Here is a 54,996-nt window from a genome sequence, read left to right on the forward strand (position 1 = left end):
TTACCCGACGAAACGCTGGTGGTCTACGTCTCGCCGCTCAAGGCGCTGTCCAACGACATCCAGATCAACCTGCAAACCCCGCTGGCCGGCATCACCGCGCAATTGCGAGCGATGGGGTTGCCCGAATTGCGGATCAGCACCGCCGTACGGACCGGCGACACGCCGCAGAAAGAGCGCTCGGCAATGCGCAAGAGCCCACCGCACATCCTGGTGACCACCCCCGAATCCCTCTACGTGCTGCTGGGCTCCGATTCCGGCCGGCACATGCTCAAATCCACACGCACGGTCATCGTCGACGAAATCCACGCCATTGCCGGCAGCAAACGCGGCAGCCACCTGGCCCTGAGCCTGGAGCGCTTGCAGGCGTTGTGCGCGACGCCGTTGATGCGCATCGGCCTGTCCGCCACGCAAAAGCCCATCGAGGCAGTGTCTCGCTTTCTGGTCGGGCGCGACCGCCCCTGTGAAATCATCGACATCGGCCATGCCCGCCCACGGGACCTGGGCATTGAAGTGCCGCCCGTGCCGCTCTCGGCAGTAATGGCGAATGATGTGTGGGCGTTGGTCTATGACCGTCTCGCCGACCTTGCGCGCGAACACCGCACCACGCTGATTTTCGTCAACACCCGGCGTCTGGCCGAGCGCTTGAGCCGACACCTGAGCGAGCGCCTGGGCAAGGAAGCCGTGGCTGCGCACCATGGCAGCCTGGCCAAGGAGTTTCGACTGGACGCCGAACAACGGCTCAAGCGCGGCGAGTTGCAAGTGCTGGTGGCCACGGCTTCGTTGGAACTGGGGATCGACATCGGCGACGTCGACCTGGTCTGCCAGATCGCCTCGCCACGATCGATTGCCGGGTTTCTGCAAAGGGTCGGTCGCTCCGGCCACCAGGTCGGCGGCACACCCAAGGGCCGGTTGTTCGCCACCACCCGTGACGACCTGATCGAGTGCACGGCACTGCTCGACTGCGTGCGCAGGGGGGAACTCGACACCCTGCAGATTCCGCGCGCACCGCTGGACGTGCTGGCTCAGCAGATCATCGCCGAGGTCAGTTGTCAGGAATGGCAGGAGCGGGCCTTGCTGGAGATGTTTCGCAGAGCTGCGCCCTACGCTGAACTCGACGAAAAACATTATCAGGCGTTGCTGCAGATGCTCGCTGAAGGCTACAACGGCCGCCAGGGCATTCGCAGCGCGTTCCTGCACCGCGATGCCGTGACCGGCAGCTTGCGCGCACGCCGGGGCAGTCGGCTGACGGCGGTCACCAGCGGCGGGACCATCCCGGACAACGCCGACTACAGCGTGTTGCTGGAACCCCAGGGCCTGAACATCGGCAGCGTCAACGAAGACTTCGCCGTGGAAAGCATTGCCGGCGATATCTTCCAGCTCGGCAACAGCTCGTACCGCATTTTGCGGGTCGAGGCCGGCAAGGTCCGGGTCGAGGATGCCCACGGACAACCGCCGACCATTCCGTTCTGGCTGGGTGAAGCACCCGGGCGCAGCACCGAACTGTCGTTCGCCGTGGCGCGCCTGCAGGCACACCTCGATGACTTGCTCAGTGCCACGCCCGTCGATCGGCAACCCGCCCTCGACTGGCTGACCACCACCCTGGGCCTGAACCTCGACAGCGCCGAACAACTGGTGGACTACCTCGCCCGCGCACGCCTGACATTGGGCGCCCTGCCCTCCCAGGACACGCTGGTGATGGAGCGTTTTTTCGACGAATCCGGCGGCACCCAGCTGATCATCCACACGCCATTCGGCAGCCGCATCAACCGCGCCTGGGGCCTGGCCCTGCGCAAGCGCTTCTGCCGCACCTTCAACTTCGAATTGCAGGCTGCCGCCAGCGAAGACGCGATTGTCCTGTCGCTGTCCACCAGCCACAGCTTCGAGCTGGACGAAGTCTGGCGCTACCTGCACAGCCACAGCGCCGAGCACTTGCTGATCCAGGCGGTACTCGAAGCGCCGCTGTTCGGCGTGCGCTGGCGCTGGAACGCCGGGGTCGCGCTGGCCCTGCCGCGTTTTACCGGCGGTCGCAAAGTCGCACCGCAGATTCAGCGGATGAAAAGCGAAGACCTGATCGCCAGCGTGTTTCCGGATCAGATCGCCTGCGTGGAAAACCTGGCCGGCGAGCGTGAGATCCCCGAGCATCCGCTGGTGGAACAGACCCTCGACGATTGCCTGCACGAGGCCATGGACTGCGAAGGCTGGCTCACCTTGTTGCGACGCATGGAGCGCGGCGAGGTGCGCCTGATCAGCCGCGACCTGCCCGCCCCCTCGCCGCTGGCGGCGGAAATCCTCAGTGCGCGGCCCTACACCTTTCTCGACGATGCACCGCTGGAAGAACGGCGCACCCAGGCGGTGCTCAACCGACGCTGGAGCGATGCGCAATCCACCGACGACCTCGGCGCGCTGGATGCCGAAGCGATTCAGGCAGTACGCGACGAAGCCTGGCCAGCACCGACCAGCCTCGATGAAATGCAGGAAACGCTGATGACCCTGGCCTGCCTCAGCGAAGTCGAGGCGCAGGCCCATGCCCCCTGGATGACCTGGCTGAACAGCCTCGCCGCGCAGGGTCGCGCCAGCCGTTTGCAGATGCCAGGCGGACAAGGGTTGTGGTTGCCACTGGAACGGCTGACCTGTGTGCAGGCGCTTTATCCACAGGCCGAGATGCGGCCGCCGCTGCGAGCGATGCCGGGGTTCGATGAGGCCTGGGATGCCGATGAAGCCTTGGTGGAAGTGCTGCGCGCACGGCTCGGCGCCTTGGGTCCGTTATCGCTGGAGGCAATCGCCGATCCCCTGCAATTACCCCCGGCACAGGTCATCCAGGCGCTGGCACAACTGGAACGCGAAGGTCATGTGCTGCGCGGCCGCTTCACCCCCGGTGCCGACCAGGAGCAATGGTGCGAACGGCATCTGCTGGCACGGATTCACCGCTATACGGTCAAGCGTCTGCGCCGGGAAATCGAGCCGGTGTCGTTGCAGGACTTCATGCGCTTCCTGTTCGACTGGCAGCACTTGTCGGCCACCAGCCAGGGCAAGGGCAGCGCGGTGTTGCCAGCGATTGTCGGTCAGTTCGAAGGCTACCCTGCCGCCGCTTCGGCCTGGGACAGCGACCTGCTGCCGGCGCGCATCACGGATTATTCGGCGAGCTGGCTGGACGATCTGTGCCGCAGCGGCAAACTGGTCTGGACCCGCCTGACCGGCCACACCAAAAGCGCCAGCAGCGCATTGCGCAACACCCCGATCCTGTTGCTGCCGCGCAGTCAGGTCGGGTTGTGGAGCGGTCTGACCGAACGGACGCCGGTCAGCGAACTGTCGCCGAAAGCGCAGAAAGTCTACGACGCCCTCAGTCAGCACGGTGCACTGTTTTTCGATGAGCTGGTGCATGAAGCCCATCTGCTGCGCACGGAACTGGAAATCGCCTTGCAGGAACTGGTGGGGGCCGGGTGGGTGAATGCCGACAGTTTCGCCGGGTTGCGCGCACTGATCACACCCGCCAGCAAACGTCAGGCTCGCAGCAGTCGACGCGGGCGTGGGGCGTTCATCGGCGGTATGGACGACGCAGGGCGCTGGGCGCTGCTGCGACGCGGGCCGCAGGCACTGGTAGCGGACAGGAAAACGCCGGTGGCGAGCGAGCCCCTGGAACACATTGCCATGACCTTGCTGCGGCGCTACGGCGTGGTGTTCTGGCGGCTGCTGGAACGTGAAGCGGAGTGGTTGCCGAGCTGGCGCGAACTGTTGCGCACCTTCCATCGCCTGGAGGCCCGTGGCGAGATTCGCGGCGGGCGGTTCGTCAGTGGCCTGGCTGGCGAGCAGTTCGCGCTGCCCGAGGCCATTCCGGTACTGCGCGAAGTGCGGCGCCGGGCACTGGACGGGAGTTTGATCGCGGTGTGCGGCGTTGACCCGTTGAACCTGGCCGGCACCCTGCTGCCCGGTGCGAAAGTACCGGCGCTGGCGAGCAATCGGCTGGTGTACCGCGATGGTTTGCCGGTGGCGGCGGTGATTGCCGGCAACCCGGTGTTCTGGGTAGCGCAGGACCAACCGTGGATGGCCGAGGTAAACAAAAAGCTGATCCGGAATTGATGTTGTCTGGACTGGCCCCTTCGTCGGAATGCCGCCCAGACCAAGCCCGCGAAGGGGCCGCCATGACAACACAAATCTTTTCAGGTCCGCGACTGATCCGGCAACACCACCGCCGGCGCCTCGGATTCAGGGCTGTGGTCCTCCACCTGGGCAACCGGCCGAGTCGGCATCAGCACCTGCTGTGGATAAGTCTGCGCGAAATGCACTGACGGGCTGTTATCCACAAGCTTTTTCAAACGCTGATTGAACGCCCGACTGACCGCATACTGCCCACCCGACACGGTTCGGAACTGCGCCGTCAGCACCACACCGTTGAGGTCCATCTTGTCGACGCCGAACACGTCCAGCGGCCCTTGCAGGTTGTACTTGAGAAACGCGTCTTCGCGAATCGAATCCCCGGCCTCGCGAATCAACGCGATGGCCTGATCGACATCGGTGTCGTAAGTGAACTGCACGGAGAAAAACGCAAAGGCGAACTGCCGCGACTGGTTGGTCACGGCCTTGATCTGGCCGAACGGCACCGAATGGACAAAACCCTTGCCGTCGCGCAGGCGCAAAGTGCGGATGGTCAGGCCTTCGACCGTGCCGGCATGCCCGGAGTCGAGCACCACCCAGTCGCCCACCGACAGCGTGTCTTCGATGATGATGAACAGACCGGTGATCACATCCTGCACCAGCTGCTGCGAACCGAAACCGATGGCCAGGCCGACCACCCCGGCACCCGCCAGCAGTGGCGCAACGTTGATTCCCAGGTTGGCCATGGTGGTGATCGCGCAGATCACCACCAGGATGATCTTGATCGCGTTACGCAGCAGCGGCAGGATGGTTTTGACCCGCGTACTCGGCTGGCGCGCCGAGCGCTTGTTGACCGGTGGTTTCAATGCTTCCTGGATCGCCGTGTCGAGCACCACCCACAGCAGCCACGTCACCAGCAGGATCAGGCCGATGCTGCTCAGCGAATCGCTGATCGCCCGCCCGATCGAATTGCGTTCGGCGAACTCGAACAGCGAAACACCCCAGATGCGCCCGAGGATTTCGATGAACGCGATCGCCATGACAATCCTCAGCAAGGCGTGCAGCAAACTGAGGAAACGCTCCTTGTAGGCACTGCTACGCTGCATCGCCTCGGCTTTGCGGGAGTGGAACAGGTGCTGGAAAATCGTGCTGAGGAATACCGTGGCGATCAGCAGCACAGTGGTGAACAGCGCGCAGCGCAAAGCCTTCTGATTGTCTTCGCCGACACCGATCAGGCTGATCACCGAAACCAGCACCATCAACAGGATCGGCCAGTACCACAGCCCGGAGAAGATCCGCAGGGACTCCTGCAACGAAGGTTGTTTCAGGCGCTGCGCCAGCGAACGGTTACGGATCAGGTGCGCCACCGGGCGACGCAGGCGAATCACCAGCAGGCCGAAGATGATCGAGGCAAACAGGCCGGTGAACACCGCGACGCTGCTGGTGATATTGCCCCCCAGTTGCCGGGCGATCTGCGGGCTGGTCAGCGCATCGCTGAGCGCCGCAAGAAAGCCGATCAGGAACAGCGGCTTGGGGCAGTAATCACGGATGATCTGCACCGCCCGCCGCTTGTGTCCGGTCTTGAACAGCACCACCACGCACAGGAAGATCGACGTGGAGAAAATGCCGCTGCTGGTGGCGTAGGCAAAACACAGCGCCAACGCACGTCCGACCGAGACGGGCAGGAAGTGGCTGACATACAAGGTCAGCGGCAGGCAGATCACGGCAGGCAAGGCGTAAGGCAGCACGTAACCGAGCACATCCTGACCGCGATGGCGATTGCGTAACAGGCGACCCTGGCTCAGACGCCTGGCCAGCAACCCGCCGAGCACGGTCAGCAAGGCAAACGCGCCGAGCCACACCCCGGACAGCAACATGAAATCGCCTACCACGCTCATGGGCGAACGCGACGACGGCTGATTCACCAGCTTGCCGACTTCATCCGCCGCCCGATCTGCCCGCAGGCGCCAGGCGTCAACGAGGTTTTCGTTGAGATCGAGCTTGTCCTGCACGTCGTCGATGCTGGAACTGATCGCCCCCAGCAGGCCGCCCTGCACCAACGGCTCGGGCTTTGCCTCTTCGGCAGCGGGGGCCTCGGGTTCGGGGGCGGCGTACAGCAGGTTGCTGCCGGAAAACAGCAACGCGCCCATCAATATCGCGGTCGTGAGCTTGAGCAAAACAGAGAGCTCCTGAACAAGGGTCTGTCAGGAACTGATCGGGAAATCGCCGGCAAGTTCACCCACCACCCGGTGGCAGGTGTAAATGTGTAAACCGCCCGGAACCCCGTGGAAACTTTCTCGTTTGCCCCGTAGTCATCAAAAGGCAGGGGTAACCAGGGGACCATCAGACGGGAGGCGACATGGCGGCGATTCACATTGGCATTTCAGGTTGGCGCTACACGCCTTGGCGCGGAGACTTCTACCCGAAGGGGCTGACCCAGAAACGCGAATTGCAGTTCGCTTCACGGGCCGTCAACAGCATCGAAATCAATGGATCGTTTTACGCCTTGCAGCGGCCTGAACGTTACGCCCAATGGTACGCCGAGACGCCGACTGACTTCGTCTTCAGCGTCAAAGCCCCGCGTTTCATTACCCATGTCAAACGCTTGCGCGACATTCATCTGCCCATGGCCAATTTCTTCGCCTCCGGCGTGCTGGAACTCAAGGAAAAGCTCGGCCCCATCCTCTGGCAGTTTCCGCCCAACTTCACATTCGATGCGCAGTTGTTCGAACACTTCCTCGAACAACTGCCCCAGGACACCACCGCAGCGGCCGCCCTCGCCCGCCAGCATGATTCGCACCTGCACGGCCCTGCCAGCTCCCGGGCGTACAGGAAACGAGCGTTGCGCCACGCGGTGGAGATCCGCAATGACACCTTCCTCGATCCGGCCTTCGTGCGCCTGCTCAAACGCTACAACGTCGCGCTGGTGATCGCCGACACCGCCGGCAAGTGGCCCTATCGCGAAGACCTCACCAGTGATTTCGTCTACCTGCGCCTGCACGGCGCTGAAGAACTCTACGCCAGCGGTTACACCCCGAAGGCGCTCAAGCACTGGGGTGAGCGGATCGATGCCTGGCACCACGGCGGACAACCGGTGGACCCCCACTTGATCGCACCACGGCTCAAGCCCAGGGCGCGCAAGTCCCGCGAGGTGTTCTGCTATTTCGACAACGACATCAAGGTCCGGGCGCCCTATGACGCGCGCCATCTGCTCAAGCACTTCGATCTCGACAAGGATCTCGCCACCGCACCCGGCGAACCGGCCGCGCAGGGAGTGCTGCCATGAATGACTCCATACCGCTCGCCGCTACCGCTGACCCAACGCGAACCCTGCCCGCCGTGCGTCGTTTCACGGTGTTGACGGTCAACACGCACAAAGGCTTCACCGCGCTGAATCGGCGCTTCATCCTGCCGGAACTGCGTGAGGCCGTGCGCAGCGTGTCGGCTGACGTGGTGTTCTTGCAGGAGGTCCATGGCGCGCACGAACATCACCCCCAGCGGTACAGCAACTGGCCGACCATGCCGCAATACGAATTCCTCGCCGACACGCTCTGGCCGCAGTTCGCCTATGGCCGTAACGCGGTGTACCCGGCGGGTGATCACGGCAATGCGCTGCTCTCGAAGTTCCAGATCATCCAGCACGACAACCTCGACGTGTCCATCAGCGGTCACGAGAACCGCGGGCTCCTGCATTGTGTGCTGCGCCTGCCGGGCGAGGGCCCACAGGTGCATGCGATCTGCGTTCACCTGGGGCTGCGCGAAGCCCATCGCAACGAGCAGTTGCGGCTGCTGGCGCGGCGCCTGGATGAATTGCCCAGCGATGCGCCGGTGATAGTCGCAGGCGATTTCAACGACTGGCGCCAACGTGCCGATGCACTGCTCAAGCCCTGCGGTCTGCGCGAAGTGTTCGCCGAACACCACGGCAAACCGGCGCGCAGTTTCCCGGCGCGCCTGCCAGCCCTGCGCCTGGACCGCATCTACGTGCGCAACCTCAAGGCCTGTCGCCCGCAAGTGTTGGCATCACGTCCCTGGTCACACCTTTCCGACCACGCACCGCTATCGGTGGAGATCGAACTATGAGCAGCGCGCCGTTGGAAGAAAGCAACATGGAAAATGTCTCCGCCACTCAGGCCGTTCTCGAGCCCGGTGTGGTGGATGTCGAATACGGTTGGCAGGGCAACAACCTGGTGCAGTTGCTGGAAAACGGCGAGGCCTATTTCCCGCGCGTGTTCGAGGCCATGCGCCAGGCAAAAACCGAAATCCTCCTGGAAACCTTCATCGTCTTCGAGGACAAGGTCGGTCACGAATTGCAGGAGGTGTTGATCGAAGCAGCGCAGCGCGGCGTGCGAGTCACCGCCAGTTTCGATGGTTTTGGCTGCGGCGAACTGACCACCGGCTACCTCACCGCAATGAGCGAGGCCGGCGTGCGTATCCAGATGTTCGATCCGGCGCCCAAGCACCTGGGCTTTCGCACCAACTGGTTCCGTCGGCTGCATCGCAAGATCGTGGTGGTCGACGGCGCCGTCGCCTTTATCGGCGGTATCAATTTTTCCGCTGACCACCTGGGCGATTATGGTCCGGAAGCCAAGCAGGATTACTCGGTAGAAATCCAGGGTCCGGCCGTGGCCGATATCCACCACTTCGCCCTCCTGCAGAGCGGCCGTCCGGCACGGGCGAAATATTGGTGGCAACGACGTCGCCAGCGGCGCGCGGAAATGGAAATCAGCGATCACGACGGCCAGGTGCGTTTGGTCTATCGCGACAACGGCGACCACCGCACCGACATCGAGGAGGTGTATCGACAGGTCCTGCGCACCGCCCAGCGCCGCGTGGTGATTGCCAACGCGTATTTCTTTCCCGGGTATCGATTGCTGCGCGAGATTCGTAACGCGGCGCGACGGGGGGTGGAGGTGCGCCTGATTCTACAGGGGCAACCGGACATGCTGGTGGCCAAGCTCGCCGCCCGGATGACCTACGACTACCTGCTCAAGGCCGGTGTTCAGATTCACGAATATTGCGAGCGCCCGCTGCACGGCAAGGTCGCTCTGGTGGACGAAGACTGGAGCACCGTCGGCTCCAGCAACCTCGACCCCTTGAGCCTGTCGATGAACCTCGAGGCCAACGTGCTGATCCGGGACCGCGCCTTCAACCGCGAGCTGTACGAGCGGCTGGAGTTGCTGAGCGAGCACTACTGCAAGGCCATGACACCGGACAGAGCCCCGCGCGGAAGGGTGTGGCACATGACCATCGGTTTTCTGGTGTTCCACTTTCTGCGGCACTTTCCGGCCTGGGCCGGCTGGCTGCCCGCTCACAAGCCACGCTTGAAGCCTTTCACTCATATTTCCGGGAAAGACCACCATGGACAGCGCTGAAACTCAACCGGCCGCTCACGCCGACAAGCCGGGCACGTCGCGATGGAGTCGCTGGAAGAAACCGCTGACCATGCTGTTTTTCCTCGCGCTGATCGTGCTGTTCACCATGCTCGCCCAGCGCATCGAGTGGAACGAGGTATTCGACACCCTCGCCGATTTCAAGATGCGCACCTTGATCATTGCCTCCGGGGTCACGCTGCTCAGCTTCCTGACTTACGCCAGCTACGATCTGATTGGCCGGACCTATATCCGTCAGGACCTGACCTGGAAGCAGATCCTGCCCGTGGGCGTCATCAGCTATGCATTCAACTTGAACCTCAGCGCCTGGGTCGGCGGCATCGCCATGCGCTTTCGCCTGTACTCGCGCCTGGGCGTGAGCAAAAGCAACATCGCCAAGATCCTCGGCCTCAGCCTGACCACCAACTGGTTCGGCTATATGTTGATTGCCGGCATCGTGTTCAGTAGCGGGTTGGTGCGCATGCCCCCTGGCTGGAAACTCAGTACCGCTGCCCTGCAGGGGGTGGGCATCCTGTTGCTGTTGGTCAGCGTGGGCTATCTGGCGGCCTGCCGCTTTTCCAGACGCCGGGAGTGGTCGATTCGCGGGGTCGAAATCAACCTGCCGTCCCTGCGCATGGCCATCCTGCAATTGTTCCTGGGCGCGTTGAACTGGTCGCTGATGGCGGCGGTGATCTTCACGCTGCTGCCGAGCAAACTGGATTACCCGCTGGTGCTCGGGGTGCTGCTGATCAGCGCCATCGCCGGGGTCATCACGCACATTCCGGCGGGGCTTGGGGTGCTGGAGGCGGTCTTCGTCGCGCTGCTGCAACACGAAGCCTCGCGGGGCAGCCTGGTGGCGGGGTTGCTGGCGTACCGGGCGATCTACTTCATCCTGCCGTTGCTGATTACGCTGGTGATGTACCTGGTGGTCGAGGCGAAAGCCAAGTCGCTGAGAATTGCCAAAAAGCCCAAATGACCCGATGGCCCTGCAGGAGCGAGCATGCTCGCGATGGCGCCAGCGAGAACAACCTCACTTTGACTGAATAATGCTCAACCGCTCCCCCACCACCATCTCGGTAATCCAATCCACCAGAATCGAGGTATATGCCTGCTGCGACACCGGCTCGCTCAAGGCATGATCGGCGCCGTCGATGATCCGATGGGTCAGGGAATGGGTCTGCTGGCAGGCGGCGCGGTAACTCATGATGGTCGCGTGGGGTACGTAGTCATCGGTTTCCGATTCCACCAGCAGCACGTCCCCGGTGAATTGAGCGCAGGCATGCAGCGCCCGGTTGTTGTCGGCGCGCACCAGCGTACTGCGGTAATCGCGCAAATCCAGCTTGTCCAGGTCGCGCTTGGGCGTGTGCCACTGTTCATCGCGGTACAGCGCCGGCACCCGCAGCGCCAGCCAGCGCACCGGCCGCAGGGACGTCAGGATCGATGCCAGGTAACCGCCGTAACTGGTGCCGACCACCGCAATCGCCGAGGTATCGAGCGCCGGATGCGCCAACAACCGGTCGTACGCTGCCAGCAGGTCACGCAGGTTGTCTTCACGGGTCACCCGCGTCAGCGGAATGCCGGTACCGCCGGTGTGCCCGCGCAAATCGAACGTCAGGCACACGCAGCCCAGGCCGGCGATGCCTTTGGCCCGCTCAAGGTCACGCTCCTGACTGCCACCCCAGCCGTGCACGAAAAGCACACCGGGCACCTTGGATTTGGGACTGAGGAAGGTCCCGCTCATCTGTTCATCATCGATGTCGATTTGAATGCTTTCGCTTCTAGCCGTCATAGGATTGGACCGTTACATACTTGAGGAGGAAGTCGCTGTTATGCGCCGGCCCGCGATACACCTCGATGGCATCCGCCGGCAGCGCCTGATCGATGTAGGTTTCCACCGATGACACGCGGATTGCGCGCATCTGCGGGTCGTTGATGAAACTTTGCAACGCCGCGACTTCCGCGCTGCTGGCACCGCCCATGCGCCAGGATTGTTCGAGCACGCCGCTGCGGCGCTTGCCGCTGGCGTCCAGGCCCTGGGCGATGTCGTAGTTGCGCCGGGACGCGTAGAAATCAGGGTAGGCCTCATCCGCCGCCCGGTCGAACACTTGTGCCTGATGGATCGCCAGGCGAACGTCGTCGGGCAATGCCAGCTCGAGCAGTTCCTCATACCCGCCGCGAACCACGATCAGGTTAGAACCGCCGTAGACCTCCTCGTCGTGCGCATCGCGGGTCAGGTATTGATCACCGCAATAACTCAGCACGCTTTCGCCAATGAAGCTCTGGCCGACGCTGTGGGTGACTACGTCGCTCAGGTCCTGTTCAAGCACCACGCCTTCGGTAAACAACGCTCGGGCCTCGGGCCTGGCAAGCACGGCGTCGAACTGATCCAGGCTCTTGATCACTTCCTGACCGCGTCCGGCACAGGCATGGACAGGCTTGAGGCGAATCGGGCCGGCGTAGAGCAAGTGCTCCGCAGCAGACCGTGCATCATCGAAGGAGAACACGCTCAGGCCGTCCAGCACCACGCCCCGTACACGCTCGGAAAACAACGGCGACCAACCGGGCGGCGCGAATGCATGTTTGTCGCGCAGGCCATGACTGATGGCCTTGGTGCAAATGAAATCATGCTCGACATAACCGCCCCACAAATCCTCCGGCCCGTTCACACCCAGTTGTCGGGCAGCAGCGGCACCGACCAGGGTCTGCGTCGGCAACAGGTACAGCTCGCGCCCCTGGTGGCGGTCGGCGGCATAGCTGCCGCCGTACTTCAGACCCAGTATCTGCGCCAGCCACCTTGCGAGCGCGCGGTTGGTCTCGACCTCATGTTGCGGGGCGTCGGGCCGCACCGAATGAGCGACCACCAGTTTCTTGCGGTTTGTTGGGGTCATGCATCCCCCTTCAATCGGCGCTAGATGAATGTCATCAGAGAAGTGCAGAGATCAGGCCAACCGCCTGAAGCGAGAAAGGCTCTGAAAATCAGCCTGTTGCAGAACACGCTTGGCAAAGGGCCTGTTTTATTCTGCACGACACCCCGATCATTCCATGCATTTTGCACGCCCCAAGGCGAACACCGATTGCCTGTGGGAGCGGGCTTGGTCGCGAAGCGGAGTGTCAGGCGACCAGGCGTTATCTACACGATCGCCTTCGCGAGCAAGCCCGCTCCCACCTTGTTTCGAGTGATACCTACGAACGTGTGGCATTCGCCGTCGGCATGACCCCAAACCTGGCCCGATAATCACTCGGCGCCAGCCCGGTGATTTTCCTGAACGTCGCGCGAAAGGCGCTCGGGTCCTGATACCCCACGGTCCAGGCGATGTGGTCGATGGTGCCATTGGTGAACTCCAGCATTTCCCGAGCCTTGCCGACCCGCAGATGCTGGCAGTACTCGGTGGGTTTCAGCCCGGTGGCTGCGCGAAACCGGCGCAGGAAGGTGCGTTCCTCCAACCCTGCCCGTTCAGCCATCGCCGGCAGCGAGACATCGGTGGCCCCGGTGCTTTGCAACCAATGCTGAACCCTGAGAATCGAGGCGTCGCCATGGCTGAGGATCGGCGCGAAGTTGCTGCCGCACTCACTGGCGCTGTCGCTGTGCTCTACCACCAGGAAACGCGCGGTGCCGGTGGCGATGCTCGGTCCGAGCAGGCGGTCGACCAGACGCAGGCCCAATTCGGACCACGCCATCAGCCCGGCCGTGGTGATCAGGTCTCCATCGTCGACAATCGGCGTATCGGCCTTGAGCCTGACCGCCGGATAACGCTCGGCGAACGCCTTGGCCGAGGTCCAGTGGGTGGTGGCACTGCGGCCGTCGAGCAAGCCGCTTTCGGCCATGAGGATCGAGCCTACGCAAACCCCGCCAATGGTCGCGCCCCGGGCATGTTGCTCGCGGATCCAGCCCAACAACGCCTGTGGCGCCTGGCCCTCGGAAAAGCCGCCAATCGAAGGCGGAATCAGCAGCGCCTGCAAGCCTTCGTCCACGGCAGGGTAGCTGTCGTACACACGCCGGGGCAGCGGGTCTTCATCCACCCGCCAATGACTGACCCGCAGCAACGGCAACGCCTGCGCCTGATGGTCGGCGGCAATCCGGTTGGCCACGCTGAACAGATCCGTCAAGCCGTGCACCGCCGCCATCTGTGCCCCTGGGTAGATCAGCACGCCGAGCTCGGCGATCGGCCTCTGTGCGTCCATTGTCAGTTTTCCCCTTTCTATTGTCGGTGCGGCCAATCCTCACACAGTCGGCCAGACCCGATACTTCATTCCACACCCAATCAACACAACAAGGAAACAGTCATGGCCAAGCAAGCGCTTATCGTAGTGGATATTCAGAACGACTACTTCCCGCAAGGCAAATGGCCGCTGGCCGGTGCCGACGCTGCGGCAGACAACGCAGCCCGCCTGATCGAAGCCTTTCGCGCCGCCGGCGATAACGTGGTGCACATCCGCCACGAGTTCACCTCCCCAGACGCGCCGTTCTTCACCCCCGGCTCCGAAGGCGCGAAGCTGCATGCCAAAGTGCTCAACCGTGCCGACGAGCCGGTGGTGCTCAAGCACTTCGTCAATTCGTTCCGCGAAACCGAGCTGAAGTCGATCCTCGACGAGCAAGGCATCAAGGAACTGGTGGTGGTCGGCAGCATGAGCCACATGTGCATCGACGGCATCACCCGGGCCGCCAACGATCTAGGTTACAGCGTTACCGTGATCCACGACGCCTGTGCCTCTCGCGACCTGGAGTTCAACGGTCTCACCGTCCCGGCCGCCCACGTCCATGCCGCGTTCATGGCAGCCCTGGGCTTCGCCTACGCCACGGTGGTATCGACCGACGAGTTTCTCGCGGCCAGCCATTGAGGTTGCACCTGACGCCCACAAAAAAGGCCCGACGCTGTCAGCGCCGGGCCTTTGGGTTCAGATCAGTGTCACAGTCGATCAGAACGGAATATCGTCATCAAAGCTGTCGAAATCCGGAGCCGGTTGCGGCGCGGCCTGTTGAGGCGCTGGACGCTGCTGCGGAGCCGACTGCTGCGGGCGAGGTGCCTGCTGGCGTGGCGCGGATTGCTGGTAGTTGTTGCCACCGCCCTGTTGGTCGCCCTGTTGTGGACGGCCGCCGAGCAGTTGCATGGTACCTTGCATGTCGACCACGATTTCGGTGGTGTAACGCTTGATACCGTCTTTTTCCCACTCGCGGGTCTGCAGTTTGCCTTCGATGTAGACCTGCGAACCTTTACGCAGGTATTCACCGGCGATTTCCGCCACCTTGCCGAACATCGACACACGGTGCCATTCGGTCTTTTCGACTTTCTGACCGGTTTGCTTGTCGGTCCATTGTTCGCTGGTCGCCAGACTCAGGTTGGTCACGGCGTTACCGTTAGGCAGGTAGCGAACTTCGGGATCCTGGCCGCAAGTGCCGACCAATATGACTTTGTTAACCCCACGGGCCATAACGTTCTCCTAGGCTTCGCACGCTGTCGCGGCCGGGTTGTTCACCAGACGCTCGAGGGTGGTGCGATCCAATAGTTCGGTGTCCAATTTGATGTAAATCGCCGCTTCATCGGCAACGATCACTGCATCTGTTACCCCTACCACGGCCAAAAGGCGCTCGACCAGACCCGCTTCGCGGATCGCCTCGGGCGACAACGGCAAGCGCAGGCTCGTCACGTAGGGAGGTTCGCGCATGGTAACAGCAAAGGCCAGCCAGAGGGCAGCCAGACCGGCGCATCCAAGGAACACAACCGACAGGCCGCCGTGCTGGAACATCCAGCCGCCGAGGATCCCGCCCAGTGCCGATCCGAGGAACTGGCTGGTGGAATAAACCCCCATCGCCGTACCCTTGCCGCCCGCCGGTGAAACCTTGCTGATCAGCGATGGCAACGAAGCTTCCAGCAAGTTGAACGCGGTAAAGAACACCACCGTTCCGATCACCAGGGCCCGCAGGCTATCGCCGAACTGCCAGAAGAATAGCTCAGTGAGCATCAGCGTCAGCACGGCGCCCAATAAAACTCGTTTCATTTTGCGTTTCTTCTCGCCGTAGATAATGAACGGAATCATGGCGAAGAAGGAAATCAGCAGTGCAGTCAGGTAGACCCACCAGTGCTGCTCTTTGGGCAGCCCGGCTTTTTCGACCAAGGCCAGCGGCAATGCAACGAAGCTCGACATCAACATCGCATGCAACACAAAAATGCCCAGGTCCAGGCGCAGCAAGTCCGGGTGTTTGAGCGTGGGCATCAAGGCCTGGCGCGCGACGCCCGACTCACGGTGCTGCAACGGCCCGGCGGCACGCGGCACCATGAAAGCGACGATCAGGATGCCCACCAGGGCCATGCCACCCGTGGCGAGGAACAGCCCCGACAGACCGAAGGCACGGGTCAGCAACGGCCCCACCACCATCGCGACCGCGAACGAAAGGCCAATGGTCATGCCGATCATGGCCATGGCCTTGGTGCGATGCTGCTCGCGGGTCAGGTCCGACAGCAACGCCATCACCGCTGCGGAAATCGCCCCGGCGCCTTGCAGGATGCGTCCGGCGATAACGCCCCAGATCGAGTCGGCACTGGCGGCCAGCACGCTGCCGAGGGCAAAGACCACCAGCCCCAGGTAAATCACCGGACGACGGCCGATGCGGTCGGAAATGACACCAAAAGGAATCTGAAAAAGCGCCTGGGTCAGGCCGTAAGCGCCGATGGCCAGACCGATCAGGGCCGGGGTCGCGCCTGCCAGATCCATCCCATAGGTCGCCAGTACCGGCAACACCATGAACATGCCAAGCATACGGAAGGCGAACACCAGGGCCAGACCGCTTGCTGCGCGGGTCTCGCTACCACTCATGCGTTCGCTATGGGGATCGTGCATGGAAAAACCTCATGTGAACCGGCGGCGATTCTACCAGTCCCATCGATTGACAGGGTATCTCGCGACGCTTTGCCGCGTTCCGCTGACAGACTCTTCATGTAAGAGCGTAACCCACTCGTTTGATAGTGTGCATCCATCCAGTATTTGGCCGTATACTCCTACGTTTTCGACGCCCGCCGAGCGAGGCTATTTTGGACAAGATCCTGATTCGTGGGGCCCGAACCCACAACCTGAAAAACATCGACCTGACCCTGCCACGGGACAAGCTGATCGTCATCACCGGCCTGTCCGGCTCCGGTAAATCATCGCTGGCATTCGACACGCTGTACGCCGAAGGTCAGCGCCGTTACGTCGAGTCGCTGTCAGCCTATGCCCGGCAGTTTCTGTCGATGATGGAAAAACCGGACGTCGACACCATCGAAGGCCTGTCGCCCGCCATTTCCATCGAACAGAAGTCGACCTCGCACAACCCGCGCTCGACCGTCGGCACCATCACCGAAATCTACGACTACCTGCGCCTGCTCTACGCCCGCGTGGGTATCCCGCGCTGCCCGGACCACGACATTCCACTGGAAGCGCAAACCGTCAGCCAGATGGTCGACCTGGTTCTCGCCCAGCCGGAAGGCAGCAAGCTGATGCTGTTGGCCCCGGTGATCCGCGAGCGCAAAGGTGAACACCTCTCGGTCTTCGAAGAGCTGCGCGCACAGGGGTTCGTGCGTGCCCGGATCAACGGCAAGCTGTACGAGCTGGACGAAGCGCCCAAGCTCGACAAGCAGAAAAAGCACACCATCGATGTCGTGGTCGACCGTTTCAAGGTCCGCGCCGACTTGCAGCAGCGCCTGGCCGAATCCTTCGAGACCGCGCTGAAACTGGCGGACGGTATCGCGCTGGTTGCGCCGATGGACGACGAGCCGGGCGAAGAGATGATCTTCTCCGCCCGCTTCGCCTGCCCGATCTGTGGCCATGCGATCAGCGAGCTGGAACCCAAGCTGTTCTCCTTCAACAACCCCGCCGGCGCCTGCCCGACGTGCGACGGTCTGGGGGTGAAGCAATTCTTCGACATCAAGCGACTGGTCAATGGTGAACTGACCCTGGCCGAGGGCGCGATTCGCGGCTGGGACCGGCGCAACGTCTATTACTTCCAGATGCTTGGCTCACTGGCGTCGCACTACAAATTCAGTCTGGAGAAGCCCTTCAACGAGTTGTCGGCCGAGCAGCAAAAACTGCTCCTGCAGGGCAGCGGTTCGCAGAATGTCGACTTCAAGTACCTCAACGACCGGGGCGACATCGTCAAACGCTCGCACCCGTTCGAAGGCATCGTGCCCAATCTGGAGCGACGCTACCGCGAAACCGAATCGGCCTCTGTACGTGAGGAACTGGCGAAGTTCCTCAGTACCCAGCCCTGCCCGGATTGCCGTGGCACCCGTCTGCGGCGCGAGGCGCGGCACGTCTGGGTGGGAGAGAAGAACCTGCCGGCGGTGACCAACCTGCCGATTGGCGATGCCTGCGACTATTTCGGCGTATTGAAGCTGACCGGTCGTCGCGGCGAAATCGCCGACAAGATCCTCAAGGAAATCCGTGAGCGCCTGCAGTTCCTGGTCAATGTCGGCCTCGACTACCTGTCCCTGGACCGCAGCGCCGATACGTTGTCAGGCGGTGAAGCGCAGCGCATTCGCCTGGCCAGCCAGATCGGCGCCGGTCTGGTGGGTGTGTTGTACATCCTCGACGAACCGTCCATCGGCCTGCACCAGCGTGATAACGATCGGCTGCTGGGCACGCTCAAGCACCTGCGCGACATCGGCAACACGGTGATCGTGGTCGAGCACGACGAAGATGCCATCCGCCTGGCGGACTATGTGGTGGATATCGGGCCGGGCGCTGGCGTACATGGGGGCAGCATCGTCGCCGAAGGCACGCCGGCCGAAGTCATGGCTCACCCCGATTCGCTGACCGGCAAGTACCTGTCCGGCCGGGTGAAAATCGAAGTGCCGGCCAAGCGCACGCCGCGCAACAAGAAGCTGTCGCTGTCTCTGAAGGGTGCACGTGGCAACAACCTGCGCAACGTCGACCTGGATATCCCGATTGGCCTGCTGACCTGCGTGACCGGGGTTTCCGGCTCAGGCAAGTCGACGCTGATCAACAACACGCTGTTTCCGCTGAGCGCCACCGCCCTCAACGGGGCAACCACGCTTGAAGCAGCGGCGCACGACAGCATCAAGGGCCTGGAACACCTGGACAAGGTCGTCGACATCGACCAGAGCCCGATCGGCCGCACCCCGCGCTCCAACCCGGCGACCTATACCGGTTTGTTCACGCCGATTCGCGAGCTGTTCGCCGGCGTGCCGGAATCCCGTTCGCGCGGTTATGGCCCGGGGCGTTTCTCCTTCAACGTGAAGGGCGGACGCTGCGAGGCCTGCCAGGGCGATGGCCTGATCAAGGTTGAAATGCACTTCCTGCCGGACATCTATGTTCCGTGCGATGTGTGCAAGAGCAAGCGCTACAACCGCGAAACCCTGGAGATCAAGTACAAGGGCAAGAGCATCCACGAAACCCTCGAAATGACCATCGAGGAAGCCCGGGAGTTCTTCGATGCGGTTCCGGCGCTGGCGCGCAAGCTGCAGACGTTGATGGACGTCGGCCTGTCGTACATCAAGCTGGGGCAATCGGCGACCACACTGTCGGGTGGTGAGGCGCAGCGGGTGAAACTGTCCCGGGAGTTGTCCAAGCGCGACACCGGCAAGACCCTGTACATCCTCGATGAGCCGACCACCGGCCTGCACTTCGCGGACATCCAGCAACTGCTCGACGTGTTGCATCGCCTGCGTGACCACGGCAACACCGTCGTGGTCATCGAGCACAACCTGGACGTGATCAAGACGGCCGACTGGCTGGTGGACCTGGGGCCGGAAGGCGGCTCCAAGGGTGGCCAGATCATCGCCGTGGGCACACCGGAAGAAGTCGCCGAGATGAAGCAGTCTCACACCGGCTTCTATCTCAAGCCTTTGCTGGAACGTGACAGGGCCTGAATCGGCGCCATGAAAAAGCCCCTGTCACTTTGTCGGTGACAGGGGCTTTTTTATCGCCGCTGCAATCAGGCGTGGGATTGCAGGTAGTTTTCGATACCGATCAACTTGATCAGACCCAACTGCTTCTCGAGCCAGTAGGTGTGGTCTTCCTCGGTGTCGTTCAACTGAACGCGCAGGATCTCGCGACTGACATAGTCATTGTGCAACTCGCAAAGCTGGATGCCCTTGCAGAGCGCGGCGCGGACCTTGTATTCCAGGCGCAGGTCGGATGCGAGCATGTCAGGTACCGAGGTGCCGACGTCGACGTCGTCGGGACGCATGCGTGGCGTGCCTTCCAGCATCAGGATCCGGCGCATCAGCGCGTCGGCGTGGCCGGCTTCCTCTTCCATCTCGTGGTTGATTCGTTCGTAGAGCTTGGTGAATCCCCAGTCCTCATACATCCGCGAGTGAACGAAATATTGGTCACGCGCGGCGAGTTCGCCGGTCAGCAACGTGTTGAGGTAATCGATTACGTCTGGGTGGCCTTGCATCGCCCTACATCTCCCTGCTTGAAAGTCTGTAGTTTGAACCAACCTGACCGCAAGGTCACTCACTAGAGGCAATAAAATCGAAGATATTCTGAGAAAAGCAGCCTAAATAACGCAAAAACCGCCCAAATGAGGGCGGTTCTGCTTCTCGTTTAGACTTAGTTAAGCTGTACGCCCAACGCCTTTGCGATTGCTTCTCCGTACGCTGGATCAGCCTTGAAGAAGTGCTGCAGCTGACGATCGACCACATCAGCGGAGACCCCGGCCATTGCACCGGCGATATTGCTGACCAGCAGGGACTTCTGCGCATCGCTCATCAGCCGGAACAAGGCGCCAGCGTGGCTGTAGTAGTCAGTGTCCTCGCGATGATCGTAGCGATCGGCCACACCGCTGAGCTTGAGTGCCGGTTCGGCATAGCGCGGCGCCTGCTTCGGCGATTCCACGTAGCTGTTTGGTTCATAGTTCGGTGCGGCGCCGCCGTTGCTGCCAAACGCCATGGAGCCGTCGCGCTGGTAGCTGTTGACCGGACTGCGAGGCGCATTCACCGGCAATTGCTGGTGGTTGGTGCCCACACGGTAGCGATGCGCATCGGCGTAAGCGAACACGCGCCCCTGCAGCATGCGATCCGGTGACAGGCCGACACCCGGTACCATATTGCTCGGGCCGAAGGCGGCTTGCTCCACTTCAGCGAAGTAGTTCAGCGGATTACGGTTGAGCTCGAGCTCGCCCACTTCGATCAGCGGGAACTCTTTCTGCGACCAGGTCTTGGTCACGTCGAACGGGTTTTCATAATGCGCCTCAGCCTGGGCCTCGGTCATGATCTGGATGCAGACACTCCATTTCGGGAAATCGCCGCGTTCGATCGCTTCGAACAGATCACGCTGGGCGTAATCCGGATCAGTGCCGGCCAGACGCGCGGCTTCTGCCGGAGCGAGGTTCTTGATCCCTTGCTTGGTCTTATAGTGCCACTTCACCCAGTGACGCTCACCGCCCGCGCTGATCAGGCTGTAGGTGTGGCTACCGAAGCCGTGCATATGCCGGTATCCGTCAGGAATGCCGCGATCGGAGAACAGAATGGTGACCTGGTGCAAGGCCTCAGGGGAGTGCGACCAGAAATCCCACATCGCCTGAGCGCTCTTCAGATTGCTTTGCGGCAGCCGCTTCTGGGTGTGGATAAAGTCCGGGAACTTGAGCGGGTCACGAATGAAGAATACCGGCGTGTTGTTGCCAACGATGTCCCAGTTGCCTTCCTCGGTGTAGAACTTCAGCGCGAAGCCACGTGGATCGCGCTCGGTGTCGGCCGAGCCACGCTCACCACCGACCGTGGAAAAACGCAGGAATGTCGGCGTCTGCTTGCCAACCGATTCGAACAATTTGGCGCTGGTGTATTCGGTGATGTCCCGTGTCACGGTGAACGTGCCGTAGGCACCCGAACCCTTGGCGTGGACACGACGTTCCGGAATGTTCTCGCGGTTGAAATGCGCGAGTTTTTCCAGCAAATGGAAGTCGTCGAGGAGCAGCGGACCGCGAGGGCCGGCGGAGCGGGAATTCTGGTTATCGGCGACAGGAGCGCCACTGGCGGTGGTGAGTATTTTATTCTGGCTCATGCGATCTCTTCCTCTTCAGTCTTAACTACCGGCTAATCGGCTGAGAGGGAGTATTGATCAGAAATGTTACACCTACAAATTCATTAAGACATGGTTGTCGATAGAAAGAATCTAATGTAATAACAGGGCGACAAACTTTTCGACCGCCCACAAAAAACCGGGCACTAGGCCCGGTTTCCTGTTTCAGACTGACGCCTTACTCAGCGGATACAGCTTCACCGCCGACAGCACGATCAACCAACTCGACGTACGCCATAGGCGCGTTGTCGCCAGCGCGGAAACCGCACTTGAGGATGCGCAGGTAGCCACCCTCACGGGTAGCGTAACGCTTGCCCAGGTCGTTGAAGAGCTTACCAACGATAGCTTTCGAACGAGTACGGTCGAAAGCCAGACGGCGGTTAGCAACGCTGTCGATCTTGGCCAAAGTGATCAGCGGCTCGGCAACGCGGCGCAGTTCTTTGGCTTTTGGCAGTGTAGTTTTGATCAGCTCGTGCTCGAACAGCGACACCGCCATGTTTTGAAACATGGCCTTGCGGTGCGAGCTGGTGCGGCTCAGGTGACGACCACTTTTACGATGACGCATGGTTCATTCCTTACCAAACACAACGTTCGGTGATTACGACGATCAGGCAGTCGCCTTGTCGTCCTTCTTAAGACTTGCAGGCGGCCAGTTGTCGAGGCGCATGCCGAGGGACAGACCGCGGGAGGCCAGAACGTCCTTGATTTCAGTCAAGGATTTCTTGCCCAGGTTCGGAGTCTTCAACAGCTCTACTTCGGTACGCTGAATCAGGTCGCCGATGTAGTAGATGTTTTCCGCCTTAAGGCAGTTGGCCGAACGTACAGTCAGTTCCAGATCGTCAACCGGGCGAAGCAGGATCGGATCGATCTCGTCTTCCTGCTCGACAACCACAGGCTCACTGTCACCTTTGAGGTCGACGAACGCAGCCAACTGCTGTTGCAGAATGGTTGCAGCACGACGGATAGCCTCTTCAGGATCCAGGGTACCGTTGGTTTCCAGATCAATAACCAGCTTGTCCAGGTTGGTACGCTGTTCGACACGGGCGTTTTCCACCACGTATGCGATACGGCGAACCGGGCTGAACGAAGAGTCGAGCTGCAAGCGACCAATGCTGCGGCTTTCGTCTTCATCGCTCTGACGCGAGTCTGCCGGTTCATAACCACGACCACGAGCTACGGTGAGCTTCATGTTCAGGGCGCCGTTAGACGCCAGGTTAGCGATTACGTGATCGGGGTTAACGATCTCGACATCATGATCCAGCTGAATATCGGCAGCGGTAACCACCCCCGAACCCTTCTTCGACAAGGTCAGCGTAACTTCGTCACGACCGTGCAGCTTGATAGCCAGACCTTTAAGGTTCAACAGGATTTCAATTACGTCTTCCTGTACGCCTTCGATGGCGCTGTACTCGTGGAGTACACCGTCAATCTCGGCCTCGACTACTGCACAGCCGGGCATTGAGGACAACAGGATGCGGCGCAGCGCGTTGCCCAGGGTGTGGCCGAAACCACGCTCGAGAGGCTCGAGAGTGATCTTGGCGCGGGTTGGACTGACAACCTGCACATCAATATGGCGTGGTGTCAGGAACTCATTTACCGAAATCTGCATGGATGCACCTATTTTCTAGCCCTTACTTGGAGTAGAGCTCGACAATCAGGCTTTCGTTGATGTCGGCGGACAGATCACTGCGAGCTGGAACGTTCTTGAAAACGCCCGACTTCTTCTCAGTGTCTACTTCTACCCATTCTACGCGGCCACGTTGGGCACACAGATCGAGAGCTTGGACAATGCGAAGTTGGTTTTTTGCCTTCTCGCGAACAGCGACCACGTCACCAGCACGAACCTGGTAGGACGGAACGTTAACGGTTTTGCCGTTTACGCTGATCGACTTGTGCGATACCAGCTGACGGGATTCGGCACGAGTCGAACCAAAGCCCATACGGTATACAACGTTGTCCAGACGGCATTCGAGCAGTTGCAACAGGTTTTCGCCAGTTGCACCTTTCTTGCCAGCAGCTTCTTTGTAGTAGCCGCTGAATTGACGCTCGAGAACGCCGTAGATACGACGGACCTTCTGCTTTTCACGCAGTTGGGTGCCGTAGTCGGACTGGCGACCGCGGCGTTGGCCGTGGATACCAGGTGCTGCTTCAATGTTGCACTTCGATTCGATCGCGCGCACGCCGCTCTTCAGGAAGAGATCGGTGCCTTCGCGACGAGCGAGTTTGCATTTTGGACCAATGTAACGAGCCATTCTTTACAATCTCCTGGATTACACGCGGCGCTTCTTCGGCGGACGGCACCCGTTGTGCGGGATTGGCGTCACGTCGGTGATGCTGGCGATCTTGTAGCCACAGCCGTTCAAAGCACGAACTGCAGATTCACGACCTGGGCCTGGACCTTTGACGTTGACGTCGAGGTTTTTCAGACCGTATTCCAGCGCAGCTTGACCAGCACGCTCAGCAGCTACTTGAGCAGCGAACGGGGTGGACTTGCGGGAACCGCGGAAACCCGAACCACCGGAGGTAGCCCAGGAAAGAGCGTTACCTTGACGGTCGGTGATGGTCACGATTGTGTTGTTAAAAGAAGCATGGATGTGGGCGATGCCATCAACCACTGTCTTTTTAACTTTTTTACGAGGACGAGCAGCAGGTTTTGCCATGATTAAATTCCTGTCGATTCGCTGGGGCGATTACTTGCGGATCGGCTTACGCGGACCTTTACGGGTACGCGCGTTGGTCTTGGTACGCTGACCGCGTACTGGAAGACCACGACGATGACGCAGACCGCGATAGCAACCGAGGTCCATCAAGCGCTTGATTTTCATGTTGATTTCGCGACGCAGGTCACCTTCAGTGGTGAACTTCGCCACTTCGCCACGCAGCTGTTCAATTTGCTCGTCGCTCAGATCCTTGATCTTTGCGGCTGGGTTTACCCCAGTCTCTGCACAGATTTTCTGCGCAGTTGTGCGACCAACACCATAGATGTAGGTCAGCGAGATAACAGTATGCTTGTTATCTGGAATGTTGACGCCTGCAATACGGGCCATTCAGTGGGACTCCAATTGACAGCTACCTACGCCCCGGAAGCCAAGAAATAGGGCGCGAGATAATATCGCTGTAATAACAAATAATCAACCCGGTAGCGCACTAGCTACCGGGCTTGAAGCACAATCACACTCAGCCTTGGCGCTGTTTGTGACGCGGTTCCGCGCTGCAAATTACTCGAACAACACCTTCGCGGCGAATAATCTTGCAGTTACGGCACAGCTTTTTCACCGATGCACGAACTTTCATCACCAACTCCTCGAACCTTATGGGTACTCAGCGCAGCATGCCGCTGCCGTAGCCCTTCAGGTTGGCTTTCTTCATCAGGGATTCGTACTGGTGCGAAACGAGGTGCGATTGTACTTGGGACATGAAGTCCATCACAACCACGACGACGATCAGCAACGAGGTCCCGCCAAGGTAGAACGGTACGTTTGCCGCAACCACCAGGAACTGGGGCAACAGGCACACGGCCGTCATGTAAAGAGCACCGAACATGGTCAAGCGAGTCAGAACGCCATCAATGTAGCGCGCAGACTGCTCACCTGGACGGATACCCGGAATAAAGGCACCGGACTTCTTCAGGTTTTCCGCTACGTCTTTCGGATTGAACATCAACGCCGTATAGAAGAAGCAGAAGAAAATAATCCCTGCACTAAACAGCAGAATATTCAATGGCTGACCAGGAGCGATCGACTGCGAGATGTCCTGCAACCAGCCCATACCTTCGGACTGACCAAACCAGGCACCCAACGAAGCCGGGAACAGCAAAATGCTGCTCGCGAAAATGGCCGGAATAACACCGGCCATGTTCACCTTCAGCGGCAAGTGGCTTGTCTGCGCAGCAAAAACCTTGCGGCCCTGCTGACGCTTGGCGTAGTGAACAGCGATACGACGCTGACCACGCTCAATGAACACCACAAAACCGATAATCGCTACTGCCAGCAAACCGATGGCAACCAGGGCGAAAATATTGATATCACCCTGACGCGCAGACTCGAAAGACTGCCCGATCGCTCTCGGAAGACCGGCAACGATACCCGAAAAAATCAACATCGAGATACCGTTGCCAACACCACGCTCAGTAATCTGCTCACCCAGCCACATCATGAACATCGCGCCAGCCACAAACGTGGATACCGCAACGAAATGGAAGCCAAAGTCACCAGTGAACGCAACGCCCTGCCCTGCCAGACCAATGGACATGCCAATTGCCTGAACGAGAGCGAGGACGACAGTGCCGTAGCGGGTGTACTGGCTGATCTTGCGACGGCCAGCTTCACCTTCCTTCTTCAACTGCTCCAGCTGCGGGCTGACGGCGGTCATCAGCTGCATGATGATCGATGCCGAAATGTACGGCATGATCCCCAGTGCAAAGATGCTCATCCGTTCCAGCGCGCCGCCGGAAAACATGTTGAACAAGCTAAGAATGGTCCCCTCATTCTGTCGAAACAGGTCCGCGAGTCGGTCCGGGTTGATACCTGGAACCGGGATGTGTGCGCCTATTCGGTAGACGATAATCGCCAGGAACAGAAAACGCAGACGAGCCCAGAGTTCAGACATACCGCCTTTGCCGAGCGCAGAGAGAGCACCTTGCTTAGCCATTTATTCCTCGAACTTGCCGCCAGCTGCTTCGATAGCCGCACGCGCACCTTTGGTGGCGCCGATTCCCTTTCCGATGGTTACAGCGCGAGTCACTTCACCGGACAGCATGATTTTCACGCGCTGTACGTTGACGTTGATCACGTTGGCATCTTTCAAGGACTGCACGGTGACGATGTCGCCTTCCACTTTAGCCAGCTCGGACAGACGCACTTCTGCGCGGTCCATGGCTTTCAGGGAAACGAAACCGAACTTCGGCAGGCGACGATGCAGCGGCTGTTGACCGCCTTCAAAGCCTGGAGCAATGGTGCCACCGGAGCGGGAGGTCTGACCTTTGTGGCCACGGCCACCGGTCTTGCCCAAACCACTACCGATACCACGGCCCGGACGATGCTTTTCGCGACGGGAACCCGGCGCTGGACTCAGATCATTGAGTTTCATCGATTAACCCTCGACACGCAGCATGTAGTAAGCCTTGTTGATCATCCCGCGATTCTCGGGAGTATCCTGGACTTCTACAGTGTGACCGATGCGACGCAGACCCAGACCCTTAACGCACAGTTTGTGGTTAGGGATACGGCCGGTCATGCTTTTGATCAGCGTTACTTTAACGGTAGCCATGATCAGAAGATCTCCTTGACGCTTTTGCCACGCTTGGCAGCAATGGACTCAGGAGATTGCATAGCCTTCAGACCCTTGAAAGTGGCGTGAACCACGTTTACAGGGTTAGTCGAGCCATAGCACTTGGCCAGAACGTTCTGAACGCCAGCAACTTCGAGAACGGCACGCATAGCGCCGCCAGCGATGATACCGGTACCTTCAGAAGCAGGCTGCATGTACACCTTCGAAGCGCCGTGAGCGGACTTCATCGAGTACTGCAGCGTGGTGCCGTTCAGATCAACCTGGATCATGTTGCGGCGAGCAGCTTCCATTGCCTTCTGGATCGCAGCAGGCACTTCACGCGACTTGCCACGGCCGAAGCCAACACGCCCTTTACCATCACCCACCACGGTCAACGCGGTGAAAGTGAAGATACGGCCGCCTTTAACGGTTTTGGCTACGCGGTTAACTTGAACCAGCTTCTCGATGTAGCCTTCGTCGCGCTTTTGGTCGTTATTTGACATAACTTAGAACTCCAGCCCAGCTTCACGAGCAGCATCAGCCAGCGCCTTGACGCGGCCGTGGTACTTGAAGCCAGAGCGGTCGAAAGCCACCTGCGAGACGCCAGCGGCTTTTGCACGCGTAGCGACCAGCTGGCCAACCTTAGTGGCCGCGTCGATGTTGCCAGTGGCACCATCACGCAGTTCTTTGTCCAAAGTCGAGGCACTTGCCAGGACTTTGTTGCCGTCGGCCGAAATGACCTGGGCGTAGATGTGCTGCGACGAGCGGAACACGCAGAGACGCACGACTTCGAGTTCGTGCATTTTCAGGCGTGCTTTGCGAGCGCGACGCAGTCGAGTAACTTTTTTGTCGGTCATTTGCTATGCCCTACTTCTTCTTGGCTTCTTTACGACGGACGACTTCGTCCGCGTAGCGCACACCTTTGCCTTTGTACGGCTCTGGTGGACGGAAGTCGCGGATCTCGGCGGCCACTTGACCTACCAGCTGCTTGTCGATGCCCTTGATCAGGATATCGGTCTGGCTAGGAGTCTCAGCGGTGATGCCTTCCGGCAGTTCATAATCCACTGGGTGCGAGAAGCCAAGAGCCAGGTTCAGCACTGTGCCTTTTGCTTGCGCTTTGTAACCAACACCGACCAGCTGGAGCTTGCGCTCGAAGCCTTGGCTTACGCCCTGGACCATGTTGTTTACCAACGCACGAGTGGTACCGGCCATTGCGCGAGTTTGTTGATCGCCATTGCGAGCAGCGAAACGCAGCTCACCAGCTTCTTCAACGATCTCAACGGACGAATGGACGTTCAGTTCGAGAGTGCCCTTGGCACCCTTCACCGAAAGCTGTTGGCCTGCGAATTTGACTTCGACACCGGCTGGCAGCTTAACGGGGTTCTTAGCGACGCGAGACATGCTTATCCCCCCTTAGAACACAGTGCAAAGAACTTCGCCGCCGACACCGGCAGCGCGCGCAGCACGATCAGTCATCACACCCTTGTTGGTGGAGACGATAGACACACCGAGACCGCCACGAACTTTTGGCAGATCATCGACGGACTTGTACTGACGCAGGCCTGGACGGCTGACGCGCTTCACTTCCTCGATGACCGGACGGCCTTCGAAGTACTTCAGCTCGATGGACAGCAGTGGCTTGATTTCGCTGCTGATCTGATAACCCGCAATGTAACCTTCGTCCTTCAGGACTTTGGCAACAGCTACCTTCAAAGTAGAAGACGGCATGCTTACGACGGACTTTTCAGCCATCTGGGCATTACGGATTCGAGTTAGCATGTCCGCTAACGGGTCCTGCATACTCATGGGCTAGATGCTCCTAATACACAAAAAATTAGCCTTGCGGCTACTACGTGTCGCCGAATACAACCGCGCAAAAAAAAGCACGGGCTCAGGCGAGCCGGGTATTCTAGACACACCCCACAAATGAATCAAGCCCCAAAAGGGGCTTGATTCAAGTTCAAGGTCACCGGTGGTCAGGATCTTGCAATCCTGGCCACCCTGACATTGAAGGTGCTTACCAGCTGGCTTTAACCAGACCTGGAACGTCACCACGCATTGCTGCTTCACGCAGTTTGTTACGGCCCAGGCCGAACTTGCGGTAAACGCCGTGCGGACGACCAGTCAGGCGGCAACGGTTACGCATGCGCGAAGCGCTTGCGTCACGTGGTTGCTTCTGCAGAGCTACGGTAGCTTCCCAACGCGCTTCTGGACTTGCGTTCAGGTCGACGATGATAGCTTTCAGCGCTGCACGCTTGGTGGCGTACTTGGCAACGGTGAGCTGACGCTTCAGCTCACGGTTTTTCATGCTCTTCTTGGCCATTTTCCTACTCCAATCAGTTGCGGAACGGGAATTTGAAAGCACGCAGCAGAGCGCGGCCTTCATCATCGTTCTTGGCAGTGGTGGTCAGGGTAATGTCCAGACCGCGGAGAGCATCGATCTTGTCGTAGTCGATTTCCGGGAAAATGATCTGCTCTTTAACGCCCATGCTGTAGTTGCCACGACCATCGAAGGACTTGGCATTCAGGCCGCGGAAGTCGCGAACCCGAGGCAGGGAGATCGACAGCAGACGATCCAGGAACTCGTACATACGCTCACGGCGCAGGGTCACTTTGACGCCGATCGGCCATCCTTCACGGACTTTAAAGCCAGCGATGGATTTACGAGCGTAGGTCACAACGACTTTCTGGCCGGTGATCTTTTCCAGGTCAGCAACAGCGTGCTCGATGACTTTTTTGTCGCCGATCGCTTCGCCCAGACCCATGTTCAGGGTGATCTTGGTAACGCGCGGAACTTCCATCACGTTCGAAAGCTTAAGTTCTTCCTTAAGTTTCGGAGCGATTTCCTTCCGGTAAAGCTCTTTTAGTCGTGCCATGGTCTTCTACCTAGCAGTGTTCAAGCATCAACCGCTTTTTGGGTCGACTTGAAGACACGAATTTTCTTACCGTCTTCTACTTTGAAACCAACGCGGTCAGCCTTGTTGGTTTCGCCATTGAAGATGGCGACGTTGGAAGCGTGCAGTGGCGCTTCTTTCTCGACGATACCGCCTTGTACGCCCGACATCGGGTTAGGCTTGGTATGGCGCTTGACCAGGTTCAGACCACCAACAACCAGACGGTTGTCAGCAAGAACCTTCAGCACCTTACCGCGCTTACCTTTGTCTTTGCCGGCGATCACGATGATCTCGTCGTCACGACGAATCTTTTGCATGTCGGATCTCCTTACAGCACTTCTGGGGCGAGCGAGACGATCTTCATGAACTTCTCAGTACGAAGTTCACGGGTCACTGGCCCAAAGATACGGGTGCCGATCGGCTCTTGCTTGTTGTTCAGAAGAACAGCAGCGTTGCCATCAAAGCGGATAATGGAGCCATCAGCACGACGTACGCCGTGACGAGTGCGGACTACAACAGCAGTCATCACTTGGCCTTTTTTCACTTTACCGCGAGGAATTGCTTCCTTGACGGTAACCTTGATGATGTCACCGATACCAGCGTAACGACGATGGGAGCCACCCAGCACCTTGATGCACATAACGCGGCGAGCGCCACTGTTATCGGCCACATCGAGCATGGATTGAGTCTGAATCATATAATTTCTCCGACCCCTAGTCCTTAGACTTCCACAGCGCGTTCGAGAACATCAACCAGCGCCCAAGACTTGGTCTTGGCCAAAGGACGAGTTTCACGAATAGTGACTTTGTCGCCGATGTGGCACTGATTGGTTTCGTCGTGCGCGTGCAGCTTAGTCGAACGCTTAACGTATTTACCGTAGATCGGGTGCTTAACGCGACGCTCGATCAGTACGGTGATGGTTTTGTCCATCTTGTCGCTGACAACACGGCCAGTCAGCGTACGGACAGTCTTTTCGGCTTCAGCCATGATCACTTACCTGCCTGCTGGTTGAGCACAGTCTTCACGCGAGCGATGTCACGCTTAACTTGCGAGAGCAGATGCGACTGCCCCAACTGGCCAGTTGCTTTCTGCATGCGCAGATTGAACTGGTCGCGCAGCAAGCCGAGCAGTTGCTCGTTCAGCTGCTGTGCGGATTTTTCACGAAGTTCATTCGCTTTCATCACATCACCGTCCGTTTAACAAAGGAGGTGGCGAGCGGCAGCTTTGCAGCAGCCAGGGCGAAAGCCTCACGCGCCAGCTCTTCAGAAACACCCTCGATTTCATACAGGACTTTGCCTGGCTGAATCTGGGCAACCCAGTATTCGACGTTACCCTTACCTTTACCCATCCGAACTTCGAGTGGCTTCTTGGAAATAGGCTTGTCCGGGAATACACGGATCCAGATCTTGCCGCCACGTTTCACGTGACGGGTCAGAGCACGACGCGCTGACTCGATCTGACGAGCGGTGAGACGACCACGAGCAACAGACTTCAGCGCGAACTCGCCGAAGCTGACTTTGCTACCGCGCAACGCCAGACCACGGTTGTGGCCGGTCATCTGCTTGCGGAACTTCGTACGCTTTGGTTGCAACATTTGGCGTACCCCTTACTTAGCAGCTTTTTTACGAGGCGCTGGTGCTTGTGGTTTCAGTTCTTCTTGGCGACCACCAATTACTTCGCCTTTGAAGATCCAAACCTTTACACCGATCACACCGTAAGTGGTGTGAGCTTCGTAGTTGGCATAGTCGATGTCGGCACGCAGGGTGTGCAGTGGCACACGACCTTCGCGATACCATTCAGTACGTGCGATTTCAGCACCGCCGAGACGACCGCTCACTTGGATTTTGATGCCTTTGGCACCAATGCGCATGGCGTTCTGTACTGCGCGCTTCATAGCGCGACGGAACATTACACGACGCTCCAGCTGCTGAGCTACGCTCTGCGCAACCAGCATACCGTCGAGCTCCGGCTTGCGGATCTCTTCGATATTGATGTGCACAGGCACACCCATTTGCTTGGTCAGGTCCTGACGCAGCTTCTCAACATCTTCACCTTTCTTCCCGATAACGATACCTGGACGAGCGGTGTGGATGGTGATGCGTGCAGTTTGAGCCGGACGATGGATATCGATACGGCTTACGGACGCGCTTTTTAGTTTGTCTTGGAGATACTCACGCACATTCAGATCTGCGAGCAAATAGTCCGCATAAGTCCGACCGTCTGCGTACCAGACGGAGGTGTGCTCCTTGACGATTCCCAGGCGAATGCCAATGGGATGTACTTTCTGACCCATCTCTTCGACTCCGTTACTTGTCAGCAACCTTGACAGTGATATGGCAAGACCGCTTGACGATGCGATCAGCACGGCCTTTGGCACGTGGCATGATGCGCTTCAGCGAACGCCCTTCGTTGACGAAAACGGTGCTGACCTTCAGGTCATCAACGTCTGCGCCTTCGTTATGCTCGGCGTTGGCTACGGCCGACTCCAGCACTTTTTTCATGATCTCGGCGGCTTTCTTACTGCTGAAAGCCAACAGGTTGAGCGCTTCGCCCACCTTCTTCCCGCGGATCTGGTCGGCGACCAAGCGGGCTTTCTGGGCGGAGATTCGAGCGCCCGACAACTTAGCGGCTACTTCCATTTCCTAACCCCTTAACGCTTGGCTTTCTTGTCAGCCACGTGCCCGCGATAGTTACGGGTACCGGCGAACTCGCCCAGTTTGTGGCCGACCATGTCTTCGTTCACGAGAACTGGGACGTGCTGACGACCGTTGTGTACTGCGATGGTCAGACCGACCATTTGTGGCAGGATCATCGAACGACGCGACCAGGTTTTCACCGGTTTGCGATCATTCTTTTCCGCCGCCACTTCGATCTTCTTCAGTAGGTGAAGATCGATAAAAGGACCTTTTTTCAGAGAACGTGGCACTGTCGTATCCCTCTATTTACTTGCGACGACGGACGATCATTTTGTCGGTACGCTTATTACCACGAGTCTTCGCGCCCTTAGTCGGGAAGCCCCATGGCGATACCGGATGACGACCACCAGAGGTACGACCTTCACCACCACCATGTGGGTGGTCAACCGGGTTCATGGCAACACCACGAACGGTTGGGCGAACGCCACGCCAGCGTTTGGCACCAGCTTTACCCAGCGAACGCAGGCTGTGCTCGGAGTTCGAGACTTCGCCCAGGGTCGCACGGCATTCAGCCAGCACTTTACGCATCTCACCAGAACGCAGACGCAGGGTCACGTAGACACCTTCACGAGCGATCAGCTGAGCCGAAGCACCAGCGGAACGAGCGATCTGAGCGCCTTTACCTGGCTTCAATTCGATGCCGTGTACGGTGCTACCAACTGGAATGTTGCGCAGCTGCAGAGCGTTGCCCGGCTTGATCGGTGCCAGAGCACCTGCGATCAGCTGGTCGCCAGCGCTCACGCCTTTAGGGGCGATGATGTAGCGACGCTCGCCATCTGCGTACAGCAGCAGAGCGATGTGAGCAGTACGGTTTGGATCGTATTCGATACGCTCGACAGTGGCAGCGATGCCATCTTTGTCGTTGCGACGGAAGTCGACCAGACGGTAATGCTGCTTATGACCACCACCAACGTGACGCGTGGTAATGCGGCCATTGTTGTTACGACCACCAGACTTCGATTTTTTCTCGAGCAGCGGTGCGTGAGGAGCGCCTTTATGCAGCTCCTGGTTGACCACCTTGACCACAAAACGGCGGCCAGGGGAAGTCGGTTTGCATTTAACGATTGCCATGATGCACCCCTTCCTTACTCAGCACTGCTGCTGAAATCGAGATCTTGGCCTGGCTGAAGGGAGATAACTGCCTTCTTCCAGTCATTACGCTTGCCCAGACCGCGAGCAGTGCGCTTGCTCTTACCCAGAACATTCAGGGTAGTAACACGCTCTACTTTCACGCTGAACAGGCTTTCGACGGCCTTCTTGATTTCCAGCTTGGTTGCATCAGTAGCAACCTTGAAAACGAACTGGCCTTTCTTGTCTGCCAGAACCGTAGCCTTCTCGGAAACGTGCGGGCCAAGCAGAACTTTAAATACGCGTTCCTGGTTCATCCCAGCAGCTCCTCGAATTTCTTCACGGCCGACACGGTGATCAACACCTTGTCGTATGCGATCAGACTAACTGGATCGGAACCTTGCACGTCACGTACATCAACGTGTGGCAGGTTGCGAGCAGCCAGGTACAGGTTCTGATCAACAGCGTCCGACACGATCAGAACGTCGGTCAGGCTCATGTTGTTCAGTTTGCCCAGCAGGTCTTTGGTTTTCGGGGTTTCAACAGCGAAATCCTGAACCACAACCAGACGATCAGTACGCACCAGCTCAGCAAGGATGGAACGCATTGCTGCGCGGTACATCTTCTTGTTCAGCTTCTGAGAGTGATCCTGAGGACGAGCTGCAAAAGTGGTACCGCCGCCACGCCAGATTGGGCTACGGATAGTACCGGCACGAGCACGGCCAGTACCTTTCTGACGCCATGGGCGCTTGCCGCCACCGGAAACGTCGGAACGGGTCTTTTGCTGCTTGCTACCCTGACGGCCGCCAGCCATGTAGGCCACGACTGCTTGGTGAACCAGCGTCTCGTTGAATTCGCCGCCAAATGTCAGTTCGGAAACTTCGATCGCTTGAGCGTCATTTACATTTAATTGCATGTCAGCTTCCCCTTAACCGCGAGCCTTGGCTGCTGGACGTACAACCACGTTGCCGCCAGTAGCGCCAGGAACAGCGCCCTTGACCAACAACAGATTGCGTTCAGCGTCCACGCGCACTACTTCGAGGGACTGCACGGTCACGCGCTCAGCGCCCATATGACCGGACATTTTTTTGCCCTTGAATACACGACCAGGAGTCTGGCACTGGCCGATAGAGCCTGGAACGCGGTGGGATACGGAGTTACCGTGGGTGTTATCTTGCCCGCGGAAGTTCCAACGCTTGATCGTACCCTGGAAGCCTTTACCTTTGGACTGACCGGTTACATCAACCAGTTGACCAGCGGCGAAGAGTTCAGCTTTGATCAGATCGCCGGCCTGGTACTCGCCTTCTTCAAGGCGGAATTCCATTACGGTACGACCAGCGGCAACGTTCGCCTTGGCGAAGTGGCCAGCCTGAGCTGCTGTTACACGCGAAGCGCGACGCTCGCCGACAGTGACTTGCACTGCACGATAGCCATCGGTTTCTTCAGTTTTGAACTGGGTGACGCGATTCGGCTCGATCTCAATGACCGTGACCGGAATGGAGACACCTTCTTCGGTGAAAATACGGGTCATACCGCATTTACGACCGACTACACCAATAGTCATGTTGTAAACCTCATGAGTGTACGGGGCTTTCACCCGCTATGGCCGCCCATTTCAGAGCGTTACACGACCAAGACAGAGTCTTAGCCGAGGCTGATCTGCACTTCCACACCGGCCGCAAGATCAAGCTTCATAAGAGCATCAACGGTTTTATCCGTTGGCTGGACGATGTCCAGAACGCGCTTATGAGTACGGATCTCGTACTGGTCACGCGCGTCTTTGTTGACGTGCGGGGAGACCAGAACGGTGAACCGCTCTTTACGGGTAGGCAGTGGAATTGGACCACGCACTTGAGCACCAGTACGTTTCGCGGTTTCCACGATTTCCTGGGTTGATTGGTCGATCAGGCGATGGTCAAAAGCCTTCAACCTGATACGGATTTGCTGATTTTGCATTGGATTTCAGACTCCGGCTGCTATTCCCACCGGGCGCAATACGCCCGTTAAAAGGAGGCGCAATTCTATAGACGCCCCAGATAGGTGTCAACCCAATAAAAAAGCCCCCGCTGAGCGGGGGCTTTTTCAAAGCATCAAGCTATCTCGATGAAGAGATTACTCGATGATTTTTGCTACAACGCCAGCACCAACGGTACGGCCGCCTTCGCGGATTGCGAAGCGCAGACCGTCTTCCATTGCGATGGTTTTGATCAGGGTAACAGTCATTTGAATGTTATCGCCTGGCATTACCATTTCAACGCCTTCCGGCAGCTCGCAGTTACCAGTCACGTCAGTAGTACGGAAGTAGAACTGTGGACGGTAGCCTTTGAAGAACGGAGTGTGACGACCGCCTTCTTCCTTGCTCAGAACGTAAACTTCTGCGGTGAACTTGGTGTGCGGCTTAACCGAACCTGGCTTGACCAGAACCTGGCCACGCTCAACGTCGTCACGCTTGGTACCACGCAGCAGAACGCCGCAGTTCTCGCCAGCACGACCTTCGTCGAGCAGCTTGCGGAACATTTCAACACCGGTGCAGGTGGTGGTGGTGGTGTCACGCAGACCAACGATTTCCAGCGCATCCTGAACGCGAACGATACCGCGCTCGATACGACCAGTTACAACAGTACCGCGACCGGAGATCGAGAATACGTCTTCGATTGGCATCAGGAACGGCTTGTCGATAGCACGCTCTGGCTCTGGGATGTAGCTGTCCAGAGTTTCTACCAGCTTCTTGACAGCGGTAGTGCCCATTTCGTTGTCGTCTTTGCCTTCCAGCGCCATACGAGCGGAACCGATGATGATTGGAGTGTCATCACCTGGGAAGTCGTAAGTGCTCAGCAGGTCGCGCACTTCCATCTCAACCAGTTCCAGCAGCTCAGCGTCGTCTACCAGGTCAGCCTTGTTCAGGAAAACCACGATGTACGGAACGCCTACCTGACGGGACAGCAGGATGTGCTCACGGGTTTGTGGCATCGGACCATCAGCGGCCGAGCAAACCAGGATCGCGCCGTCCATCTGGGCAGCACCGGTGATCATGTTCTTCACGTAGTCAGCGTGACCTGGGCAGTCAACGTGAGCGTAGTGACGAATGTTCGAGTTGTACTCGACGTGCGCGGTGTTGATGGTGATACCACGAGCTTTTTCTTCTGGCGCGCTGTCGATCTTGTCGAATTCAACGACTGCCGAACCGAAAACTTCGGAGCAGACGCGAGTCAGAGCTGCGGTCAGAGTGGTTTTACCGTGGTCAACGTGACCGATGGTGCCAACGTTGACGTGCGGAAGGGAACGATCAAATTTTTCTTTAGCCACGACAATTAACTCCTAGCCTAAAGGGGGCTGAATCAGCCTTGTTTTTTGGTAACGGTTTCGACGATGTGCGACGGAGCCGTATCGTATTTTTTGAATTCCATAGAGTAGCTTGCGCGACCCTGGGACATGGAACGAACGTCGGTCGCATAACCGAACATTTCACCCAGCGGAACTTCGGCGCGGATTACCTTGCCGGAGACCGTGTCTTCCATACCCTGAATCATGCCACGACGACGGTTAAGGTCGCCCATCACATCACCCATATAGTCTTCAGGCGTAACAACCTCTACCGCCATGATCGGCTCGAGCAACTCACCACCGCCCTTCTGGGCCAGTTGCTTGGTCGCCATGGAAGCAGCCACCTTGAACGCCATCTCGTTGGAGTCGACGTCGTGGTAGGAACCATCGAATACGGTAGCCTTCAGGCCGATCAGCGGATAACCGGCAACGACGCCGTTTTTCATCTGCTCTTCGATACCCTTCTGGATAGCCGGGATGTATTCCTTAGGAACCACACCACCTACCACTTCGTTCAGGAATTGCAGACCTTCCTGACCTTCGTCAGCAGGAGCAAAACGGATCCAGCAATGACCGAACTGGCCACGACCGCCGGACTGACGAACGAACTTGCCTTCGATTTCGCAATTCTTCGTGATGCGCTCACGGTACGAAACTTGAGGCTTGCCGATGTTGGCTTCAACGTTGAACTCACGGCGCATCCGGTCAACCAGGATGTCCAGGTGCAACTCACCCATACCAGAGATGATCGTTTGACCAGTCTCTTCATCGGTTTTGACGCGGAAAGACGGGTCTTCCTGAGCGAGCTTGCCCAGAGCGATACCCATTTTTTCCTGGTCATCCTTGGTCTTGGGCTCTACGGCAACCGAAATAACCGGCTCCGGGAAGTCCATGCGAACCAGGATGATTGGCTTTTCAGCGTTGCAGAGGGTTTCACCAGTGGTGACGTCCTTCATGCCGATCAGGGCCGCGATGTCACCAGCGCGTACTTCCTTGATCTCTTCGCGGGCGTTTGCGTGCATTTGCACCATACGACCCACACGCTCTTTCTTGCCTTTGACCGAGTTGATCACGCCGTCGCCGGAGTTCAACACGCCCGAGTAAACACGGACGAAGGTCAGAGTACCCACGAATGGGTCGGTAGCGATCTTGAACGCCAACGCCGCGAACGGCTCGTCGTCGCTTGCATGACGCTCCATTTCCTCTTCCTCGTTATCAGGGTTGGAACCCTTGATAGCAGGAATGTCGGTTGGAGCAGGCAGGAAGTCGATAACGGCGTCGAGAACCAGGGGAACGCCCTTGTTCTTGAAGGAAGAACCGCAAACGGCCAGAACGATTTCGCCGGCGATAGTACGCTGACGCAGAGCAGCCTTGATCTCTTCGATCGACAGCTCTTCGCCTTCCAGGTACTTGTTCATCAGCTCTTCGTTGGCTTCGGCTGCAGCCTCAACCATGTTGTTGCGCCACTCTTCGGCTTGCTCCAGCAGCTCGGCAGGGATGTCCTTGCGAACAGGGACCATACCTTTGTCGGAGTCATTCCAGTAGACAGCTTGCATGTTGATCAGATCGATCTGACCCTGGAAGTTGTCTTCGGAACCGATGGCCAACTGGATCGGCACCGGAGTGTGACCCAGACGCTGCTTGATCTGACCGATCACGCGCAGGAAGTTGGCGCCAGCACGGTCCATCTTGTTGACGTAAACAAGACGTGGAACACCGTACTTGTTGGCTTGACGCCATACGGTTTCCGACTGCGGTTCAACGCCCGAGGTACCGCAGAACACAACGACAGCGCCGTCGAGCACACGCAGGGAACGTTCTACTTCAATGGTGAAGTCTACGTGGCCCGGGGTATCGATGACGTTGAAGCGATGCTCGTGCGGGTACTGCTTCTCGGAACCCTTCCAGAAGGCGGTAATGGCAGCAGAAGTAATGGTAATACCACGCTCCTGCTCCTGCACCATCCAGTCTGTGGTCGCGGCGCCGTCATGCACCTCGCCCATTTTGTGACTTTTGCCCGTGTAAAAAAGGACGCGCTCGGTGGTGGTGGTTTTACCAGCATCCACGTGAGCGACGATACCGATGTTACGGTAGCGGCTAATCGGAGTAGTACGAGCCATAAAGCCCTCGCAAAATTAGTAAAGCTAAAATTAGAAGCGGTAGTGCGAGAAAGCTTTGTTGGCTTCAGCCATACGGTGCACGTCTTCACGCTTCTTAACTGCAGCACCTTTACCTTCAGCAGCATCCAGCAGTTCGCCAGCCAAACGCAGAGCCATGGACTTCTCGCCGCGCTTGCGGGCGAAGTCTACCAACCAGCGCATTGCCAGAGCGTTACGACGCGAAGGACGAACTTCGACCGGAACCTGGTAAGTAGCACCACCAACGCGGCGCGACTTCACTTCGACCAGCGGAGCGATGGCGTCGAGTGCTTTTTCGAAGAGTTCCAGGGGATCGGTGCCGTTCTTACGAGCTGCAACGGTTTCCAGGGCACCATAAACGATACGCTCGGCAACGGCTTTCTTGCCGCTTTCCATAACGTGGTTCATGAATTTGGCGAGGATTTGGCTTCCGTATTTCGGATCGTCCAGAATCTCACGCTTTGCTGCTACGCGACGTCTTGGCATTGATAAGCCCTCAAACGGTCTTCAGGTTAGTTCGGAACAGATCCCGGGGGATGCGTGCCCGACCTTACTCTTATCGACTCAATAAATTAAAAAACTGCAAAGCAACCGATTACTTCGGACGCTTGGTACCGTACTTCGAACGACCCTGGTTACGACCTTTGACACCGGAAGTATCCAACGAACCGCGAACGGTGTGGTAACGAACACCTGGCAAGTCTTTTACACGACCGCCACGGATCAGTACCACGCTGTGCTCTTGCAGGTTGTGGCCTTCACCACCGATGTACGAGGAAACCTCGAAACCGTTGGTCAGACGCACACGGCATACTTTACGCAGTGCCGAGTTAGGTTTTTTCGGCGTAGTGGTGTACACACGGGTGCACACGCCACGACGTTGCGGGCAGTTCTGCAGCGCAGGTACGTCGGATTTCTCGACGATACGCTTACGCGGCTGACGTACCAGCTGGTTGATAGTTGCCATCTACTAGCTCCACTGTTGTCTTGCGACGCTATTGTCTTGCAAGAAAAGCAAAATGGCAGGAACGCATTCCCGCCAAATTTAGGGGTACAAGAGTCTAAAGAGGATCTTGCCCCCAGTCAAGGCAAGGCCCCGACCTCCCCGCTCATCCAACCTCGACAAATTGTCGCGATTCGATGAACGGAAAGACCAGGGCCCTACACTCATTTATCGCAGAACTCAGTTACCGCTCGAGTTCAGCGCTTCGGTCAGTGCAGCTTCCACTTCACTGGCGCTTACGCGCAGCGGCTTGTCTGCATCGCGGCGACGCTTACGCTCGCTGTGATAAGCCAGGCCGGTACCGGCCGGGATCAGACGACCCACGACCACGTTTTCTTTCAGGCCGCGCAGGTAATCGCGCTTGCCGGTTACCGCCGCTTCGGTCAGTACACGGGTGGTTTCCTGGAAGGAAGCCGCCGAGATGAACGATTCGGTGGACAACGACGCCTTGGTGATGCCGAGCAGCACGCGAGTGAACTTGGAGACGAACTTGTCCTCCGTGGCCAGACGCTCGTTTTCTACCAGTACGTGAGTCAGTTCCATCTGGTCGCCCTTGATGAAGCTGGAATCGCCGGACTCGGAGATCTCAACTTTACGCAGCATCTGACGCAGGATGGTCTCGATGTGCTTGTCGTTGATCTTCACGCCTTGCAGACGGTAAACGTCCTGGATCTCGTTCACGATGTACTTGGCCAGCGCACTCACACCCAGCAGACGCAGGATGTCGTGTGGATCGCTCGGACCGTCGGAGATAACTTCGCCGCGGTTGACCTGTTCGCCTTCGAACACGTTCAGGTGACGCCACTTCGGAATCAGCTCTTCATACGGATCGCTGCCGTCGTTCGGAGTGATAACCAGACGGCGCTTGCCCTTGGTTTCCTTGCCGAACGCGATGGTGCCGCTGACTTCAGCCAGAATCGAGGCTTCTTTCGGACGACGAGCTTCGAACAAGTCGGCAACGCGCGGCAGACCACCGGTGATGTCACGGGTCTTCGAAGTCTCTTGCGGAATACGAGCGATAACATCACCGATCGCAATCTTCGCACCGTCAGCCACACCGACCAGGGCGTTGGCTGGCAGGAAGTACTGAGCGGTAACGTCAGTACCTGGCAGCAACAGATCCTTGCCGTTGTCGTCGACCATCTTCACGGCTGGACGGATGTCCTTGCCAGCAGCTGGACGATCTTTCGGATCGAGAACTTCAATGTTGGTCATACCGGTCAATTCGTCAGTCTGACGCTTGATCGTGATGCCTTCTTCCATGCCCACGTAGGTCACGGTACCTTTCATTTCGGTAACGATCGGGTGAGTGTGTGGGTCCCACTTGGCCACGATGGCGCCAGCGTCGACCTTGTCACCTTCTTTAACCGAAATCACGGCACCGTACGGCAGCTTGTAGCGCTCACGCTCACGACCGAAGTCGTCGGCGATTGCCAGCTCACCGGAACGGGACACCGCAACCAGGTGGCCATCCACTCGCTCAACGTGCTTCAGGTTGTGCAGACGGACGGTACCGCCATTCTTCACCTGAACGCTGTCGGCTGCGGAGGTCCGGCTTGCCGCACCACCGATGTGGAACGTACGCATCGTCAGCTGGGTACCCGGCTCACCGATGGACTGGGCAGCGATAACGCCAACCGATTCACCGATGTTCACCTGGTGACCACGAGCCAGATCACGGCCGTAGCACTTGGCGCAAATGCCATAGCGGGTTTCGCAACTGATCGGCGAACGCACGATCACTTCGTCGATGCTGTTCAGCTCGATGAACTCGACCCACTTCTCGTCTACCAGAGTGCCGGCAGGAACGATGACGTCCTCGGTACCTGGCTTGAATACGTCACGGGCAATGACTCGACCCAATACGCGCTCACCCAACGGCTCAACAACGTCACCGCCTTCAATGTGCGGAGTCATCAGCAGGCCATGTTCGGTGCCGCAATCGATCTCGGTCACGACCAGATCCTGCGCCACGTCTACCAGACGACGAGTCAGGTAACCGGAGTTCGCAGTTTTCAACGCGGTATCCGCCAGACCTTTACGAGCACCGTGAGTGGAGATGAAGTACTGAAGTACGCTCAAACCTTCACGGAAGTTCGCAGTAATCGGCGTTTCGATGATGGAACCGTCCGGCTTGGCCATCAGGCCACGCATACCGGCGAGCTGACGGATCTGCGCAGCAGAACCCCGTGCGCCCGAGTCGGCCATCATGTACATCGAGTTGAAGGACTCCTGGTCGACTTCATCACCATGACGGTCGATGACTTTCTCTTTCGAGAGGTTGGCCATCATCGCCTTGGAAACTTCGTCGTTCGCCTTGGACCAAAGGTCGATGACCTTGTTGTACTTCTCGCCCTGGGTTACCAGGCCGGAGGCGTACTGGCTTTCGATCTCTTTCACTTCATCGGTGGCAGCACCGATGATGCGGGCTTTTTCATCCGGGATAACGAAGTCGTTAACACCGATGGAAACGCCGGAAATGGTCGAATAGGCAAAACCGGTGTACATCAACTGGTCAGCGAAGATCACGGTCTCTTTCAGACCGACAACGCGGTAGCACTGGTTGATCAGCTTGGAGATCGCCTTCTTCTTCATCGGCAGGTTGACGACGTCGAAGGACAGACCTTTTGGCACAACCTGGAACAGCAGCGCACGGCCGACAGTGGTGTCGACGATACGGGTGCTGGTTACGCTGCCGCCATCACGATCGTTGACGGTTTCGTTGATCCGCACCTTGACCTTGGCGTGCAGTGCGGCTTCGCCGGCACGGAACACACGGTCAACTTCCTGCAGATCCGCGAACACACGACCTTCGCCCTTGGCGTTGATCGCTTCACGAGTCATGTAGTACAGACCCAATACAACGTCCTGCGACGGAACGATGATTGGCTCACCGTTGGCTGGCGACAGAATGTTGTTGGTCGACATCATCAACGCACGCGCTTCCAGCTGGGCTTCCAGCGTCAGCGGTACGTGCACGGCCATTTGGTCGCCGTCGAAGTCGGCGTTGTACGCAGCACAGACCAGAGGGTGCAGCTGGATAGCCTTGCCTTCGATCAGTACCGGTTCAAACGCCTGGATACCCAGACGGTGAAGGGTCGGTGCACGGTTGAGGAGAACCGGGTGTTCGCGAATCACTTCAGCGAGAACGTCCCAGACTTCCGGCAGCTCGCGCTCGACCATCTTCTTCGCAGCCTTGATGGTGGTTGCGAGACCACGCATTTCCAGCTTGCCGAAAATGAACGGCTTGAACAGCTCGAGAGCCATTTTCTTCGGCAGACCGCACTGGTGCAGACGCAGGGTCGGGCCTACGGTAATTACCGAACGACCGGAGTAGTCAACACGCTTACCGAGCAAGTTCTGACGGAAACGACCTTGCTTACCCTTGATCATGTCGGCCAGGGATTTCAGAGGACGCTTGTTGGAACCGGTGATGGCGCGACCACGGCGACCGTTGTCGAGCAGTGCATCGACCGCTTCCTGCAACATACGCTTTTCGTTGCGCACGATGATGTCCGGAGCGGACAGATCAAGCAGGCGCTTCAAGCGGTTGTTACGGTTGATCACTCGACGATACAGATCGTTGAGGTCGGATGTCGCGAAGCGACCGCCATCCAGTGGAACCAGTGGACGCAGATCTGGCGGCAGAACCGGCAGAACGGTCAGCACCATCCACTCTGGCAAGTTGCCGGAACCCTGGAAGGCTTCCATCAACTTCAGACGCTTGGACAGCTTCTTGATTTTGGTTTCGGAGTTGGTTTGCGGAATTTCTTCGCGCAGACGGCCAATCTCGTGCTCCAGGTCGATAGCGTGCAGCAGTTCGCGGACCGCTTCAGCACCCATGCGGGCATCGAAATCGTCACCGAACTCTTCCAGCGCTTCGAAGTACTGCTCGTCGTTGAGCAACTGACCTTTTTCAAGGGTGGTCATGCCTGGATCGATAACGACATAGCTCTCGAAGTAGAGAACACGTTCGATATCACGCAGGGTCATGTCCATCAGCAAGCCGATACGCGACGGCAGCGACTTCAGGAACCAGATGTGGGCAACAGGCGAAGCCAGCTCGATGTGCGCCATGCGCTCACGACGCACCTTGGCCAGTGCGACTTCAACACCGCACTTCTCGCAGATCACGCCACGGTGCTTCAAGCGCTTGTACTTACCGCACAGGCACTCGTAATCCTTTACCGGGCCAAAGATCTTGGCGCAGAACAGGCCGTCACGCTCGGGTTTGAACGTACGGTAGTTGATGGTTTCCGGCTTTTTAACTTCACCGAACGACCACGAACGGATCATCTCAGGCGATGCCAGTCCAATACGGATGGCGTCGAACTCTTCGACTTGACCCTGGTTTTTCAGCAAATTCAGTAGGTCTTTCAAGGCCTTTCCTCCTGGCGGAGCAGAGAGCGGGCAATCCTGCCCCGCTCTCGATTCGCGTCACGTGTTATTCGGTTTCCAGATCGATATCGATGCCGAGGGAACGAATTTCCTTGATCAACACGTTGAAGGACTCGGGCATGCCCGGCTCCATACGGTGATCGCCGTCCACGATGTTTTTGTACATCTTGGTCCGACCGTTCACATCGTCCGACTTCACTGTGAGCATTTCTTGCAGAGTGTAAGCAGCACCGTATGCTTCCAGTGCCCAGACCTCCATCTCCCCGAAACGCTGACCACCGAACTGCGCCTTACCACCCAGCGGCTGCTGGGTAACCAGGCTGTACGAACCGGTAGAACGAGCGTGCATCTTGTCGTCTACCAAGTGGTTCAGCTTCAGCATGTACATGTAGCCAACGGTAACCGGGCGCTCGAACTTGTTGCCGGTACGGCCGTCAGTCAGTTGCATCTGGCCGCTCTCTGGCAGGTCTGCCAGTTTCAGCATGGCCTTGATTTCAACTTCCTTGGCACCGTCGAATACCGGAGTGGCCATTGGAACGCCGTTGCGCAGGTTTTGAGCCAGATCCAGGATTTCCTGGTCAGAGAACGTGTCCAGCGCTTCGTTACGGCCGCCGATCTGGTTGTAGATCTCATCCAGGAAGGTACGCAGTTCAGCAACCTTACGCTGTTCTTCAACCATGCGGTTGATCTTCTCGCCCAGACCTTTGGCCGCGAGGCCCAGGTGGGTTTCAAGGATCTGACCAACGTTCATACGCGAAGGTACGCCCAACGGGTTGAGGACCACATCGACCGGCGTGCCGTTGGCATCGTGCGGCATGTCTTCAACCGGCATGATCACGGAGACCACACCCTTGTTACCGTGACGACCGGCCATCTTGTCGCCCGGCTGGATGCGACGACGGATTGCCAGGTAGACCTTGACGATTTTCAGCACGCCTGGAGCCAGGTCATCGCCCTGCTGCAGTTTGCGCTTCTTGTCTTCGAACTTGTCGTCCAGCAGACGGCGGCGATCAACGATGTAGGCCTGAGCCTTCTCGAGCTGCTCGTTCAGAGCGTCTTCGGCCATGCGCAGTTTGAACCACTGGCCATGTTCGAGACCGTCGAGGACTTCGTCGGTGATGTCCTGACCTTTCTTCAGACCGGCGCCGCCTTCGGCTTTGTGGCCGACCAGAGCGGAACGCAGACGTTCGAAAGTTGCACCTTCGACGATACGGAACTCTTCGTTGAGGTCCTTGCGGATCTCGTCGAGCTGGCTCTTCTCGATCGACAGGGCACGGCTGTCACGCTCAACGCCATCACGGGTGAACACCTGAACGTCGATGACAGTACCCTTGGTACCGGTTGGTACACGCAGGGAGGTGTCTTTGACGTCGCTGGCCTTCTCACCGAAGATCGCACGCAGCAGTTTTTCTTCCGGCGTCAGTTGGGTCTCGCCTTTCGGAGTGACCTTACCAACCAGAATGTCGCCTGGGCCAACTTCGGCGCCGACGTAAACGATACCGGCTTCGTCCAGCTTGTTCAGTGCAGCCTCACCCACGTTCGGGATGTCCGCAGTGATTTCCTCTGGGCCAAGCTTGGTGTCACGGGCCACACAGGTCAGTTCCTGAATGTGGATCGTGGTGAAACGGTCTTCCTGAACCACACGCTCGGACAGGCAGATGGAGTCTTCGAAGTTGAAGCCGTTCCATGCCATGAACGCGATGCGCATGTTCTGACCCAGCGCCAGTTCACCCATATCGGTGGACGGACCGTCAGCCATGATGTCACTGCGCTGTACCCGATCACCCTTGCGCACCAGCGGACGCTGATTGATGCAGGTGTTCTGGTTGGAGCGGGTGTACTTGGTCAGGTTGTAGATGTCGACACCCGCTTCACCGGTCTCGACTTCATCATCAGCAACACGAACCACGATACGGCTGGCGTCGACGGAATCGATAACGCCGCCACGACGAGCCACGACGCAAACGCCGGAGTCACGAGCTACGTTACGCTCCATGCCGGTACCGACCAGCGGCTTGTCAGCACGCAGGGTAGGTACAGCTTGACGCTGCATGTTCGAACCCATCAACGCACGGTTGGCGTCGTCGTGCTCGAGGAACGGGATCAGCGACGCGGCGACCGAAACTACCTGCTTCGGCGACACGTCCATCAAGGTGACGTCTTCCGGCGCCTTGACGGTGAACTCGTTCAGGTGACGAACAGCTACCAGCTCGTCGATCAGGACTTTCTTGTCGCTCATCGTTGCCGAAGCCTGTGCGATCACGTGATCGGCTTCTTCGATAGCGGACAGGAATACGATCTCGTCAGTGACCAGAGCGTCTTTCACCACACGGTACGGGCTTTCCAGGAAGCCGTACTGGTTGGTGCGCGCATAGGCGGCCAGGGAGTTGATCAGACCAATGTTCGGACCTTCCGGCGTTTCGATCGGGCATACACGACCGTAGTGAGTCGGGTGTACGTCACGCACTTCAAAGCCAGCACGCTCACGGGTCAGACCACCTGGGCCGAGTGCAGAAACACGACGCTTGTGGGTGATCTCGGACAGCGGGTTGTTCTGGTCCATGAACTGGGACAGCTGGCTGGAACCGAAGAACTCCTTCACCGCCGCAGCCACTGGCTTGGCGTTGATCAGGTCTTGCGGCATCAGGCCTTCGCTTTCAGCCATCGACAGACGCTCTTTGACCGCACGCTCAACACGCACCAGGCCAACGCGGAACTGGTTCTCGGCCATTTCGCCTACACAGCGAACACGACGGTTACCCAGGTGGTCGATGTCATCGACGATGCCCTTGCCGTTGCGGATGTCGACCAGAGTCTTCAGCACCGCGACGATGTCTTCCTTGCACAGCACGCCCGAACCTTCGATTTCGGTGCGACCGATACGACGGTTGAACTTCATCCGGCCGACCGCAGACAGGTCATAGCGCTCAGGGCTGAAGAACAGGTTGTTGAACAGGGTCTCGGCAGCGTCTTTGGTCGGCGGCTCGCCTGGACGCATCATGCGATAGATCTCGACCAGCGCTTCCAGTTGGTTGGCGGTGGAATCGATCTTCAGCGTGTCGGAAATGAACGGACCGCAGTCGATGTCGTTGGTGTACAGAGTCTCGATGCGGACAACACCGGCCTTGGCAATCTTCGCCAGGATCTCGGTGTTCAGCTCGGTATTGCACTCAGCCAGGATTTCGCCGGTTGCCGGATGCACGATGACCTTGGCGGTGGTGCGACCCAGGACGTAGTCCAGAGGCACTTCCAGCTCTTTGATCCCGGCTTTTTCCAGCTGGTTGATGTGGCGAGCGGTAATACGACGACCCTGCTCGACAATCACCTTGCCTTTGTCATCCTGGATGTCCAGGACCGCAATTTCACCACGCAGGCGCTGAGGCACCAGCTCCAGGCTCAGGCTCTCGCCCTTCACGTGGAAAACGTTGGTAGTGTAGAACGCGTCCAGCACTTCCTCGGTGGTATAGCCAAGCGCGCGCAGCAATACCGACGCAGGCAATTTGCGACGACGGTCGATACGTACGAACACGCAGTCTTTCGGGTCGAACTCGAAGTCCAGCCACGAACCGCGGTAAGGAATGATACGTGCCGAGTACAGCAGCTTGCCGGAGCTGTGCGTCTTGCCACGGTCGTGGTCGAAGAACACGCCCGGGGAACGGTGCAGCTGGGAAACGATTACACGCTCGGTACCGTTGATTACGAAGGTACCGTTTTCAGTCATCAGGGGGATTTCACCCATGTAGACTTCTTGCTCTTTGATGTCCTTGATCGCTTTGTTCGACGATTCTTTGTCGAAAATGATCAGGCGCACTTTTACCCGCAAAGGTACGGCGTAAGTCACACCGCGCAATACGCATTCTTTGACATCAAATGCCGGTTCGCCCAGGCGATAACCCACGTACTCCAGGGCAGCATTGCCGGAGTAGCTGATGATCGGGAAAACGGATTTGAAGGCCGCATGCAGGCCCACGTCGCGGAACTGATCTTTAGTCGCTCCCGCTTGCAAGAATTCACGATACGAATCCAGCTGGATGGCCAGGAGGTACGGCACATCCATGACGTCCGGCAACTTGCTAAAGTCCTTGCGGATACGTTTTTTCTCAGTATATGAGTAAGCCATCAGCGTTCCCCAGCTTGGTCACCTGCTTGTTTGGCCCCTCCCGACGGGAGCAGCCAGAAAATCGTGCAAACCCCATGGTTTGCGCCACCACATCGGGTGGTTACAGCTCGCTATCAGCACCAACCCAGTCGGTTGCCAATAACGGAAAAAGGCCGGTGGCAAGAGCCACCAGCCATCAGCCTGTCGCTTAACGCTCGGGCTGGAGGAGCAAAGTCGAAGCTTACTTCAGCTCGACTTTAGCGCCTGCTTCTTCCAGCTTCTTCTTAGCGTCTTCAGCAGCTTCTTTCGAAACGCCTTCAGCTACAACCTGAGGAGCGCCGTCGACTTTCTCTTTGGCTTCTTTCAGGCCCAGACCAGTCAGTTCACGAACTGCCTTGATCACGTTTACTTTCTTTTCGCCAGCTTCGAGCAGAACAACGTTGAACTCGGTTTGCTCTTCAACAACAGCGGCAGCAGCAGCTGGACCAGCGGAAGCGACAGCAGCGGTCACGCCGAAGGTTTCTTCCATTGCTTTGATCAGCTCAACAACTTCCAGAACGGTTTTCTGGCCGATTGCTTCGATGATTTGTTCGTTAGTCAGAGACATGACTTGAATCCTGTATTGGGGTGACAGCCTACGCAGCCATCAAATTAAACATATGATTTTGAAAGATCCGACTGCGCCTTAGGCTGCAGCAGCTTCTTTCTGGTCGCGAACGGCTGCCAGAGTACGAGCCAGCTTGCTGGTAGCGCCTTGGATCACGCTCATCAGTTTCGCAATAGCTTCGTCGCGGGTCGGCAAGGTTGCCAACACGTCGATCTGGTTAGCGGCAAGGAACTTGCCATCAAACGCAGCTGCCTTGATCTCGAACTTGTCCTGACCCTTGGCGAATTCTTTGAAGATCCGGGCAGCAGCGCCTGGGTGATCTTTCGAGAACGCGATCAGGGTAGGGCCGGTGAACACGTCGTTGAGAACACTGAATTCAGTGTCAGCAACAGCGCGTTTGAGCAGGGTGTTACGTACAACACGTACGTAAACGCCAGCTTCACGAGCCTCTTTACGGAGTCCGGTCATTGCGCCTACTGTTACGCCACGGGCATCAGCCACGACAGCGGACAGAGCGACTTTGGCAGCCTCGTTGACTTCAGCGACGATGGCCTTCTTGTCTTCGAGTTTAATTGCCACGGGTTTAACTCCTGCTTGTTACCGTTTCATCCGACCGAAGCCGGATGTCGTTTTGGTGTCTGATTCGGTAAGGAACCGGGAGCACCATCTGCGTAGGCTTGTGGTTTAAGACTTGCGTCGCCTACGGTCTTGGATAGCCCCCGCCAGGCAGGGACCCCAATTTTTTCAATTGGCGCAATCGCTTGCGCCAATCTGTGTCTTACGCGTCGAGCGAGCTTTGGTCGATGACCAGACCTGGACCCATGGTGGTGCTCAGGGTAACGCGCTTGACGTAAATGCCTTTCGAGGAAGCTGGCTTGATACGCTTCAGGTCAGCGATCAGAGCTTCAACGTTTTCCTTCAGCTTGACGGCGTCGAAGCCGATCTTGCCAACGGAAGTGTGGATGATGCCGTTTTTGTCGGTGCGATAACGAACCTGACCAGCCTTGGCGTTCTTGACCGCGGTAGCTACGTCTGGAGTTACGGTGCCGACTTTAGGGTTAGGCATCAGGCCACGTGGACCGAGGATCTGACCCAGTTGACCCACAACGCGCATGGCATCCGGGGATGCGATCACTACGTCGTAGTTCAGGTCGCCGCCTTTCATTTCGGCAGCCAGTTCGTCCATACCTACACGGTCAGCGCCGGCAGCCAGAGCGGCCTCGGCAGCTGGACCCTGGGTGAACACGGCAACGCGAACGGTCTTGCCAGTGCCGTGTGGCAGCACGGTAGCGCTGCGAACGACCTGGTCGGATTTACGTGGGTCAACGCCCAGGTTCACAGCTACGTCGAACGACTCGCTGAACTTGACAGTCGACAGCTCGGCCAGCAGTGCAGCGGCGTCTACAAAGTTGTAGGCCTTGCCTGCTTCGATCTTGCCGGCGATAGCCTTTTGACGCTTGGTCAGCTTAGCCATTACACACCCTCCACGTTAAGGCCCATGCTACGAGCAGAACCGGCGATAGTACGCACGGCTGCATCCATATCAGCTGCAGTCAGATCCGCGTTTTTGGTTTTCGCGATTTCTTCCAGCTGAGCACGAGTCACAGTGCCAACCTTAACGGTGTTCGGACGAGCGGAACCGCTGGTCAGACCGGCCGCCTTCTTCAGCAGAACCGAAGCAGGGGTGGATTTGGTTTCGAAAGTGAAGCTACGGTCGCTGTAGACAGTGATGATCACTGGAGTCGGCAGACCTGGCTCAAGACCCTGAGTACGGGCGTTGAAGGCCTTGCAGAATTCCATGATGTTCACGCCGTGCTGACCCAGAGCAGGACCAACAGGTGGGCTTGGGTTAGCCTGAGCGGCCTTCACTTGCAGCTTGATGTAAGCGGTAATCTTCTTGGCCATGAGGCACTCCAATTACGGGTTCGAACGCCTCGAAAGGCTCCCCGGTTACTTGCGCGTTTATCCCAGTGACGACAAAACCCCACAGCCTGGGGCTGTGGGGTTGGGATGCTTGTCCAGCTAGACCTTTTCGACCTGGCTGAACTCCAACTCTACCGGAGTAGAGCGACCGAAAATGAGCACCGCGACCTGAATCCGGCTCTTTTCGTAGTTAACTTCTTCAACCGTACCGGTAAAGTCGGCAAACGGCCCGTCGTTGACACGTACCGATTCACCCGGCTCGAACAACGTCTTCGGCTTCGGCTTGTCGCTACCATCAGCAACACGACGCAGAATCGCATCGGCTTCTTTATCTGTAATCGGTGCAGGCTTGTCAGCAGTACCGCCGATGAAGCCCATCACGCGAGGAGTGTCCTTGACCAAGTGCCAAGTACCCTCATTCATATCCATCTGGACCAGCACATAACCAGGGAAGAATTTGCGCTCGCTTTTGCGTTTCTGGCCATTACGCATCTCAACCACTTCTTCAGTGGGAACCAGAATTTCGCCGAAGCCATCTTCCATGCCAGCCAGCTTTACGCGCTCAATCAACGAGCGCATGACATGCTTCTCGTAACCGGAGTAAGCATGCACAACATACCAACGCTTAGCCACGGGACACCCTTAGCCGACAATCAAGGAGACAAGCCAACCGAGCAGGGAATCAAGCCCCCACAACAGCAGCGCCATAACCAGCACCACAGCAACAACGATCAGCGTGGTCTGCGTGGTTTCCTGGCGAGTTGGCCATACGACTTTACGAATTTCGGTGCGAGCTTCCTTAACCAGTACAAAGAAAGACTTGCCCTTCACAGTCTGCAGGCCTACAAAAGCAGCTGCAGCAGCGATAACGAGCAACGCAAGTACGCGGTACAGGATCGGCGAAGCGGAATAGTACTGATTGCCAACAACGCCTACGACCACCAAAGCGACTACTACTAGCCACTTGAGCAGATCGAAGCGAGAGCCTTGAGCTTCAGCTTTAGGAGTCATCTATGAAGATCCTGTGAAAAGAAAGCCAGACACACCGAGTGAATCTGGCAGGTCAGGAGGGAATCGAACCCCCAACCTACGGTTTTGGAGACCGTCGCTCTGCCAATTGAGCTACTGACCTAAAACAAAATCAGGCCGACCATTATGCAGACCTGAAAAAGACATTACAACAGCTTACTCGCTGATCGCAGGCAACGCCGACACCAATAACGACGAAAAACCCCTGCAACCACCCTTCCCCCACGCAAACCACACACAGAAAGAAAAGCCAACAAACCAAGCGAGCCATTAAAACAAAGGCAGATATTTTCATATCTGCCTTGTTATATGGAGCTCTTGAGCGGATTTGAACCGCTGACCTCACCCTTACCAAGGGTGTGCTCTACCAACTGAGCTACAAGAGCGTAACACCGTGCAAAATCCGCAAACTTGGAGCGGGTAGCGGGAATCGAACCCGCATCATCAGCTTGGAAGGCTGAGGTTCTACCACTAAACTATACCCGCGAGCCTGCAGCTCTCGCTAAAAATGGTGGAGGGGGAAGGATTCGAACCTTCGAAGTCGTAGACGTCAGATTTACAGTCTGATCCCTTTGGCCGCTCGGGAACCCCTCCTAAGCGAGCCGGCATTCTATATCATGCCAGCCTTCTGTCAAGCATTTTCTCATTAAAAACCTGAGGTTAGCTGCGTTGACGTCGCTTTGCACCGTAGCCCCTTGAAAGGTCTTCACTGCGAAGCGGGCGCCATTCTATGCAAACTATTCCGCTCGCGCAACCCCCTCGCAAGGCATTATTTTATGTTTTAAGTCATTGAATTCTCTAGAAAGGTTTTGCAGCTGCACTTCGCCCAACCAGCGCCTGCTTTCAGGTGCCACCTGCACCCAGAAACCCGGTAAATCGGGCGCATCTCTGGAGACAGCCTGATATTTGATCTCCATGCCATTCAAACGCCCCTCGACCGCCTGGAGCGCTTCCTGACGCATGAACCCCCCAAGGTACAAGCAACCGCTGTCCACCTGTACGGGCTTTCCTTTATCGCGGGACACATCAGCCGCCTCACTCAGCAGGCGAATATCCTGCTGGCTGCCTTTGTACAGACTCAGGGGCGTGACGTCCTTCGCGCGCAGGGGGGCTTCTTGTTGATGCCAAATGTAATAGAACACATTGAGAACGAGCAGCAGCAAAAACAACCAACGCATATGAACCTCAGGACAAAGGACACGCCATCGCCAAACCGACAAAAACCAGATCCGGAACTACCCTGGCTTCAGGCACTACTGCGCGAACCAGCGCCGCATCCCCGCCAGTCAGGAACACCGAAAAATCGTCCCCCCAGTAATTGCGCGCGAGCTCCAGCTGAGTGAGCACAAACCCACGCAACATCAGTGAGCAGCCACGCTCGACCGCTTCTACGGTCGTACGGCCGGGCGCGAGACTCTCCTGGGCCCGTTCGGCTTCGAGATCGCCGTAGCGAATCTTGCGGGTGTGGGTACGTAACTGATTGCGCATTAATGGCATTCCCGGACAGATGAAACCGCCCAGATGCTCACCATCACCAGCAACAAAATCCGCAGTGACCGCCGTGCCAAAATCGAGCACGAGGCACGCACCTGACGCCAGATGATATCCGCCAAGCAGCGCTAACCAGCGATCAAGACCAAGCCGCTCGAATGACTCGTAGCCGTTGCGAACGCCCGACATCTCGCGCGCAGGCTTGGCACAGGCCACGTCGATGTCATAGGCATCCGTCAGCAGGGAAACCAGTGCGACCGTTTCCTCTTCAGTCCTTACGCTGACCAGCCGACAAAACCTGAGCTCGAGCCCGGGAACTTTCGCCAAACCTTCCAGGAGGGCGGGATTGGAGTCGACAAAGCCCTCTGCGAGGGTCTGACGCGCCCCCACACCAAGCACTCGCCACTTGATGAAACTGTTTCCGCAGTCAAGCTCAAGAATCATCACGCAACCTCAAACTGAGCTCACCACCACTAAAGACTTTTTCCACTCCATCCACCTTCAAGCGCAGCGCACCCTGACTATCAATACCCAGCACTTCACCGTCGATTCGGTTGACGCCAGCGATCAACGATACCGCTCGCCCTTGCCACAGATGATTCTGCTCCCACTCGGCCTGAATGGCTGTAAACCCGCCGACCTGGTGCCGGCTCAAATAGGCCTGAAGCGAACTCCCCAGCTGCGCGACCAGACGATTGCGATCAAATGCACGCCCCGACTCGAGCCGCATGGATGACCATTGCTGATCAACCTCATCGGTCATCTGCATGTTCACATTTATTCCAACACCCAATACCACGTGACACACGTCCGCAGGATCCCCCACCAATTCGAGGAGAATTCCGGCGATCTTTTTCTGGCCGACCAGAACATCATTGGGCCACTTCAACCCTGCGGACACGATGCCGTTGGCTCGCAAGGCTTGCAGAACGGCAAGCCCCACAACAAGACTCAAACCCTCCAACTGCCGCATACCTCCGTCGATACGCAGCACCAGGCTGTAATAGATATTCTCCGCAAACGGACTGGCCCACTTGCGCCCACGGCGCCCACGACCGGAAGTCTGCCGCTCCGCCAAAACAAGGAACGGCGCCGCCTGACCTCGCTCGATGGCACGCAGCGCTTCAGCATTCGTAGAGTCGATAGAATCAAAAACCAGGATAGGCCAATCACAGGAAGGCGCCTGCTCCGCTATTGCGACCGGATCAAGCAGCGTCAACGGCGCAGCCAATTGATAGCCCCGCCCTCGCACCTTATGGATGGACAGCCCCAGCTCAGCTTCTAGCAGCTGAAGCTGTTTCCATACGGCACTACGACTGACACCCAAAGCAGCGCCCAGGGCCTGCCCCGAATGAAATCGACCATCCTTAAGAAGCTTTAACAACGTCAGCATGCAAGTCTCGCCTCACAATGAGGCACGCATAATAGCCACGCCTTGACCCGTTGCATAGAAAACGAACCAGGAGGATTTTTCTGCGCGCAAAAACAAAACCCCTACCTGCATACGCAGATAGGGGTTTCGGAATTTAATCTTGACGATGACCTACTCTCACATGGGGAAACCCCACACTACCATCGGCGA

58 protein-coding genes and 4 tRNA genes (1 of these 62 cut by a window edge) are annotated in these 54,996 nt (G+C 58.1%); 7 read left to right on the forward strand and 55 right to left on the reverse strand.

What is annotated here, in order from left to right:
- Positions 1-4,077: the 3' portion of a DEAD/DEAH box helicase gene (locus tag QIW53_RS15595; RefSeq protein WP_371050517.1), read on the forward strand. The gene continues 234 nt to the left of window position 1, outside the view; the window shows 4,077 of its 4,311 coding nt (coding positions 235-4,311); its start codon lies beyond the left edge, outside the window; it ends in the stop codon at positions 4,075-4,077.
- 80 nt (positions 4,078-4,157) lie between these two features.
- Here QIW53_RS15595 and QIW53_RS15600 read toward each other — a convergent pair whose 3' ends face one another.
- Positions 4,158-6,269, reverse strand: coding sequence for a mechanosensitive ion channel family protein (locus QIW53_RS15600; protein WP_371050518.1), 2,112 nt, complete (start codon positions 6,267-6,269; stop codon positions 4,158-4,160).
- Between the two features lie 182 nt (positions 6,270-6,451).
- Here QIW53_RS15600 and QIW53_RS15605 point away from each other — a divergent pair, with 182 nt between their 5' ends.
- The 4 genes from QIW53_RS15605 to QIW53_RS15620 are packed head-to-tail and all read left to right on the forward strand — an operon-like array spanning position 6,452 to position 10,437.
- Positions 6,452-7,378, forward strand: a complete 927-nt coding sequence (locus tag QIW53_RS15605) for a DUF72 domain-containing protein (RefSeq protein WP_371050519.1) — start codon at positions 6,452-6,454, stop codon at positions 7,376-7,378.
- Positions 7,375-8,172 carry an endonuclease/exonuclease/phosphatase family protein gene (locus QIW53_RS15610; protein ID WP_371050520.1) on the forward strand — a complete coding sequence of 266 codons (798 nt, stop codon included), beginning with the start codon at positions 7,375-7,377 and terminating at the stop codon, positions 8,170-8,172. The genes QIW53_RS15605 and QIW53_RS15610 overlap by 4 nt, the downstream gene beginning before the upstream one ends.
- Positions 8,169-9,464, forward strand: coding sequence for a cardiolipin synthase ClsB (clsB, locus tag QIW53_RS15615; RefSeq protein ID WP_371050522.1), 1,296 nt, complete (start codon positions 8,169-8,171; stop codon positions 9,462-9,464). Before QIW53_RS15610 ends, clsB begins: the two co-directional genes overlap by 4 nt.
- Positions 9,451-10,437: a lysylphosphatidylglycerol synthase domain-containing protein gene (locus QIW53_RS15620; RefSeq protein WP_371050523.1), complete on the forward strand. Its 987-nt coding sequence runs from the start codon at positions 9,451-9,453 to the stop codon at positions 10,435-10,437. The genes clsB and QIW53_RS15620 overlap by 14 nt, the downstream gene beginning before the upstream one ends.
- A 54-nt stretch (positions 10,438-10,491) precedes the next feature.
- Here the strand turns inward: QIW53_RS15620 and QIW53_RS15625 are convergent, their stop codons facing one another.
- The 3 genes from QIW53_RS15625 to QIW53_RS15635 all read right to left on the reverse strand — a co-directional run bounded on the left by QIW53_RS15625 (position 10,492) and on the right by QIW53_RS15635 (position 13,643).
- Entirely contained in the window at positions 10,492-11,250 is a 759-nt protein-coding gene (locus QIW53_RS15625; protein WP_371050524.1) for an alpha/beta hydrolase family protein, read from the reverse strand.
- Complete coding sequence (locus QIW53_RS15630) at positions 11,240-12,349, reverse strand: DUF3182 family protein (RefSeq protein ID WP_371050525.1); 1,110 nt, start codon at positions 12,347-12,349, stop codon at positions 11,240-11,242. The genes QIW53_RS15625 and QIW53_RS15630 overlap by 11 nt, the downstream gene beginning before the upstream one ends.
- A gap of 295 nt (positions 12,350-12,644) precedes the next feature.
- Entirely contained in the window at positions 12,645-13,643 is a 999-nt protein-coding gene (locus QIW53_RS15635; RefSeq protein ID WP_371050527.1) for a GlxA family transcriptional regulator, read from the reverse strand.
- 102 nt (positions 13,644-13,745) lie between these two features.
- On the opposite strand from QIW53_RS15635, the gene QIW53_RS15640 reads away from it, so the two are divergent.
- The gene (locus QIW53_RS15640) at positions 13,746-14,300 is read left to right on the forward strand and encodes a cysteine hydrolase family protein (RefSeq protein ID WP_371050528.1); all 555 of its coding nucleotides are present in this window, start codon (positions 13,746-13,748) and stop codon (positions 14,298-14,300) included.
- A 78-nt stretch (positions 14,301-14,378) separates the two neighbouring features.
- Here QIW53_RS15640 and QIW53_RS15645 read toward each other — a convergent pair whose 3' ends face one another.
- Complete coding sequence (locus tag QIW53_RS15645) at positions 14,379-14,891, reverse strand: single-stranded DNA-binding protein (protein WP_110965122.1); 513 nt, start codon at positions 14,889-14,891, stop codon at positions 14,379-14,381.
- Positions 14,892-14,900: 9 nt separating this feature from the next.
- The gene (locus QIW53_RS15650; protein WP_371050529.1) at positions 14,901-16,298 is read right to left on the reverse strand and encodes an MFS transporter; all 1,398 of its coding nucleotides are present in this window, start codon (positions 16,296-16,298) and stop codon (positions 14,901-14,903) included.
- Positions 16,299-16,489: 191 nt separating this feature from the next.
- Between QIW53_RS15650 and uvrA the strand changes: the two genes are divergently transcribed.
- Positions 16,490-19,324 (forward strand): excinuclease ABC subunit UvrA, encoded by a 2,835-nt coding sequence (uvrA, locus tag QIW53_RS15655; RefSeq protein WP_371050530.1) that lies wholly within the window; start codon positions 16,490-16,492, stop codon positions 19,322-19,324.
- 65 nt (positions 19,325-19,389) lie between these two features.
- Here the strand turns inward: uvrA and bfr are convergent, their stop codons facing one another.
- The 49 genes from bfr to birA form a co-directional block, all read right to left on the reverse strand.
- Positions 19,390-19,854, reverse strand: coding sequence for a bacterioferritin (bfr, locus tag QIW53_RS15660; RefSeq protein ID WP_371050531.1), 465 nt, complete (start codon positions 19,852-19,854; stop codon positions 19,390-19,392).
- A gap of 155 nt (positions 19,855-20,009) precedes the next feature.
- A complete protein-coding gene (locus QIW53_RS15665; RefSeq protein WP_371050533.1) occupies positions 20,010-21,458 on the reverse strand; it encodes a catalase in 1,449 nt (482 codons plus the stop codon).
- A 196-nt stretch (positions 21,459-21,654) separates the two neighbouring features.
- Complete coding sequence (rplQ, locus tag QIW53_RS15670; protein ID WP_192309350.1) at positions 21,655-22,041, reverse strand: 50S ribosomal protein L17; 387 nt, start codon at positions 22,039-22,041, stop codon at positions 21,655-21,657.
- A gap of 42 nt (positions 22,042-22,083) precedes the next feature.
- On the reverse strand, positions 22,084-23,085 hold the full coding sequence (locus QIW53_RS15675; RefSeq protein WP_003186012.1) for a DNA-directed RNA polymerase subunit alpha: 1,002 nt from the start codon (positions 23,083-23,085) through the stop codon (positions 22,084-22,086).
- Between the two features lie 22 nt (positions 23,086-23,107).
- Positions 23,108-23,728, reverse strand: a complete 621-nt coding sequence (gene rpsD / locus QIW53_RS15680; protein ID WP_122852423.1) for a 30S ribosomal protein S4 — start codon at positions 23,726-23,728, stop codon at positions 23,108-23,110.
- An 18-nt stretch (positions 23,729-23,746) separates the two neighbouring features.
- Entirely contained in the window at positions 23,747-24,136 is a 390-nt protein-coding gene (rpsK, locus tag QIW53_RS15685; protein WP_002555466.1) for a 30S ribosomal protein S11, read from the reverse strand.
- A gap of 30 nt (positions 24,137-24,166) precedes the next feature.
- Positions 24,167-24,523 carry a 30S ribosomal protein S13 gene (gene rpsM, locus QIW53_RS15690; protein ID WP_009045849.1) on the reverse strand — a complete coding sequence of 119 codons (357 nt, stop codon included), beginning with the start codon at positions 24,521-24,523 and terminating at the stop codon, positions 24,167-24,169.
- Between the two features lie 130 nt (positions 24,524-24,653).
- The gene (rpmJ, locus tag QIW53_RS15695) at positions 24,654-24,770 is read right to left on the reverse strand and encodes a 50S ribosomal protein L36 (RefSeq protein WP_002555468.1); all 117 of its coding nucleotides are present in this window, start codon (positions 24,768-24,770) and stop codon (positions 24,654-24,656) included.
- A 27-nt stretch (positions 24,771-24,797) separates the two neighbouring features.
- Positions 24,798-26,126, reverse strand: a complete 1,329-nt coding sequence (gene secY, locus QIW53_RS15700; RefSeq protein ID WP_003228718.1) for a preprotein translocase subunit SecY — start codon at positions 26,124-26,126, stop codon at positions 24,798-24,800.
- Positions 26,127-26,564: a 50S ribosomal protein L15 gene (rplO, locus tag QIW53_RS15705; RefSeq protein WP_003228720.1), complete on the reverse strand. Its 438-nt coding sequence runs from the start codon at positions 26,562-26,564 to the stop codon at positions 26,127-26,129.
- A gap of 3 nt (positions 26,565-26,567) precedes the next feature.
- Positions 26,568-26,744, reverse strand: coding sequence for a 50S ribosomal protein L30 (gene rpmD, locus QIW53_RS15710; protein ID WP_003176408.1), 177 nt, complete (start codon positions 26,742-26,744; stop codon positions 26,568-26,570).
- A 2-nt stretch (positions 26,745-26,746) separates the two neighbouring features.
- A complete protein-coding gene (gene rpsE / locus QIW53_RS15715; RefSeq protein ID WP_371050534.1) occupies positions 26,747-27,247 on the reverse strand; it encodes a 30S ribosomal protein S5 in 501 nt (166 codons plus the stop codon).
- A 3-nt stretch (positions 27,248-27,250) separates the two neighbouring features.
- Positions 27,251-27,601, reverse strand: coding sequence for a 50S ribosomal protein L18 (gene rplR, locus QIW53_RS15720; protein ID WP_003186037.1), 351 nt, complete (start codon positions 27,599-27,601; stop codon positions 27,251-27,253).
- 10 nt (positions 27,602-27,611) lie between these two features.
- Positions 27,612-28,145 (reverse strand): 50S ribosomal protein L6, encoded by a 534-nt coding sequence (gene rplF / locus QIW53_RS15725; RefSeq protein ID WP_025129400.1) that lies wholly within the window; start codon positions 28,143-28,145, stop codon positions 27,612-27,614.
- A gap of 12 nt (positions 28,146-28,157) precedes the next feature.
- Positions 28,158-28,550, reverse strand: coding sequence for a 30S ribosomal protein S8 (gene rpsH / locus QIW53_RS15730; protein ID WP_003186040.1), 393 nt, complete (start codon positions 28,548-28,550; stop codon positions 28,158-28,160).
- Positions 28,551-28,761: 211 nt separating this feature from the next.
- A complete protein-coding gene (gene rpsN, locus QIW53_RS15735) occupies positions 28,762-29,067 on the reverse strand; it encodes a 30S ribosomal protein S14 (protein WP_003228726.1) in 306 nt (101 codons plus the stop codon).
- A 13-nt stretch (positions 29,068-29,080) separates the two neighbouring features.
- Positions 29,081-29,620, reverse strand: a complete 540-nt coding sequence (gene rplE / locus QIW53_RS15740) for a 50S ribosomal protein L5 (RefSeq protein ID WP_192309352.1) — start codon at positions 29,618-29,620, stop codon at positions 29,081-29,083.
- A gap of 20 nt (positions 29,621-29,640) precedes the next feature.
- Positions 29,641-29,955: a 50S ribosomal protein L24 gene (gene rplX, locus QIW53_RS15745; protein WP_003186046.1), complete on the reverse strand. Its 315-nt coding sequence runs from the start codon at positions 29,953-29,955 to the stop codon at positions 29,641-29,643.
- An 11-nt stretch (positions 29,956-29,966) separates the two neighbouring features.
- Entirely contained in the window at positions 29,967-30,335 is a 369-nt protein-coding gene (gene rplN / locus QIW53_RS15750) for a 50S ribosomal protein L14 (protein WP_002555479.1), read from the reverse strand.
- Positions 30,336-30,358: 23 nt separating this feature from the next.
- Positions 30,359-30,625: a 30S ribosomal protein S17 gene (gene rpsQ, locus QIW53_RS15755; protein ID WP_003176419.1), complete on the reverse strand. Its 267-nt coding sequence runs from the start codon at positions 30,623-30,625 to the stop codon at positions 30,359-30,361.
- A gap of 2 nt (positions 30,626-30,627) precedes the next feature.
- Complete coding sequence (gene rpmC / locus QIW53_RS15760; RefSeq protein ID WP_002555481.1) at positions 30,628-30,819, reverse strand: 50S ribosomal protein L29; 192 nt, start codon at positions 30,817-30,819, stop codon at positions 30,628-30,630.
- A complete protein-coding gene (gene rplP, locus QIW53_RS15765) occupies positions 30,819-31,232 on the reverse strand; it encodes a 50S ribosomal protein L16 (RefSeq protein ID WP_003228729.1) in 414 nt (137 codons plus the stop codon). Before rplP ends, rpmC begins: the two co-directional genes overlap by 1 nt.
- Before the next feature lie 12 nt (positions 31,233-31,244).
- A complete protein-coding gene (rpsC, locus tag QIW53_RS15770) occupies positions 31,245-31,931 on the reverse strand; it encodes a 30S ribosomal protein S3 (RefSeq protein ID WP_007970424.1) in 687 nt (228 codons plus the stop codon).
- Between the two features lie 13 nt (positions 31,932-31,944).
- Positions 31,945-32,277, reverse strand: a complete 333-nt coding sequence (gene rplV / locus QIW53_RS15775) for a 50S ribosomal protein L22 (RefSeq protein WP_003103908.1) — start codon at positions 32,275-32,277, stop codon at positions 31,945-31,947.
- An 11-nt stretch (positions 32,278-32,288) separates the two neighbouring features.
- A complete protein-coding gene (gene rpsS / locus QIW53_RS15780; protein WP_085585806.1) occupies positions 32,289-32,564 on the reverse strand; it encodes a 30S ribosomal protein S19 in 276 nt (91 codons plus the stop codon).
- A gap of 16 nt (positions 32,565-32,580) precedes the next feature.
- Positions 32,581-33,405: a 50S ribosomal protein L2 gene (gene rplB, locus QIW53_RS15785; RefSeq protein ID WP_007924198.1), complete on the reverse strand. Its 825-nt coding sequence runs from the start codon at positions 33,403-33,405 to the stop codon at positions 32,581-32,583.
- A 14-nt stretch (positions 33,406-33,419) separates the two neighbouring features.
- A complete protein-coding gene (gene rplW, locus QIW53_RS15790; protein ID WP_002555488.1) occupies positions 33,420-33,719 on the reverse strand; it encodes a 50S ribosomal protein L23 in 300 nt (99 codons plus the stop codon).
- Positions 33,716-34,318, reverse strand: a complete 603-nt coding sequence (gene rplD, locus QIW53_RS15795; RefSeq protein WP_007924200.1) for a 50S ribosomal protein L4 — start codon at positions 34,316-34,318, stop codon at positions 33,716-33,718. The genes rplW and rplD overlap by 4 nt, the downstream gene beginning before the upstream one ends.
- Positions 34,319-34,330: 12 nt before the next feature.
- Entirely contained in the window at positions 34,331-34,966 is a 636-nt protein-coding gene (gene rplC, locus QIW53_RS15800) for a 50S ribosomal protein L3 (protein ID WP_085728002.1), read from the reverse strand.
- Between the two features lie 80 nt (positions 34,967-35,046).
- Positions 35,047-35,358: a 30S ribosomal protein S10 gene (gene rpsJ / locus QIW53_RS15805; RefSeq protein ID WP_003186070.1), complete on the reverse strand. Its 312-nt coding sequence runs from the start codon at positions 35,356-35,358 to the stop codon at positions 35,047-35,049.
- Between the two features lie 156 nt (positions 35,359-35,514).
- Complete coding sequence (tuf, locus tag QIW53_RS15810) at positions 35,515-36,708, reverse strand: elongation factor Tu (protein ID WP_010220303.1); 1,194 nt, start codon at positions 36,706-36,708, stop codon at positions 35,515-35,517.
- A gap of 32 nt (positions 36,709-36,740) precedes the next feature.
- Positions 36,741-38,846 carry an elongation factor G gene (fusA, locus tag QIW53_RS15815; RefSeq protein ID WP_371050536.1) on the reverse strand — a complete coding sequence of 702 codons (2,106 nt, stop codon included), beginning with the start codon at positions 38,844-38,846 and terminating at the stop codon, positions 36,741-36,743.
- 30 nt (positions 38,847-38,876) lie between these two features.
- On the reverse strand, positions 38,877-39,350 hold the full coding sequence (gene rpsG / locus QIW53_RS15820) for a 30S ribosomal protein S7 (protein WP_027617685.1): 474 nt from the start codon (positions 39,348-39,350) through the stop codon (positions 38,877-38,879).
- 109 nt (positions 39,351-39,459) lie between these two features.
- Entirely contained in the window at positions 39,460-39,831 is a 372-nt protein-coding gene (gene rpsL, locus QIW53_RS15825) for a 30S ribosomal protein S12 (RefSeq protein WP_003186084.1), read from the reverse strand.
- Positions 39,832-40,047: 216 nt separating this feature from the next.
- On the reverse strand, positions 40,048-44,247 hold the full coding sequence (gene rpoC / locus QIW53_RS15830; protein WP_371050537.1) for a DNA-directed RNA polymerase subunit beta': 4,200 nt from the start codon (positions 44,245-44,247) through the stop codon (positions 40,048-40,050).
- Positions 44,248-44,311: 64 nt separating this feature from the next.
- On the reverse strand, positions 44,312-48,385 hold the full coding sequence (gene rpoB / locus QIW53_RS15835) for a DNA-directed RNA polymerase subunit beta (RefSeq protein ID WP_371050538.1): 4,074 nt from the start codon (positions 48,383-48,385) through the stop codon (positions 44,312-44,314).
- 220 nt (positions 48,386-48,605) lie between these two features.
- Positions 48,606-48,971: a 50S ribosomal protein L7/L12 gene (gene rplL, locus QIW53_RS15840; protein ID WP_371050539.1), complete on the reverse strand. Its 366-nt coding sequence runs from the start codon at positions 48,969-48,971 to the stop codon at positions 48,606-48,608.
- 78 nt (positions 48,972-49,049) lie between these two features.
- On the reverse strand, positions 49,050-49,550 hold the full coding sequence (gene rplJ, locus QIW53_RS15845; RefSeq protein WP_368555610.1) for a 50S ribosomal protein L10: 501 nt from the start codon (positions 49,548-49,550) through the stop codon (positions 49,050-49,052).
- 199 nt (positions 49,551-49,749) lie between these two features.
- Complete coding sequence (rplA, locus tag QIW53_RS15850; protein WP_192309365.1) at positions 49,750-50,445, reverse strand: 50S ribosomal protein L1; 696 nt, start codon at positions 50,443-50,445, stop codon at positions 49,750-49,752.
- Entirely contained in the window at positions 50,445-50,876 is a 432-nt protein-coding gene (gene rplK, locus QIW53_RS15855; RefSeq protein WP_003176435.1) for a 50S ribosomal protein L11, read from the reverse strand. The genes rplA and rplK overlap by 1 nt, the downstream gene beginning before the upstream one ends.
- Before the next feature lie 117 nt (positions 50,877-50,993).
- Positions 50,994-51,527 carry a transcription termination/antitermination protein NusG gene (gene nusG / locus QIW53_RS15860; RefSeq protein ID WP_192309367.1) on the reverse strand — a complete coding sequence of 178 codons (534 nt, stop codon included), beginning with the start codon at positions 51,525-51,527 and terminating at the stop codon, positions 50,994-50,996.
- Between the two features lie 9 nt (positions 51,528-51,536).
- Positions 51,537-51,905 carry a preprotein translocase subunit SecE gene (gene secE, locus QIW53_RS15865; protein ID WP_105349120.1) on the reverse strand — a complete coding sequence of 123 codons (369 nt, stop codon included), beginning with the start codon at positions 51,903-51,905 and terminating at the stop codon, positions 51,537-51,539.
- Between the two features lie 45 nt (positions 51,906-51,950).
- A tRNA-Trp gene (locus QIW53_RS15870) sits at positions 51,951-52,026 on the reverse strand.
- Between the two features lie 207 nt (positions 52,027-52,233).
- Positions 52,234-52,309: transfer RNA gene (locus QIW53_RS15875), tRNA-Thr, on the reverse strand.
- Positions 52,310-52,335: 26 nt separating this feature from the next.
- A tRNA-Gly gene (locus QIW53_RS15880) sits at positions 52,336-52,409 on the reverse strand.
- Between the two features lie 23 nt (positions 52,410-52,432).
- Positions 52,433-52,517: transfer RNA gene (locus QIW53_RS15885), tRNA-Tyr, on the reverse strand.
- A gap of 143 nt (positions 52,518-52,660) precedes the next feature.
- Positions 52,661-53,101 (reverse strand): hypothetical protein, encoded by a 441-nt coding sequence (locus tag QIW53_RS15890; protein ID WP_371050540.1) that lies wholly within the window; start codon positions 53,099-53,101, stop codon positions 52,661-52,663.
- Positions 53,102-53,108: 7 nt separating this feature from the next.
- A complete protein-coding gene (locus tag QIW53_RS15895; RefSeq protein WP_371050541.1) occupies positions 53,109-53,858 on the reverse strand; it encodes a pantothenate kinase in 750 nt (249 codons plus the stop codon).
- Complete coding sequence (gene birA / locus QIW53_RS15900) at positions 53,848-54,807, reverse strand: bifunctional biotin--[acetyl-CoA-carboxylase] ligase/biotin operon repressor BirA (RefSeq protein WP_371050542.1); 960 nt, start codon at positions 54,805-54,807, stop codon at positions 53,848-53,850. Before birA ends, QIW53_RS15895 begins: the two co-directional genes overlap by 11 nt.
- Between the last annotated feature and the right edge of the window lie 189 nt (positions 54,808-54,996).

It is taken from the genome of Pseudomonas fluorescens (assembly GCF_041354075.1).
Lineage (GTDB): Bacteria > Pseudomonadota > Gammaproteobacteria > Pseudomonadales > Pseudomonadaceae > Aquipseudomonas > Aquipseudomonas fluorescens_CE.

Coding starts and splice junctions, on each gene's coding strand:
- QIW53_RS15605 (WP_371050519.1), top strand. CDS start 6,452: ATGGCGGCGATTCACATTGGCATTTCAGGTTGGCGCTACACGCCTTGG.
- QIW53_RS15610 (WP_371050520.1), top strand. CDS start 7,375: ATGAATGACTCCATACCGCTCGCCGCTACCGCTGACCCAACGCGAACC.
- clsB (WP_371050522.1), top strand. CDS start 8,169: ATGAGCAGCGCGCCGTTGGAAGAAAGCAACATGGAAAATGTCTCCGCC.
- QIW53_RS15620 (WP_371050523.1), top strand. CDS start 9,451: ATGGACAGCGCTGAAACTCAACCGGCCGCTCACGCCGACAAGCCGGGC.
- QIW53_RS15625 (WP_371050524.1), bottom strand. CDS start 11,250: ATGACGGCTAGAAGCGAAAGCATTCAAATCGACATCGATGATGAACAG.
- QIW53_RS15630 (WP_371050525.1), bottom strand. CDS start 12,349: ATGACCCCAACAAACCGCAAGAAACTGGTGGTCGCTCATTCGGTGCGG.
- QIW53_RS15635 (WP_371050527.1), bottom strand. CDS start 13,643: ATGGACGCACAGAGGCCGATCGCCGAGCTCGGCGTGCTGATCTACCCA.
- QIW53_RS15640 (WP_371050528.1), top strand. CDS start 13,746: ATGGCCAAGCAAGCGCTTATCGTAGTGGATATTCAGAACGACTACTTC.
- QIW53_RS15645 (WP_110965122.1), bottom strand. CDS start 14,891: ATGGCCCGTGGGGTTAACAAAGTCATATTGGTCGGCACTTGCGGCCAG.
- QIW53_RS15650 (WP_371050529.1), bottom strand. CDS start 16,298: ATGCACGATCCCCATAGCGAACGCATGAGTGGTAGCGAGACCCGCGCA.
- bfr (WP_371050531.1), bottom strand. CDS start 19,854: ATGCAAGGCCACCCAGACGTAATCGATTACCTCAACACGTTGCTGACC.
- QIW53_RS15665 (WP_371050533.1), bottom strand. CDS start 21,458: ATGAGCCAGAATAAAATACTCACCACCGCCAGTGGCGCTCCTGTCGCC.
- rplQ (WP_192309350.1), bottom strand. CDS start 22,041: ATGCGTCATCGTAAAAGTGGTCGTCACCTGAGCCGCACCAGCTCGCAC.
- QIW53_RS15675 (WP_003186012.1), bottom strand. CDS start 23,085: ATGCAGATTTCGGTAAATGAGTTCCTGACACCACGCCATATTGATGTG.
- rpsD (WP_122852423.1), bottom strand. CDS start 23,728: ATGGCTCGTTACATTGGTCCAAAATGCAAACTCGCTCGTCGCGAAGGC.
- rpsK (WP_002555466.1), bottom strand. CDS start 24,136: ATGGCAAAACCTGCTGCTCGTCCTCGTAAAAAAGTTAAAAAGACAGTG.
- rpsM (WP_009045849.1), bottom strand. CDS start 24,523: ATGGCCCGTATTGCAGGCGTCAACATTCCAGATAACAAGCATACTGTT.
- rpmJ (WP_002555468.1), bottom strand. CDS start 24,770: ATGAAAGTTCGTGCATCGGTGAAAAAGCTGTGCCGTAACTGCAAGATT.
- secY (WP_003228718.1), bottom strand. CDS start 26,126: ATGGCTAAGCAAGGTGCTCTCTCTGCGCTCGGCAAAGGCGGTATGTCT.
- rplO (WP_003228720.1), bottom strand. CDS start 26,564: ATGAAACTCAATGATCTGAGTCCAGCGCCGGGTTCCCGTCGCGAAAAG.
- rpmD (WP_003176408.1), bottom strand. CDS start 26,744: ATGGCTACCGTTAAAGTAACGCTGATCAAAAGCATGACCGGCCGTATC.
- rpsE (WP_371050534.1), bottom strand. CDS start 27,247: ATGTCAAATAACGACCAAAAGCGCGACGAAGGCTACATCGAGAAGCTG.
- rplR (WP_003186037.1), bottom strand. CDS start 27,601: ATGACCGACAAAAAAGTTACTCGACTGCGTCGCGCTCGCAAAGCACGC.
- rplF (WP_025129400.1), bottom strand. CDS start 28,145: ATGTCTCGCGTCGCTAAGAACCCCGTTAAGCTGCCAGCCGGTGTCGAA.
- rpsH (WP_003186040.1), bottom strand. CDS start 28,550: ATGAGTATGCAGGACCCGTTAGCGGACATGCTAACTCGAATCCGTAAT.
- rpsN (WP_003228726.1), bottom strand. CDS start 29,067: ATGGCCAAGAAGAGCATGAAAAACCGTGAGCTGAAGCGTCAGCTCACC.
- rplE (WP_192309352.1), bottom strand. CDS start 29,620: ATGGCACGACTAAAAGAGCTTTACCGGAAGGAAATCGCTCCGAAACTT.
- rplX (WP_003186046.1), bottom strand. CDS start 29,955: ATGCAAAAGATTCGTCGTGACGACGAGATCATCGTGATCGCCGGCAAA.
- rplN (WP_002555479.1), bottom strand. CDS start 30,335: ATGATTCAGACTCAATCCATGCTCGATGTGGCCGATAACAGTGGCGCT.
- rpsQ (WP_003176419.1), bottom strand. CDS start 30,625: ATGGCTGAAGCCGAAAAGACTGTCCGTACGCTGACTGGCCGTGTTGTC.
- rpmC (WP_002555481.1), bottom strand. CDS start 30,819: ATGAAAGCGAATGAACTTCGTGAAAAATCCGCACAGCAGCTGAACGAG.
- rplP (WP_003228729.1), bottom strand. CDS start 31,232: ATGTTGCAACCAAAGCGTACGAAGTTCCGCAAGCAGATGACCGGCCAC.
- rpsC (WP_007970424.1), bottom strand. CDS start 31,931: ATGGGTCAGAAAGTACATCCCATTGGCATTCGCCTGGGAATCGTCAAG.
- rplV (WP_003103908.1), bottom strand. CDS start 32,277: ATGGAAGTAGCCGCTAAGTTGTCGGGCGCTCGAATCTCCGCCCAGAAA.
- rplB (WP_007924198.1), bottom strand. CDS start 33,405: ATGGCAATCGTTAAATGCAAACCGACTTCCCCTGGCCGCCGTTTTGTG.
- rplW (WP_002555488.1), bottom strand. CDS start 33,719: ATGAACCAGGAACGCGTATTTAAAGTTCTGCTTGGCCCGCACGTTTCC.
- rplD (WP_007924200.1), bottom strand. CDS start 34,318: ATGCAATTAAATGTAAATGACGCTCAAGCGATCGAAGTTTCCGAACTG.
- rplC (WP_085728002.1), bottom strand. CDS start 34,966: ATGACTATTGGTGTAGTCGGTCGTAAATGCGGTATGACCCGTATTTTC.
- rpsJ (WP_003186070.1), bottom strand. CDS start 35,358: ATGCAAAATCAGCAAATCCGTATCAGGTTGAAGGCTTTTGACCATCGC.
- fusA (WP_371050536.1), bottom strand. CDS start 38,846: ATGGCTCGTACTACTCCGATTAGCCGCTACCGTAACATCGGTATCGTC.
- rpsG (WP_027617685.1), bottom strand. CDS start 39,350: ATGCCAAGACGTCGCGTAGCAGCAAAGCGTGAGATTCTGGACGATCCG.
- rpsL (WP_003186084.1), bottom strand. CDS start 39,831: ATGGCAACTATCAACCAGCTGGTACGTCAGCCGCGTAAGCGTATCGTC.
- rpoB (WP_371050538.1), bottom strand. CDS start 48,385: ATGGCTTACTCATATACTGAGAAAAAACGTATCCGCAAGGACTTTAGC.
- rplL (WP_371050539.1), bottom strand. CDS start 48,971: ATGTCTCTGACTAACGAACAAATCATCGAAGCAATCGGCCAGAAAACC.
- rplA (WP_192309365.1), bottom strand. CDS start 50,445: ATGGCTAAGCTGACCAAGCGTCAAAAGGCTATCGCCGGCAAGATCGAA.
- rplK (WP_003176435.1), bottom strand. CDS start 50,876: ATGGCCAAGAAGATTACCGCTTACATCAAGCTGCAAGTGAAGGCCGCT.
- secE (WP_105349120.1), bottom strand. CDS start 51,905: ATGACTCCTAAAGCTGAAGCTCAAGGCTCTCGCTTCGATCTGCTCAAG.
- QIW53_RS15890 (WP_371050540.1), bottom strand. CDS start 53,101: ATGCGTTGGTTGTTTTTGCTGCTGCTCGTTCTCAATGTGTTCTATTAC.
- QIW53_RS15895 (WP_371050541.1), bottom strand. CDS start 53,858: ATGATTCTTGAGCTTGACTGCGGAAACAGTTTCATCAAGTGGCGAGTG.
- birA (WP_371050542.1), bottom strand. CDS start 54,807: ATGCTGACGTTGTTAAAGCTTCTTAAGGATGGTCGATTTCATTCGGGG.